General features: G+C 40.7%; 41 protein-coding genes, 3 tRNA genes and 1 pseudogene. 18 read left to right on the top strand and 27 right to left on the bottom strand.

Translation table 11 applies throughout. The features are described 5' to 3' along the window. Positions 1–137 precede the first annotated feature (137 nt). A complete protein-coding gene (locus tag MTF68_RS14355; RefSeq protein WP_248462869.1) occupies positions 138–788 on the bottom strand; it encodes a SprT family zinc-dependent metalloprotease in 651 nt (216 codons plus the stop codon). A gap of 309 nt (positions 789–1097) precedes the next feature. Between MTF68_RS14355 and MTF68_RS14350 the strand changes: the two genes are divergently transcribed. Continuing rightward, positions 1098–4430, top strand: coding sequence for an MHYT domain-containing protein (locus MTF68_RS14350; RefSeq protein WP_248462867.1), 3333 nt, complete (start codon positions 1098–1100; stop codon positions 4428–4430). Positions 4431–4439: 9 nt separating this feature from the next. Next, positions 4440–5435: a two-component system response regulator gene (locus tag MTF68_RS14345; RefSeq protein ID WP_054983078.1), complete on the top strand. Its 996-nt coding sequence runs from the start codon at positions 4440–4442 to the stop codon at positions 5433–5435. On the opposite strand, the gene MTF68_RS14340 is transcribed toward MTF68_RS14345, so the two are convergent. Further along, complete coding sequence (locus MTF68_RS14340) at positions 5432–5860, bottom strand: VOC family protein (RefSeq protein WP_248462866.1); 429 nt, start codon at positions 5858–5860, stop codon at positions 5432–5434. The genes MTF68_RS14345 and MTF68_RS14340 overlap by 4 nt on opposite strands. A gap of 1 nt (position 5861) precedes the next feature. Next, positions 5862–6518: an HD domain-containing protein gene (locus tag MTF68_RS14335; protein ID WP_004589186.1), complete on the bottom strand. Its 657-nt coding sequence runs from the start codon at positions 6516–6518 to the stop codon at positions 5862–5864. Positions 6519–6658: 140 nt separating this feature from the next. Between MTF68_RS14335 and MTF68_RS14330 the strand changes: the two genes are divergently transcribed. Beyond that, positions 6659–7849 (top strand): class I SAM-dependent methyltransferase, encoded by a 1191-nt coding sequence (locus MTF68_RS14330; RefSeq protein ID WP_054983075.1) that lies wholly within the window; start codon positions 6659–6661, stop codon positions 7847–7849. Positions 7850–7944: 95 nt separating this feature from the next. On the opposite strand, the gene MTF68_RS14325 is transcribed toward MTF68_RS14330, so the two are convergent. The 11 genes from MTF68_RS14325 to MTF68_RS14275 form a co-directional block, all read right to left on the bottom strand. Then, a complete protein-coding gene (locus MTF68_RS14325; protein ID WP_004589184.1) occupies positions 7945–8241 on the bottom strand; it encodes a PilZ domain-containing protein in 297 nt (98 codons plus the stop codon). 9 nt (positions 8242–8250) lie between these two features. After that, a complete protein-coding gene (locus MTF68_RS14320; RefSeq protein WP_024034218.1) occupies positions 8251–8631 on the bottom strand; it encodes a response regulator in 381 nt (126 codons plus the stop codon). A 74-nt stretch (positions 8632–8705) separates the two neighbouring features. Next, on the bottom strand, positions 8706–12593 hold the full coding sequence (hrpA, locus tag MTF68_RS14315) for an ATP-dependent RNA helicase HrpA (protein WP_248462864.1): 3888 nt from the start codon (positions 12591–12593) through the stop codon (positions 8706–8708). 95 nt (positions 12594–12688) lie between these two features. After that, on the bottom strand, positions 12689–13723 hold the full coding sequence (locus MTF68_RS14310; protein WP_248462862.1) for an isoaspartyl peptidase/L-asparaginase: 1035 nt from the start codon (positions 13721–13723) through the stop codon (positions 12689–12691). 246 nt (positions 13724–13969) lie between these two features. Further along, positions 13970–14677 (bottom strand): SapC family protein, encoded by a 708-nt coding sequence (locus MTF68_RS14305; RefSeq protein ID WP_004589180.1) that lies wholly within the window; start codon positions 14675–14677, stop codon positions 13970–13972. Positions 14678–15015: 338 nt separating this feature from the next. Next, positions 15016–15726: a 6-phosphogluconolactonase gene (gene pgl, locus MTF68_RS14300; RefSeq protein WP_248462860.1), complete on the bottom strand. Its 711-nt coding sequence runs from the start codon at positions 15724–15726 to the stop codon at positions 15016–15018. 3 nt (positions 15727–15729) lie between these two features. Continuing rightward, entirely contained in the window at positions 15730–17202 is a 1473-nt protein-coding gene (gene zwf, locus MTF68_RS14295; RefSeq protein ID WP_004589178.1) for a glucose-6-phosphate dehydrogenase, read from the bottom strand. A 268-nt stretch (positions 17203–17470) separates the two neighbouring features. Continuing rightward, entirely contained in the window at positions 17471–19117 is a 1647-nt protein-coding gene (gene pgi, locus MTF68_RS14290; protein WP_004589177.1) for a glucose-6-phosphate isomerase, read from the bottom strand. A gap of 516 nt (positions 19118–19633) precedes the next feature. Beyond that, positions 19634–21859 (bottom strand): aminotransferase class V-fold PLP-dependent enzyme, encoded by a 2226-nt coding sequence (locus MTF68_RS14285; protein ID WP_248462858.1) that lies wholly within the window; start codon positions 21857–21859, stop codon positions 19634–19636. 126 nt (positions 21860–21985) lie between these two features. Continuing rightward, entirely contained in the window at positions 21986–23062 is a 1077-nt protein-coding gene (locus MTF68_RS14280; RefSeq protein WP_248462856.1) for an AI-2E family transporter, read from the bottom strand. Next, positions 23055–23273, bottom strand: coding sequence for a hypothetical protein (locus MTF68_RS14275; protein WP_004589174.1), 219 nt, complete (start codon positions 23271–23273; stop codon positions 23055–23057). Before MTF68_RS14275 ends, MTF68_RS14280 begins: the two co-directional genes overlap by 8 nt. A gap of 147 nt (positions 23274–23420) precedes the next feature. Here MTF68_RS14275 and MTF68_RS14270 point away from each other — a divergent pair, with 147 nt between their 5' ends. From MTF68_RS14270 to MTF68_RS14250, 5 genes are read left to right on the top strand one after another with little or no spacing between them, the layout of a single operon-like run. Further along, a complete protein-coding gene (locus MTF68_RS14270; RefSeq protein ID WP_004589173.1) occupies positions 23421–24086 on the top strand; it encodes a hypothetical protein in 666 nt (221 codons plus the stop codon). Between the two features lies 1 nt (position 24087). Next, a complete protein-coding gene (locus tag MTF68_RS14265; RefSeq protein WP_248462855.1) occupies positions 24088–25545 on the top strand; it encodes a M48 family metalloprotease in 1458 nt (485 codons plus the stop codon). Positions 25546–25599: 54 nt separating this feature from the next. Beyond that, positions 25600–25947 (top strand): arsenate reductase (glutaredoxin), encoded by a 348-nt coding sequence (arsC, locus tag MTF68_RS14260; RefSeq protein ID WP_248462854.1) that lies wholly within the window; start codon positions 25600–25602, stop codon positions 25945–25947. Beyond that, complete coding sequence (gene wrbA / locus MTF68_RS14255; RefSeq protein WP_248462853.1) at positions 25947–26501, top strand: NAD(P)H:quinone oxidoreductase; 555 nt, start codon at positions 25947–25949, stop codon at positions 26499–26501. Before arsC ends, wrbA begins: the two co-directional genes overlap by 1 nt. Beyond that, the gene (locus MTF68_RS14250; RefSeq protein ID WP_004589169.1) at positions 26498–26941 is read left to right on the top strand and encodes a DUF2069 domain-containing protein; all 444 of its coding nucleotides are present in this window, start codon (positions 26498–26500) and stop codon (positions 26939–26941) included. Before wrbA ends, MTF68_RS14250 begins: the two co-directional genes overlap by 4 nt. A gap of 287 nt (positions 26942–27228) precedes the next feature. Here MTF68_RS14250 and MTF68_RS14245 read toward each other — a convergent pair whose 3' ends face one another. Together MTF68_RS14245 and MTF68_RS14240 are read right to left on the bottom strand one after the other, a co-directional pair. Then, entirely contained in the window at positions 27229–28566 is a 1338-nt protein-coding gene (locus MTF68_RS14245; protein WP_004589168.1) for an ankyrin repeat domain-containing protein, read from the bottom strand. Between the two features lie 210 nt (positions 28567–28776). Further along, the gene (locus MTF68_RS14240) at positions 28777–29370 is read right to left on the bottom strand and encodes an ABC transporter substrate-binding protein (RefSeq protein ID WP_004589167.1); all 594 of its coding nucleotides are present in this window, start codon (positions 29368–29370) and stop codon (positions 28777–28779) included. Positions 29371–29616: 246 nt separating this feature from the next. Between MTF68_RS14240 and MTF68_RS14235 the strand changes: the two genes are divergently transcribed. Further along, positions 29617–30153 (top strand): acyloxyacyl hydrolase, encoded by a 537-nt coding sequence (locus MTF68_RS14235; protein WP_248462852.1) that lies wholly within the window; start codon positions 29617–29619, stop codon positions 30151–30153. A gap of 120 nt (positions 30154–30273) precedes the next feature. On the opposite strand, the gene MTF68_RS14230 is transcribed toward MTF68_RS14235, so the two are convergent. Then, a complete protein-coding gene (locus tag MTF68_RS14230; protein WP_248462851.1) occupies positions 30274–31644 on the bottom strand; it encodes a YjiH family protein in 1371 nt (456 codons plus the stop codon). A 70-nt stretch (positions 31645–31714) separates the two neighbouring features. After that, positions 31715–32773 carry an outer membrane protein assembly factor BamC gene (gene bamC / locus MTF68_RS14225; RefSeq protein ID WP_029772477.1) on the bottom strand — a complete coding sequence of 353 codons (1059 nt, stop codon included), beginning with the start codon at positions 32771–32773 and terminating at the stop codon, positions 31715–31717. Between the two features lie 360 nt (positions 32774–33133). Between bamC and MTF68_RS14220 the strand changes: the two genes are divergently transcribed. Together MTF68_RS14220 and bcp are read left to right on the top strand one after the other, a co-directional pair. Continuing rightward, the gene (locus MTF68_RS14220) at positions 33134–33670 is read left to right on the top strand and encodes an ACT domain-containing protein (protein ID WP_029774547.1); all 537 of its coding nucleotides are present in this window, start codon (positions 33134–33136) and stop codon (positions 33668–33670) included. A 10-nt stretch (positions 33671–33680) separates the two neighbouring features. Beyond that, positions 33681–34160 carry a thioredoxin-dependent thiol peroxidase gene (gene bcp / locus MTF68_RS14215; protein WP_029774548.1) on the top strand — a complete coding sequence of 160 codons (480 nt, stop codon included), beginning with the start codon at positions 33681–33683 and terminating at the stop codon, positions 34158–34160. Between the two features lie 119 nt (positions 34161–34279). Here bcp and MTF68_RS14210 read toward each other — a convergent pair whose 3' ends face one another. Both MTF68_RS14210 and MTF68_RS19730 read right to left on the bottom strand, forming a co-directional pair. Continuing rightward, a complete protein-coding gene (locus MTF68_RS14210) occupies positions 34280–34777 on the bottom strand; it encodes a lactoylglutathione lyase family protein (protein ID WP_029774549.1) in 498 nt (165 codons plus the stop codon). Between the two features lie 78 nt (positions 34778–34855). Continuing rightward, positions 34856–34936, bottom strand: a pseudogene (locus MTF68_RS19730) (twin-arginine translocation signal domain-containing protein); the annotation flags it as partial. A 522-nt stretch (positions 34937–35458) separates the two neighbouring features. Between MTF68_RS19730 and MTF68_RS14200 the strand changes: the two are divergent. Then, positions 35459–36379, top strand: a complete 921-nt coding sequence (locus tag MTF68_RS14200) for a hypothetical protein (RefSeq protein WP_055016294.1) — start codon at positions 35459–35461, stop codon at positions 36377–36379. Next, positions 36373–36927, top strand: coding sequence for a hypothetical protein (locus MTF68_RS14195; protein WP_064386660.1), 555 nt, complete (start codon positions 36373–36375; stop codon positions 36925–36927). Before MTF68_RS14200 ends, MTF68_RS14195 begins: the two co-directional genes overlap by 7 nt. Before the next feature lie 540 nt (positions 36928–37467). Here MTF68_RS14195 and queE read toward each other — a convergent pair. Next, positions 37468–38133, bottom strand: a complete 666-nt coding sequence (queE, locus tag MTF68_RS14190) for a 7-carboxy-7-deazaguanine synthase QueE (protein WP_004589468.1) — start codon at positions 38131–38133, stop codon at positions 37468–37470. 145 nt (positions 38134–38278) lie between these two features. Between queE and queC the strand changes: the two genes are divergently transcribed. Then, positions 38279–38935, top strand: a complete 657-nt coding sequence (gene queC, locus MTF68_RS14185) for a 7-cyano-7-deazaguanine synthase QueC (RefSeq protein WP_004589469.1) — start codon at positions 38279–38281, stop codon at positions 38933–38935. 100 nt (positions 38936–39035) lie between these two features. On the opposite strand, the gene MTF68_RS14180 is transcribed toward queC, so the two are convergent. Next, positions 39036–39485 carry an isoprenylcysteine carboxylmethyltransferase family protein gene (locus tag MTF68_RS14180; RefSeq protein WP_248462850.1) on the bottom strand — a complete coding sequence of 150 codons (450 nt, stop codon included), beginning with the start codon at positions 39483–39485 and terminating at the stop codon, positions 39036–39038. Between the two features lie 344 nt (positions 39486–39829). Between MTF68_RS14180 and MTF68_RS14175 the strand changes: the two genes are divergently transcribed. After that, a complete protein-coding gene (locus tag MTF68_RS14175) occupies positions 39830–40072 on the top strand; it encodes a hypothetical protein (RefSeq protein ID WP_024034198.1) in 243 nt (80 codons plus the stop codon). On the opposite strand, the gene MTF68_RS14170 is transcribed toward MTF68_RS14175, so the two are convergent. The 5 genes from MTF68_RS14170 to MTF68_RS14150 form a co-directional block, all read right to left on the bottom strand. Further along, entirely contained in the window at positions 40069–41106 is a 1038-nt protein-coding gene (locus MTF68_RS14170; protein ID WP_248462849.1) for a hypothetical protein, read from the bottom strand. The genes MTF68_RS14175 and MTF68_RS14170 overlap by 4 nt on opposite strands. Positions 41107–41207: 101 nt before the next feature. Further along, positions 41208–41879 (bottom strand): tRNA (adenine(22)-N(1))-methyltransferase TrmK, encoded by a 672-nt coding sequence (locus MTF68_RS14165; protein ID WP_248462847.1) that lies wholly within the window; start codon positions 41877–41879, stop codon positions 41208–41210. Positions 41880–42027: 148 nt separating this feature from the next. Continuing rightward, entirely contained in the window at positions 42028–42981 is a 954-nt protein-coding gene (locus MTF68_RS14160; RefSeq protein ID WP_248462845.1) for a class I SAM-dependent methyltransferase, read from the bottom strand. Beyond that, positions 42982–44976, bottom strand: coding sequence for an excinuclease ABC subunit UvrB (uvrB, locus tag MTF68_RS14155; protein ID WP_248462844.1), 1995 nt, complete (start codon positions 44974–44976; stop codon positions 42982–42984). A 4-nt stretch (positions 44977–44980) separates the two neighbouring features. Continuing rightward, a complete protein-coding gene (locus MTF68_RS14150; protein WP_024034193.1) occupies positions 44981–46351 on the bottom strand; it encodes an MATE family efflux transporter in 1371 nt (456 codons plus the stop codon). Positions 46352–47413: 1062 nt separating this feature from the next. Here MTF68_RS14150 and MTF68_RS14145 point away from each other — a divergent pair. The 3 genes from MTF68_RS14145 (at position 47414) to MTF68_RS14135 (ending at position 47683) form a co-directional block, all read left to right on the top strand. Continuing rightward, a tRNA-Asn gene (locus MTF68_RS14145) sits at positions 47414–47490 on the top strand. A gap of 21 nt (positions 47491–47511) precedes the next feature. Beyond that, positions 47512–47588, top strand: a tRNA-Asn gene (locus tag MTF68_RS14140). Positions 47589–47609: 21 nt separating this feature from the next. After that, positions 47610–47683 (top strand) — tRNA-Asn (locus MTF68_RS14135). Positions 47684–47685: the final 2 nt, after the last annotated feature.

The raw sequence follows: 47685 nt of genomic DNA, 5'->3' as shown, positions 1-47685 counted from the left end.
CGAGCGGCCAAAGGGATCAGACTGTAAATCTGACGGCTCAGCCTTCGCTGGTTCGAATCCAGCTCCCTCCACCACTTCTTATTTTCAGTATCCTTTTCTACATCTTTTTCATCACTATTTAAAACTTCATTTTTAGACTAATTATCAAATACCCACTGTAATGTTGCTCCGTGGTTTTTAAGCCATGCTGATGCAGATTTATAATCGGGATAAAAGTTAGCTACGCGCTTCCAAAAAGCGCTGCTGTGGTTCAAATACTTTAAATGAGCCAATTCGTGCACAATAACATAATCAATTATATGATGAGGCGCCCCAACAAGGTTAAGGCTAAAGGTTAGCTCTCGCCGAGAATTACAACTCCCCCACTTACGTTTATAACTTCCAATCGTCAATTTAGTCGGTAATGCTTCTGACATCTGTTGGCAATAATAAGCTAAACGCATTTCAATGTAGTTTGTTAGCATTTCTTCAAGGGCAAGGCAAAGTAACTGCTTGCGTTTTTCAGGCTGTTTACTTACTCGATTAGAAGTGTAAATAGTAAACTCGCTATCGGATTGCTGAACATGCGAGCGTGTCCCTTTTGCAAAAGTAATGGTATATGGCTTAGCAAAAACCATTATTTGCTGGTTTTTAAACGGGTGTTGTTGAGTATCAATGGCGTTAAGTTGTTTATGCAATTGCGCAGTTACCCACTCTTTTTTACTAAACAGCCATTGTTCTATTTGTAGTTTTGGCACGTGTGTAGGCGCATAAACAGTAACTAATTTTTGGCTAACTTTTATTGCCACTGTTTTACGCCTTGCACTGCGTTTTAGCTGATACTCAAACAAGGTGTATGCTCTAAATATAAATAAAAGCGTATTATAAAGCCTTATTTATTCAATGCAGTTATTTAGCGATAAATAAATGGGCTCAGTGTTTATTATTATTTTTATTTACGCAAAATAACGTCTTATTAATAAAGTACGCTACGCATGTTAATACTTTAATGCTAAAAAGTAACCTCGCTGATTTATAATATAAATTATTAGATTAACAGTTTATTTATAAAATAAATCTATTAAACTAGTTCAATAAAGATACTAATTTGAGCCACTATGCTGTCTGCATTTTTTATAACCGACCACGATCCGAGCCTCATTATCAACGGTGCATATAACCCTATACTGGTTACTTTATCGGTCATTACCGCTATTTTTGCTGCCTTTTTTACGATCTGGTTAGTTGATGTAGCTAAGCAAACAAAGTTCGAAAACTATAAACGCTTAGCTAATGTAACCGGTGCCACGGTTTTATCGGCCGGTATTTGGAGCATGCATTTTATAGGTATGCTGGCCTTTTCGTTATGCACAAACATTAGCTATGATCCACTCATTACCATGTTGTCTTTTTTACCGGCGTTTATTTCATGTCAGTATGCTTTTTCGATTTTAGTAAAATCGCAAGGGTCATATAAAAACCTTATTATTTGCTCTATTTTACTAGGCTCAGGCATTGGTACAATGCACTACAGCGGCATGGCAGCAATGGAGCTGGCCCCGTTACTACGTTACGATGCAATCATATTTGCTTTATCAATTGTGGTCGCTGTTGGTTTATCATTCATAGCACTTTTTACGCGTTATCATTTAACGCGTTTGCTACCTAATTTATCACAACTGCAAGCGCGCTCTATTACCGCTGTTATTTTAGGCTCAGCGGTGGCTGGTATGCACTATATGGGTATGGCTGCTACCCGCTTTGTTGCAACCTCTCCGCTTTTACCCGATTATCAAGAGTCAACCACTGAGCTTGCTTTTGTGGCTATTGCCGTAGCTACCGCGACCGTTGCTATAACCTGTGTCATTGCAGTTATAAATGGCATGGTTAGATACCGCTTACTGCTTGAGGAAAAATCGGCGGATGAATCTCGACTAAATGCTATTTTAGGCACTGCTATTGATGGCATTGTGACTATAGATCACACCGGCATTATTTTGAGCTTTAACGAAGCGGCCAGCAAAATTTTTGGTTGGCGAGAAAACGAAGTTCAAGGTCATAATGTAAAAATGCTGATGGCCGATGAAATAGCTCGCCACCATGATGGCTATTTGTCTCACGCCAAAAATGTAGATCTAGGTAAAGTAATTGGTATAAATAGGGATGTGTCTGCCAAACACAAAGATGGCCATCTTTTTCCTATTCGCTTAGGTATAGGGGAGGTTAATCAGCCAGGTCATATGCCGTTATATGTTGGCTTTATCACCGATTTAACCGAACAACGCGCTATGCAGCAAAGTCTTATTGAAAAAGAGCAAAAGTACCGCTCTTTAATGGATAATATGCCTGGCGCTGCTTTTCGCTGTAAGTACGACGAAAACTGGAGCATGCTATTTATCAGCCCAACAGTGGCTGAGCTAACTGGGTACACGCCAGAAGAGTTCACAGAAAGCTGCATTGAACTTAACGACCTTATTTTAAAAACAGATCAGCCAACGGTAAACGAAGCCGTAGCGCAAGCCATGACCTCAAGTTTAAAGTACTCGGTAGAGTATCGTATTCGCCACCGTAACGGCAAAGTTGCCTGGGTATTAGATAAAGGCAGTATTACCTGTGATAAAGATAATAACCCGCAGTGGATAGATGGGGTATTGGTTGATATTACAGAACAAAAAGAATACGAAGACAAACTTGAGCAGGCAAAATTGCAAGCTGAAGAAGCAGCGCACGCTAAGCAATCTTTTATGGCTAATATGAGCCATGAGATCCGCACGCCGATGAATTCTATTATCGGTTTTAGCGACCTACTGATGGACACTCCGTTAAACCAAGAACAGCAAAAACACTTGGTTACAGTTAATAATGCGGCGCGTTCATTATTAAGGTTACTTAACGAAGTGCTTGATACCGCAAAACTTGAGCGCGGAAAGCTAACGATTGAACCCGTTCACTTTAGTTTAAAACAAGTACTCGATAGCATTATTTCGACATTTTGGCTTGAAGCAAAAAAGAAAGACTTGCGTTTAAAGTTGAATATTAAAGACTCTGTTGCCACAACTTACTATGGCGACCCAGATAGGTTAAGGCAAATTTTAACTAACCTCATCGGTAACGCCATTAAATTTACCGAACAAGGTTCGGTTGAGCTAACTGTAAGTACTACACAAACCGATCAGCTCTTTTTTGAAGTGCAAGATACCGGTATAGGTATTGCCAAAGACCGCGTTAAAGCTATATTTCAGCCGTTTGTTCAGGCCGATGGTACCACTACTCGTCGCTTTGGCGGTACAGGCCTTGGAACAACCATTAGTAAACAATTAGTAGAGCTGATGGGCGGCACTATAAACCTAGTCAGTGAAGAAAACAAAGGCACCTGCTTTTACTTCTCTTTACCGCTTATAAAAGGCGATTCAGAAAAAATAGACCATTTCGATGGCCTGCACACTCAATTACCATCGCTAAGGGTACTTGTGGTGGATGATATTGAGCAAAACACCGAGCTGCTTTCGTTATTACTTTCTAAAGATCAACATTTGGTAAGCAAAGCAAGCAACGGTTTAGAGGCTATTGCAATATTCGAGAAGCAAGATTTTGATGTCATCTTAATGGATATTCATATGCCTGAGTGTGATGGCATAGAAGCAACCACAAAAATTCGAGCCATAGAAAAGCAAAGGCAGCTTAAATTTACCCCCATTATTGCGTTAACGGCAAGCGTCCTACAGCAAGATAAACTCACAGCTAAACGTGCCGGCATGAACGGCTTTGCTAATAAGCCGATAGATATAAATCAGCTTAACCAAGAAATTGCCCAGGTGCTTGGCTTAGGTATTGCTAAAGATATGGTTATTAGCCAATCAGACCCTGAGGCTAAACACATCGACTTTGAAAAAGGTGTGATGCTTTGGGGTAATAAATGCAAACAGTTAACCGAAATTGCCAAATTTATAAATGACAGCAATAAACGATTTGATATTTTATTTAACAGTAAGTTATCTGAGATTAAAGACGCCAATAGCCTGATACATACCCTTAAAGGGGTCGCCGGTAATTTAGGCCTAACAACATTAATGACTTTATTAGCCAAGTTAGAGCGCGAGCAAACTTCTGAGCAATCTACAGCGTTAGTAACACAAATAAAAGGCGAGTTAGAGACAATAACGCAATTAATATCAGGCGATGAGTGCGCACAAATAACGCCTGCTGAGAGTGAAAATAATGAGCAAAAAAGCACGCTAAGTGCGGCTGAATTAAAGTCACTGTGTGAAACGCTACACCATGAAGCGCAAAGCGCCGAGCTCAACGATGATTTGCTTGCGCAGCTTGAAAATAACGCCCCTGCACACCTACAAACTCAAGTAACTGAGGTTGTAAACGCATTTGATGAATTTGACTTTGATCAGGCGCAACACGTGCTAGACGGTCTAATTAAAGAGTTTACCCAAGAATGAGAATATTGAATGGATTTTAGCAACGACAAACCACGTATATTAATCGTTGACGATGAACCTGCTAACTTAAAAGTCATGCGAGAAGTATTAGGTAATCAATACCGTATGTCTTTTGCTAAATCAGGCGCTGCAGCACTTGCGCTACTGGAAAAAGAACAGCCTAAACTTATATTACTCGATATCATGATGCCCGATATGAATGGCTTTGAGGTGTGCGAAATACTTAAAAGCACACCCGCGCTTTCGCATATCCCAATTATTTTTGTAACGGCTTTGGGTGATGAAAGCGATGAGTTTAAAGGCTTTGAACTCGGTGCTGTTGATTACATTACTAAACCTATTAGCCCTGCGATTGTGCGCGCACGTGTTAAAACGCATTTATCGCTTGTACAAGCCGAGCAATTAAAGCAAGCCCATGTTGATTTAGTACATCGGTTAGGCCGCGCTGCAGAGTACAAAGACACAGACACTGGCGAGCACATTGCTAGGATGAGCCAATACAGTAAATTATTAGCATTAGAATTTGGCATGGGTGAGCAACAAGCAGAGCTACTTCGCCAAGCAGCCCCCATGCACGATGTAGGTAAAATAGGTATTCCGGATGCTATTTTATTAAAACCTGGGCGATTAACCCCTGACGAATTTGACCACATGAAACAGCATGCGGCTATTGGCGCGCAAATTTTAGCAAATTCCTCATCACCGCTATTACAACTTGCCCATAAACTGGCTATAGAGCACCACGAAAAGTGGGATGGCAGTGGCTACCCTAATGGTTTAAAAGGCGAACAAATATCGGTTGAAGGGCGTATTGTGGCTATTGCAGATGTATTTGATGCCCTTACCTCAAAACGCCCGTATAAAGAGGCTTGGGGTGTAGAAGAAGCGCTTGAGCATATGCAAGCACAAGCGGGTAAACACTTTGACCCCCACCTCATCAATTTATTTGTAAATAAGCTCGATGCTATAATCGCAATTAAAAACACATATCAAGAGCAACACTAAGTATTGCGCGTGCGTGAGCCTTGTTTTACATCACCATATACCGCTTTTATGTGCGGGTAGTCATGAGAGGTTATTTCGTGGCTATTCCCACTGTTATCTTTAAAATAAAGCGAAAACGTTACACCGTGATCAGCCAGTACAGTTTTTATGTTTAAGTCATTTAAATAATCAACCCAACCAATAAACTGTGCACCGGTGGCTGCAAACGCAATACCTTTGCTTCGCCCTTGTCCTTCAAATAACGCTAAACGCGTTGTTTTTGCGCTATCTTCAAGTGTGAGTGGCCCTTTGTCATTTTCATCCCAAAAGGCAAGCTCTTCAACTACGCTAAAGCCTAGTACCTGCTTGTACCACTTTAGCGCTTCTTGGATGTTTTCAACATTAAGGTGGCAATGATCAATGCCCGATAATAAAGGAGCGCTCATATTATTGACCAATTTCTGATTTTAGCTGCTCTAAAAACGCATACATATACTCTGTGCGTCGCTCTGCCTCGGCTTTAGCTGAGGGCGTATTCATGCTCTTAGCAATATGAAGCAATTTAATAAAAAAGTGATCAAGGGTATAGGTTTTATCATCTGCTTCGCGGTTAACACAAAATGGGTCATCAGGGTTATACAGTAAGCGGCTAATAGAGCCCCCTACTTTCATACAACGGCTAACGCCTATTGCACCGAGTGCATCCATTCTATCGGCATCTTGCACGATTTGCGCTTCTACAGTTTTAACCGCTATATTGGCGCTAAAGCTATGGGCAGCAATAGCATGATGAATATCATCAAACAAACATGCGTCGTAGTTAATTGATTTTAAAAACGCAATGGCTTTATCTGCCGCCATAGTAGATGCTTTTGCTCTATCGGGATGGTTTTTTGCCACCGCAACACAATCGTGCATCCACGCCGCTGGCAAAACAATATTCATATTGGCTTGCTCGGCGTGACATAATTGAATAGCAACACGCACTACGCGTTCAATATGCGTTATGTCGTGTGCTACATCGGCATGTATTAACGAAGTAATAAATGAGCGACATTGAGAATCAAGCTGTTGTAACTCAGGGCTTAAAGCAGTGTTGGCCACAGTGATGTTCCAAAAAACTAATTTATATGAGAATTATCCGTACTTTAACGTGCTTTACACCTCCCTTGCAAAACATTCATTGTATGTTGCCCTATGCTTGACTAAAATACAGCGCTTATTTATTACAACTGAGAAGCCTTATGTCATCTGCCGTTTACCTACAAGCTGGTCGCGAAAAATCATTAAAAAGAAAACACCCTTGGTTATTTTCAAAAGCCATCAAAAAAATTAAAGGTAAACCAGGCTTAGGTGATACGGTCACCATTCACGACAGCGAAGGTAAATTTTTAGCCACCGCTGCTTATAGCCCTCACTCACAAATAAGAGCGCGAGTGTGGAGCTTTGATGAAAAAGAAGTAATAGACCAACACTTTTTTGAGCGTCGCTTACGCCGTGCTTTACATGCCCGCGAGCATGCAATAGCCGAAGGCGGTTTAACTGGCTTTAGGTTGTGTGCTGCTGAGTCTGACTACTTGCCAGGTGTAACCATTGATAAGTTTGATAACACCTTAGTTTGCCAATTACTAAGTGCCGGCGCTGAGCGCCATAAAGGTGAAATTGTAGGCGCGTTAATGGCTATTTTTCCTGGTGCGAATATTTATGAGCGCTCAGATGTAGACGTGCGCACCAAAGAAGGCTTAGAACCTATTAAAGGTGTACTGTGGGGCAACGAACCTTCAGAGCCTGTAGTTATTGAAGAAAATGGCTTAAAGCTTGAAGTAGACATTTTAGAAGGTCATAAAACAGGCTTTTATCTGGATCAACGTGATAGCCGCGCAGCACTTGAGCGCTTTTCAAAAGATAAAACCGTATTAAATTGCTTTAGCTACACAGGTACTTTCTCACTTTACGCACTACGTGGTGGCTGTAAACACGTCACTAATGTTGATGTATCACAACCAGCACTGGATACCGCTAAGCGTAACGTAGAGCACAATAACTTAGATTTAAATAAAGTCGATTTTGTAAAACAAGATGTGTTTAAGCTATTACGCCAATACCGTGAGGAAGGCAAACAGTTTGACACTATTGTGATGGACCCACCAAAATTTGCAGACAACAAAGCGCAGTTAACCGGTGCATGTCGTGGTTATAAAGATATAAACATGATTGCTATGCAAATATTAAAACCAGGCGGTACATTACTTACCTTCTCGTGCTCTGGATTAATGGAGCAAAACTTGTTTCAAAAAGTGGTAGCAGACGCTGCGCTAGATGCAGGTAAAGAGCTATTGATTATGGAGCGTTTAAATCAAGCGGCCGATCACCCTATTGCTGGCAGTTACCCTGAAGGCTTTTACTTAAAAGGCTTGATTTGTAAGGTTTACTAAAAATTATTGTTATTACCTACAAGGACGTAGGTAATAAATCGAACGTTGTTTAATACCCGAAATAACAAAAGCCAGCCGCTTGGTGTTTATTCAATTTAATTAAACTGAACTATTTCTAATCCTGCGGTAATGGTGCCATCGTCTTCTTTGCTAGCACGTATAACTTTAGCCGTTGCATTTAAAGAGGCAATACTTGGGTGAGTCGATTCTATATTAACCTGTAACAAAGTATCGAGCTCAAGCAAGTCATCTAAATGAAGTGATAGCCCAGTGGCACTTAAATCAACACATTCTGCGGTATAATTTAGCCCAGCAACTGGCTCTATTGTTGTTAATTGCGCAGGAGTATTAACCTGCATACGTCTAAAATTGCGCTTATCTTCAGTAAACATGCATCACCTTTAAACAACCGTGTTTATTTGCTCAAATAAAGTACCCATCGAAAACGGTTTTACTACATAGGCATCACACCCTGCATCAAAGCCAGCTTGCTTTTCCGAGGGCGACTCTAAGCCCGAAACCATAACAACAGGTATATTTTTAGTTTCAGGCGTGTGCTTAAGCATCCGACATGTATCATACCCATCGAGGCCAGGCATACATACATCAAGCAAAATAATATCCGGCGGGTTAGCAATGGCAGACGCCAAACAGCTTTTCCCCGAGTCAGCATAACTAACATCAAATTTTGAGGTCAGGGCAGATTTAAGCATTTCATAATTAAAATACTCGTCATCTACAACTAACAATCGCTTAATCTTATGTTCAACCGATGAGGACATAGGTATGTCGCTTCCTTCTCAACCAAAAATAAATCCTTCTATTAAGGTACTAAGCTTAATAGAAAATGCAAGTTTTATTCTATCTCTTTTATCGCATTCATAACGCGTTTTGCAGAAATAGGATATGGGGTACCTAAGGTTTGCGCAAACAGTGACACCCTAAGCTCCTGCTGCATCCAAAAAATAGCGTTTACCTGTTGCGGAATAGGTAAGCCTTTTGGAATTTTATTTACGAGCTTTTTGTACTCTTGCGCTACTTTTTCAAGTTCTAAAACACACAGTCTATCGCGGTTAGGATCAACAGGCAGTTTTTCTAAACGTTTTTGAATCGCTTTTAAATAACGAATTAGGTCGGGCATTTTATTCGCACCGTGAGCGCTCACAAACCCTTTGAAGATAAGTGACTCAAGCTGCGATTTTATATCGCCATGGGCAGTTATCATAGTTAAATCGACACGCCCTTTCATTTTTTTATGTAACGCATGAGCAATGCTTAAAACTTGTTCAACCTGGGTGGCAATTTCTACTACAGCATCGCCTAGTTCGCCCCTAATTTGCTCTTTAACTTTATCAAAAGCGCTTTCATCGCGTATATCGCCATGCTTTATTAATAAGCTGTCTACGCCGGCGGCAATACAATCGTCAATTAAATCCGCAATTTTCCCAAACGGATTAAAGTACAAGCCCAGTTTGGCTTTATTAGGCAAGTTTTGCTGAAGGTACTTTATTGGCGACGGCACATTTAATAAAACTAAACGCCGTAAACCTTGCTGATGCGCTTGCTGGGCTTTTTCTTCGCTATCAAAGAGCTCAATTGCCGCTGTGGATTTTTTATCTACCAGTGCTGGGTAAGCTTTTATTTCGTATTGGCCTTGCTTTTTAACGTACGAGGCAGGCAAAGCGCCAAAGTCCCATTGTGTTAAATCGGCTTTTTCAATGCCTTTATCGGCCACCTTCGATAGCGTATCGGTTACTTTGCCTTGCAGCTGTGCTTTTAGTTTTGCTAAATCTAGCCCGCGTGCAAGCAATTTATCGTGCTCATCACGCACCTCAAACTGCAATCTTAAATGAGGCGCCAGTGCGTTTAAATCCCACGCTTCTATATCTACTTTTACGCCTGTCATTCTTAGTAAGCGTGTAGTAAGTGCATCAAGTAAGCTGCCTTGCATAGGCTCAATGGCAGCCAGTACAGCATCAGCGTAATTGGGAGCAGGTACAAAGTTACGACGTAACGACTTAGGTAACGATTTAATTAAACCACTTATTAGCTCATGCCTAAAGGCAGGTATGTGCCAATCAAACCCGGTTTCTTGCACTTGGTTTAAAAGTGCTACCGGTATTTGTACAGCCACCCCATCAACAGCTTGTCCTGGATCAAAATGATAGCTCAGCGGCAAAATAATATTATCTTGCTGCCATGTGTCAGGGTAATCAAACTCAGTAATATTACTTGCACCGTGTTGCATAAGCTCTTCACGGGTCATGTATAGGTAGCGTTTATCTTTTTGCTTTTGGGCTTTATACCACTTAATAAAGGCTGCACGGTTGTTGATTTCTTTAGGTATTTTTTTATCGTAAAATTCAAATAACGTTTGCTCATCAACCAAAATATCGCGACGTCGCGATTTATGCTCAAGTACCTGAATATCTTCTATTAGCTCGCGGTTGTACGCCAAAAATTGTTCATTTAAGCCAAGCTCTTGCTCTACAAGGGCGGTGCGTACAAACAGCTCACGGCTAACTTTAGGGTCTATATTGCTATACACACAGCGGCGTTTATTAACCACCAATAAGCCGTACAAGGTTTGTTGCTCGAACGCGATAACAGCGCCTGGTTTTTTCTCCCAATGCGGCTCAGAATAGCTTCGTTTTACTAAATGCTGTGCAAGGGGCTCTACCCAATTAATATCTATTTTGGCATTAATACGTGCGTATAGTTTACTGGTCTCTACCAGCTCTGCCGACATAATCCATTTGGGGCTCTTTTTAAATAATCCAGAACCCGGAAAAATATGAAACTGGCTATTACGAGCGCCTTTATATATTTGCTTTTCGTCTTTAAAGCCTATGTGACTTAACATGCCGCTCAGTAGCGCTTTGTGTATTAGCTCTGAGTCTGCCACTTGCGTGGTGGCTTTAATTTTCATTTCGTTGCACACAGTGCTTATTTGATAAACAATGTCTTGCCACTCACGAATACGCATATAAGCTAAAAAGTCTTTTTGGCACAACTTTCTAAACTGGCTATTTGTCAGCTCACTTTGCTGCTCTTCTAGGTAATTCCAAAGATTTAAAAAAGCAATAAAATCCGAGTCAGGGTCATCAAAGCGGCTGTGTTTTTCGTTCGCTGCGGCGCGTTTTTCTTGCGGGCGCTCTCGGGGGTCTTGAATCGATAGCGCTGCCACAATAATAATAACTTCTCGTAGTGCACCGAGCTTATTAGCCGTCAACACCATTTTAGCTAAACGCGGGTCGACCGGTAAGCGGCTAAGCTCACGCCCTGATTGCGTTAAACTCGTTTGATGGCGCTTTTTACTCGGCTTAATCGCCTGAAGTTCTTCAAGTAGGGTTAAACCATCGTTAATATTGCGGCTATCTGGCGCTTGTACAAACGGAAACTCGCTCATATCGCCAAGCCCTAATGCCAACATTTGCAAAATAACAGAGGCTAAATTAGTGCGCAGTATTTCTGGGTCTGTAAATTCTGGGCGAGATATAAAGTCATCTTGCGAATACAAGCGAATACAAATACCCGCTTCAACACGGCCACAGCGTCCCATACGTTGGTTCGCACTTGCTTGAGAAATAGGCTCAATAGGTAAACGCTGTACTTTAGTACGATAGCTGTAACGGCTAATACGCGCTGTACCTGGGTCTATTACATAACGAATACCCGGCACCGTTAATGAGGTTTCGGCCACGTTGGTTGATAAAATGATATGGCGGCGCGAATGCGGGGCAAATATACGGTTTTGCTCTGCGTTAGATAAGCGCGAATAAAGTGGTAATACGTCGGTGTGTTTTAAATTACGTTTAGAGAGCGCCTCTGCAGTATCGCGTATTTCGCGCTCGCCATTTAAAAATATGAGAATGTCCCCTGGCCCTTCAGCGCACAGCTCATCTACCGCATCAAAAATACCTTGCAGTTGGTCGCCTTCGGCTTCCATAGCGTCTTTATTTATATCGCTTATAGGGTTATAGCGCACTTCAACGGGGAATGTACGTCCCGATACTTCAATAATTGGCGCATCATCAAAGTGCTTTGAAAAACGTTCAGGATCAATGGTCGCCGAGGTAATAATAACTTTTAAGTCGGGGCGCTTTGGCAGTAAGTTTTTTAAATACCCTAAAATAAAATCGATATTTAAGCTGCGCTCATGGGCTTCATCAATAATGATGGTGTCGTACTGATTTAAAAAGCGGTCTTGTTGTATTTCGGCGAGCAAAATACCGTCGGTCATCAGTTTTACATACGTATTATTAGAAACCTGATCACTAAAGCGTATTTTAAAACCGATTTGTTGGCCAAGCTCACATTTCATTTCCTCAGCAATGCGGTTAGCTACACTGCGCGCGGCTAAACGTCGTGGCTGGGTATGGCCAATAAAGCCATCAACCCCACGGCCAAGCTCTAAACACATTTTTGGTATTTGTGTGGTTTTACCTGAGCCTGTTTCACCGGCAATAATCACCACTTGATTATTCGCAATGGCGTCTTTAATGACGTCCTTTTTTTGACTTACCGGTAATTGCTCAGGGTACGTTACAGCGGGCAGCTCAGCTAAACGTTTTTCACGTAGCTGCTGGCTGCGGGTAATATCAGCCGCTATTTTTTCAAGGGCATTGGCCTGCTTAGTCTCGTCTTGTATTTTTTTTACGCCATGTAAGCGTTTTTTAAATATAAACTGATCTTTTTTTAAGCACGTTTTAAGCTCGCCAAACAACTGACCTAGGTTTACCACCCGCACACCTTATAAATTTAATAAATGAGGGCTAATAGTATCAAAATAAACGCGCAGCGTTAATCCTACAATCCCTATAAGGCTTATATATCACGCTATTGGTTTTTAAAAATTCCCACAAAGGTTGCTTGCGTGTTCGATTTGCTCGCTCGGTACATGCCCGTGGTATTAAATGGCATACTAATATGACCTTTAGCATCCACAATAATAACCCCACCTGTACCACCTATAGGCGCAAGCACCTGGTTAATAACCTCATCCCCAGCTTGTTCAATGGTTTTATTTTGATATTTAACGCGTGCGCAAATATCACTGGCAACACTGTAGCGAATAAAATACTCGCCGTGACCGGTGGCCGATACTGCACACGAATCGTTTTCAGCAAATGTACCCGCGCCAATAACAGGGGAATCGCCAATGCGGCCAAAGCGTTTTGCGGTCATGCCACCTGTAGATGTACCTGCGGCTAAATTGCCGTTTTTATCAAGTGCCACTGCACCTACGGTGCCCATTTTATAATTTGTTGGCAGGGCTTTATGCGCAGCTTGGTAGTTTTTGCTGGTTGCTTTTTCTTTTTCTAATTTTTGCTTTGCTTTTAAAAGTGCTTCATAACGGTGCTTAGTATCAAATATATTATTTTCTATCAGCGCAACGCCCTGCTCTTTTGCAAATTCTTCAGCGCCTTGACCACTAAGCATTACGTGTACTGAGTTATCCATTACTAAGCGGGCTAATTGAATTGGGCTTTCTATGTGCTTTACGCCAGCGACCGCACCCGCTTGACGGTTTCGCCCATCCATTATTGAGGCATCAAGTTCATGGCTGCCATCATAGGTGTACACTGCTCCGCGCCCAGCATTAAAGTAAGGCGACTGCTCTAATACTTCAATAGCAGTGGTGATTGCATCTAAACTTTCGCCGCCCTTTTCAAGTACGGTGTAACCTGCTTCAACAGCTTCGGCTAGTTTTGCTCGGTAGGCTTTTTCTTGCTCTGGGGTAAATTTTGCTTTTTCAATTGTGCCTGCTCCACCATGAATCGCTATAGCAAACGGGGCTTGTTCACTTACTGCTTGCGTGCTTAGTGTTAAGCAGCCGCTGGCTAAAACTGACAATAAGAATGTTTTTTTCATAGTGCGCTCTTTTTTAAATTTAGTATTGAATTTACTTTGAATGGTTACACGTATTTTTTCAACTAATATCAACGGTATTAAGTTAGCACTTTATTTAAGCAGCTAATAAACAGCCTAATAATAATGCGAAATACGAGGGTGTTATTTCCCTTCATCACCCCTACTTTTTAACCCAATTGGCATAGAGTAAGTTTAATGGCACAAAAAAAGCGCCATCAGGCGCTTTTTAGCTAAACGTGTATGTAATTACGCGTCTTGCTTAGCTTTTAAACGTGCTAAACGTGCTACTTGGTGAGTAGATGTTAAGAACGAATAAATAGGTGCTAAGTAACCGCGCTTACGAAGCTCTAAAAATTCTTCATCGCTAAGCGAGTTAAGTTTTTTCTCATCGATAAGGTAAATACCGTTGATGTCTTTTTTCTCGCCTTTAATGTCTACTGTTAGCGTTTGCGCTACTAGTAGCTCTTTATCAGCTAAGTATTTAGTGAATGCTTCTGTTACTTGAGAAAACTCAATGAATGACACTAAAGACTCTTTACGACGCTTTAAGTAGTCTGTTTCTTCACCGTTTTCAAATAATGCGTTGCCTTCTTCTTCACCTACAAGCGAGCTTGCTTCGTCAATCACAATACCGTACTGATCTTGCTCAGGGTGCTTTACTAGACCTAATGGGTAACGCGTTGATGCCATAGGAGCAAAAGCTGCTGTCCATTTACCATCTTCTACAAACAGGTTTTCGCCTGGCTCTAGGCCAAACATTGCAACTGCTTGGAAAGTACCGCTTTCGTTGTTTTTAACAAAAGACATTGGGAATTCATTTGCTACGCGTGCAAACTCATGTGCAACTACTGGCACTAAATGTTGAGTTTTCATAAATTCAACGTTGATGCCGTTTTGAATTTTAGTGTTGGCATGCTTTTCGTTGTGTAAAGGCTGTACTTGTTGCTCCGCCATGTTACTGCTCCGTTTATTTTTAATATATATGTTTCATTGTTAATGCCTTTAGGCTAATGCTTTTGAACGAAAAAAGGAAGGGAAAGTTTTATGACAACCGTCATGAAAAAATAAAGTTTAACTAAATCTGGGCGTTGCTAAAAAACAGACAATAAAAACGCAACTAATACGCTCAAAAACAGTACAAATAACGGGTAATTTTAATACAGCGCCATAAAAACCATTAACATTGGTTAACAGTTTGACGGTATTTTTTGAATAGGTTTAGCATGTTATTTAGCCAAATAAAAAGGCAGCTTAATTAAGCTGCCTTTTTAAACTGTAAATGAGCGGCTAAATTAAGGCGCCCAATACACTTCAATATTTATGCTTGGGTGGTTTAGCACAGCGCGAAGTGGCATATCGTTTACATCGCCACCCGCTTTAGCTTGCTTGTAAACCGCTAGCTTTTCTTCACCACTGATCAGGAGTTTAACCACTTTAGAGTTTGCTATTGCATTTAAAGTCAGTGTCATACGCTCTGTAATGCTGCCTGTCACGTCGCTTTCTATTGCATTAATAGCGCACACAGTTTGCTGTGTTGTTAAACCATGCTCAAGGCCCTGCGCATGTGGGAACAAAGACGCTGTATGGCCATCTGGGCCCATGCCTAAAATTGTTACATCATACGGTGCTTTTAAAGCGCCATAAGCGGCTTCACATACTTGTGCGCCCTGCTCTGCCGTTGCTGCATCGTTTTTCATGGTAATAAAATTAGCGGCACTGCCGTAATTTTGTAACAAGGTGCTTTTTATAAACGCTTCGTTACTTTTTTCGTGGCTTGGCTCAACCCAGCGCTCATCAACCATGGCTACATCTATATTTTGCCAATCTAAATCAAGCGTTGATAAGTGCTTGTACGCCGGCGCCGGAGACGAACCGCCCGATACCATTAGCACAGCACGGCCATCACTTTTTATGCCATCACGTAAAGATTGCTCAAGCGTGTGTGATAGCTCAGCGGTTAACTCATCTTTTGAGTCAAAAAATTTTTCAACAAGTGTTGCCATACCTTACGCCTTATCGCCTGTGTTAAACCACACGTGGTTGTTTTCAGCTAATAATTCATCAGCATCATCCGGTCCCCAGCTACCAGCACGGTAAAGTGCAGGTTTGCCTTTGGTTTGCCAGCGCTCAATAATTGGATCTATCCATTTCCACGCTTGACGAACTTCGTCACGGTGTATAAATAACGATGGGTTATTAGCTGCAGCATCAAGCATTAAGCGTTTGTACGCATCAGAATGGAAACCGTTGCTGTATGCTTGAGAAAGCTCAATATTCATCGTTACCGGCTCTAATTGCATTTCAAGATTATCAAGGCGCTTAGACATAAGCGTTAATTGAATCGTCTCTTCAGGCTGCAAACGAATAACAAGGCGGTTTGGCTCAATATTACCCACGTTTTCTTCATAAATATTGTGCGATACTTTTTTGTACTCAACCACAATTTCTGCACAACGTTTAGCCATACGCTTACCAGTACGAAGGTAAAAAGGTACCCCCGCCCAGCGCCAGTTATCAATGTGTGCACGAATAGCCACAAAGGTTTCTGTTTTACTTGAACCTTCGTTAAGCTCTTCTAAGTAACCTGGTACAATTTTACCGTTTAAATCCCCTGGTACGTATTGACCGCGAACGATATTTTCATCTACGTCACCTTCAAGTAACGGACGAAGTGCTTCTAATACTTTAAGTTTTTCAGTACGGATGCTATTTGCGTTTAGTTTATTTGGTGATTCCATTGCCACTAAGCACAATAACTGTAATAGGTGGTTTTGCACCATGTCGCGCAGTGCACCGGCTTTATCGTAAAAACCAGCACGGCTTTCAAGGCCTACCGTTTCAGATAAACTAATTTGAATATTATCAATAGATTTAGCATCCCACATGTTTTCAAACAGTGAGTTTGAAAAACGCAGTGCCATTAGGTTTTGTACTGTCTCTTTACCTAAGTAGTGGTCAATACGGAAAATTTGCTCTTCGTCAAAAAACTCTGCAATTTTACCATTGATAGCCTCTGCTGATTCGCCGCAGTAACCAATTGGCTTTTCAACAACCACACGTGAAGTGGGTGTGATTAAACCTTTCGTTGATAAAATTTCACAACATGTGCCGTAAACAGCAGGCGGAAGTGATAAATAAAATACGCGAGATTTATTGCTGTCGTGCTCATCTAAAATGCCTTTAAGTACATCCCAGTTGTCGTCAGCTTCGGTTACGTTGCTTACTACAGGCACTAAGTAAGTAGAAAATGCTTTCCAATCTTTAGCGTTAAATTCGCCTTTACTTAAAAACTCTTTCAGTGCGTTGTGTGCTGTTTCTATGTAGTCAGCACGCTTACTTTCTTCACGCACTGTAGGCAGAATACGCGAGCCTTCTGGTAAGTTGCCTTCTTGATATGCTCTGTACATTGCAGGTAGCAATTTGCGTAACGCAAGATCACCACCGCCCCCAAAAATTATAATATCAAAAGGATTAAGCATAGTTACTCTCTACGTTTGTAATACCTAAAAGCGACTTCCATAAGCCGCTTGGTATGCAGGTTTAGTGCTTGAATGACAGTGGCTCTTAGTGTTAATAAAAGCCTATTGAATGTTTTACGCTATGGCGTTTTATTTATTATTTGACTGTTCGCACAATTAAATGAGTCTTAGGAGTCCTGTAAATCCTCTCACAAAAATACAGGCCCTAAGAACTCCAGCGCTACCCGTTCAAAGGTACTCGGTTTGCTTATTTACATAAGCGAATATATTACTGCGTACGGTGTTGCTTGTAGTACGCAATTAAGCCATTTGTTGAACTATCGTGGGCGTGTTTTACGCTGTCATCGGTTAGTTCGCTTTCAATTTTAGAGGCAAGGCCTTTACCAAGCTCTACACCCCATTGATCAAATGAGCAAATTTCTAAAATTATGCCTTGGCAGAAAATTTTATGTTCGTACAGCGCAATTAAGCGTCCTACTGTTTTTGCATCAACTGTATCTAGCAGTATAGATGTTGTAGGGCGATTACCCTGATGAATTTTATGATTTAGTAACTCATCAATTTGTGCTTGTGTTTTACCTTTAGCGGCTAAATCTTCTGTGACTTGCTGTGCATCTACACCGCTCATCATTGCTTCTGTTTGCGCTAAAAAGTTAGATAATAAAATATCGTGATGCTTATCTACGGCTACCTGCGGCTTAACTGAGGCAATAAAATCAGCAGGTACAATTACATTACCTTGGTGTAAACACTGATAAAACGCATGTTGACCGTTAATACCGGTCATACCCCAAATAATAGGAACCGTTGTATAAGGTACGGTTTCGCCAGCAAAGTTTACGTGTTTACCGTTACTTTCCATCTCACCTTGTTGTAAATACGCAGGTAACATATGAAGCGCTTGGTCGTACGGTAAAATAGCTTGCGACGTAAAGCCTAAAAAGCTGGTATTCCATACACTAAGTAGTGCCATTATAAGCGGAATATTTTGCTCAAATGGGGCTGCTTTAAAGTGCTCATCTACTTCAAATGCGCCTTCTAAAATAGCTTCAAACGCGTCATAACCTAGGTATAACGCAATAGGTAAGCCTATCGCACTCCAAAGTGAAAAGCGACCCCCTACCCAATCCCACATAGTGAATACGTTTTCATCGCTAATACCAAAGGCTGCGGTTTTTTCTAAGTTTGTGCTAACAGCAACAAAATGCTTAGCAATGGCGCTGTCATCTTTTGCTGTTTGTAAAAACCAATCAACGGCCGTTTTGGCGTTGGTCATGGTTTCTGATGTGGTAAATGTTTTCGATGAAATAACAAACAAGGTTGTTTCTGGGTCAATTGCTTTTAACACAGAGGCAATTTGAACACCGTCAGCATTAGATACGTAATGAACATTTAAAGTGTCATCAGCAAGTGCTTTTAGCGCTTCGGTTGCCATTTGCGGGCCTAGGTTTGAACCACCTACACCAATGCTTACCACATCTTTTACTGCTTTACCTGTGTAGCCTACCCATTGCCCACTGCGTACTTTTTCTACAAAGGTTTTAATTTTAGCTAATTCGTTATCAACCGCTTGTGTTACGTCTTCGCCGTCAACAACTAAAGGTGTATGGGCACGATTACGTAAAGCAGTATGAAGAACAGCACGCTCTTCTGTAATATTGATTTTTTCACCGCTAAACATCTTGTCGCGCCAAGAGGCAATGTCACACTCTTTAGCAAGCTCGATGAGTTGTGCAAAAATAGTTTTATCAATACGCTGCTTTGAATAATCAAACAACACACCCGGAATTTGAGTAGAGAATGCATCAAATCGTGTATCATCTTGTGCAAATAACGTTTTTAGATGGGTTTGTTTCATCTGCGCGGCACTATTTTGCAGTGCTTGCCAACTTGCTAATTGCGAACGATTAGACATGTAAATATCCTCTAAAATATTTAAATTAATGATTTAAAAACAGTTTTAGGTAAAAAGACTTCGCTAATTGCGCGTAGTGCTAGTAAAAAAGCAAGCGCTTAGTATAACGAAAAAAGTAATAAAAATGCTGTTTTTATAATTTATGATGCAGATAATAACGCAATTTTTTACTTTTGACACCGGTATCATAAAAATTTTATGAATTAATTACCCACAAATTTTAAGCATTTAATAGTTTAAACAACATTTATTAAATATTCATGAATTAGGGCCTGTTGACCTTTTAGGATTAAAATTTGTTCAAACTAGGAACAATTTAATCCTGCCGCGAGGTTTGTACCCTAGTGGGCTCAGTAACGGCTCCAGCGTTACGCTACTGGCTTACATCCATATAAAAATACCAAACACTGCTGCAAATTAAACTTCGAAACATTATAGGCCCAAAGCATAAAATGCATCGTATGCACTCGCCTAGCTTTATAGGTGGTTAAAACATCCTCAAAACTAGGCCCATAATTAGCTCACCAACGCCAAGCCACCCGCTACGTTATAAATATTCGCAAAGCCTAATTGCTGTAAATTTGCCGCTGCAATTTTAGAACGATTGCCGCTTCTACACAGTAATATATAGGTGTGCTGCGGGTTTAATTGATTTTGTACTATGGCGTTAGCCATACGGCTAAGTGAAATATTAAGCGTATTAGATAAAGGCGCGGCAAAAAGCTCCGCCACATTAATTGCGCCATGTTCATACGGCTCACGGGTATCAATTAAATACACATTTTTTTGCGTTAGTAACGCTTTAGCTTGTCCAAAGTCTAGCTGCTTAGTGTCTGTTTGCACCGCCGCCTGTACATAGCCACACAATTGGTTACTGGTTTGCATATGTAGCTGATCGTGTTGTGCTTTTAGCTGTGCAAATTGCGCCGTACTTAGTTCTCCATTTAATAACGGGCTAAGCAAAGGCGTTTGTGCACGTACAGTACGCCAGTTAATGGCAAAGCATTGCTGATAGTCATGCCCCGAACAAATAACCGTATCGTCACTCATTTTCTCAGCAAGGGTAATAAGTGAGTGTGCCATTTGCGTTGCACTGCCCCCTTCAATCGAGGTATTGCCAAGTCCTGCAGGTAAAATTAAATCACCGCAAAAACAATACTCAATATGGCCTGTGGTGCGATCTTTTAATAAATAACTAACGCTGTCTTTACTGTGCCCTGGGGTTGGCTTTATGGTTAGCGTTTTTGTACCAAGCTCAATGCTATTTTGCATCGCATGCGGTGTGCCCAGTACTTCATTTAACAAAGCCACTGCGCTTGGCCGGTCTTGGTGCTGGTGGGTATCTAAAATTGCTTTTACGTTGAGCTGTTGTGTGCTCACTATTTTTTCAAAGCGTGGAATAAGCTCTAATACGGGGTCAATAATAACGGCGCTGTCATCGTCACTAACATACAGCCAGCTACACGCCCCTTTATGCCTAAATTGTGTTAATCCCAGCGCGCATACTTCTTGCTTTGGCGAGGCACTGTCAGAAACAATTAAGCAATTGGCCTCTAATACCGCCTTTAGCGAGCATATTCGCTTGCATGCTTGGTTAATTTGCTGCTCGGTTGCAGCTGGCCCAAAAGACAGCCTAATGGCGTTTTCACTTTGCCAATTGGTTGCTCCCATTGCATCAAGCACAAAACTGCGCGTTGCCCCTGTACTACATGCCGAACCACCGCTCACTCTAATGCCTGCTGCGTCAAATAAATCAATAACCTCTTTGGAGGTAAGCGTATCGACAGCAAAATTAAGGGTGGTAGGTACAGAATGTGAAAAATCGTGATTAAAGGTTATATCACCAAAGGTACTTTGCAGCGCATTAAGCAGTTGCGCTCTGTAGCTATTTAATACCTCAACCGACTTAAACGTGTCGTCGTTTTTATCTAGCAGCAAGTTAAACAGTTTATTAAGCCCTGCTATACCTGGTAGGTTTTCGGTGCCAGAGCGCATGCCGCTTTCTTGCCCGCCCCCCGCAATAAATGGCGTATAGGCACTGCCATTTTTAATGTATAAAAAACCAATACCTTTTGGTGCATAGAGTTTATGGCCCGAAAACGGGGCATAATCTATGCTGGTACTACTAAGCGCTAGCGCTTGTTTACCTAAGGCTTGTACACAATCAACCATCCAAGACACTGATTTATTACGGCTGCGAATAGTATGTTCTATAGCGTTTAAGTCTTGATAAACACCGGTTTCGTTATTAACCGCCATGGTGCAAATCATTAGCGCGTTATTTATGTGCTCATTAATAAACGCTAAATCTAAAACCCCTTTACTATCAACAGGAATAGCCAGTAATTGGGCGTTAATGCCTAAAACGCTATTCCAATGTTTTAACGTGTTAGGCACCGCTTTGTGCTCAGTTGCCCCGTACAATAATACAGGGTTTTTAATCGTATGATTTTTAGCATGAATGAGCGTTGAAACAATGGCTGTTTGTATGCCCTCTGTTGCGCCTGAGGTAAAAAGAATATCGCCATCGGGCGCACCAATAACATGGCGTGCATTTTGCCTTGTTTGTTCTAATAAATACTTAGCTTGTATACCGCTAATATGGGGGCTTGAAGGGTTACCAAAACAAATTTGCATGGTGTGCGACACCACGTCGGCAATACAGGGTAAAACAGGTGTTGTAGCGTTTGCATCAAGATAAACTTGGGCTGCTTGTTCATCGTGCAATAAAAACTCAGACATTAAAAACGCACCTTTATTACTAAAAAATATATCTTATACCCAATAGTACATAAGTTTGTTCTCATTGGGTAATAATCAATTAGTAACTTAGGTGCGTTTACTATGCTTTTTTAAACTAAAAGTACGTTACTCTGCCAACTCTTTTGTTATTTCTCCATGGGTTGATGACCAGGCATTTATTAGCGCTTTTACAAGCGATGCGAGCGGAATGGCAAAAAACACGCCCCAAAATCCCCATAAGCCACCAAAAAATAGCACTGCAACAATAATAAATACGGGATTTAAATCAACGGCCTCAGAAAACAACAAGGGCACTAATACATTGCCATCGAGCGCCTGAATGATCCCGTAAATTATTAATATGGTCCAAAACTGCGTTTCGATACCAAATTGAAACAGCGCCACCGCCGCAACCGGTATGGTAACCAATGCCGCCCCCACAAATGGAATTAACACCGAAAACCCAACCAACACGCCAAGTAAAGCTGCATAACGTAAATCAAGTACAGTAAAGGCAATAAACGAGGTGCCACCCACAATTAAAATTTCGAATACTTTGCCTCGAATATAATTCATTATTTGCTGGTTCATTTCGTGCCACACTTGCAAAATTAACCGTCTCTGCTGCGGAATAAGCGTAGCGGCACTGCTTGTAAGCTCAAGCTTGTCTTTAAGCATAAAAAATACAAGTAAGGGTACAAGCACCAAATAAATAAGCCATGCCACAACATCTTTCAACGAAGTAAGTGAAAACGAGACAATAACTTGGCCAAATTCGAGCGCCTTTGCCTCTACACTTGCCACAATAGCTTGGACCTGCTCGGCATTAATTAAACTGGGGTATTGCTGTGGTAAGGCCATTAAAAATGACTTACCTTGCTCTACCATGTGCGGGGTTTCTTGTACTAAATTACTGGTTTGCTTCCAAAGTACTGGGCCAATAACCAAAATAAGGGTAAGCATAACTCCGGTAAATATCAGCATTACAATGACTGTGGCGCTAAAGCGTTTTAACCCAAAGCGCTCTAAGTGTACAACAGGCCAATCAAGTAAATAAGCAATAACCAATGCCACTAACACAGGAACAATTAACGAGCCAAAAAAGTACAGTAATGCCACAGAGGCAATGAGTAAAAAAAGTAAGGTGACTGAATGAGGATCTGAGAACTTTCTTTCGTACCATGTTTTAACGTATTCAAACATGCAATGGCTCCACTAGTAATAGTCCTAGGTGTTGATCAAATTTATATGTATATGCATTTTTGCTTAAAAAACGCGTAATATCATCTGCGCTTTCGTCGTTATTTATACTAAACGTTATTGCCTTATTAGATGACTGCGCATTACGAAGCGCTAATTTAAATTGTACAAACTGTTGTGGGCATTTAAATTTTTTTAAATCGCACTCTAACATAACTACTTTACTCGCTAAGTAAAATGAATAATAAGTCGCATATTGTCGGTCATTCTATTTATAAAATGTGAACAGCAGTAACTTTTTCTTAAAACCATTCCAGCAATGGTTTATCCTTATAACATAATTAGCAGTAAGGATAAGTTAATGCCTGGCACGCATAATAAAGCGCAACTACCTAGTAATCCAACTCTCAAAGAGATTAATTGGTATAAAAAGCAGATAAACTGGGGAGAGCTCCCGCCTTTTTATCATCTTGTTGCTTCTTCGGTCAGCGAATCTGAAGGAATATTGGAGCACGGATTTGATAATGCTGTAAAAAGCCTGATCAATAAACGCAATTGGAACTTAGACTTACTTGATGGCTATGAAGATGATTTTGGTGAAATACACACCAAGCATAAGCCGCGTATAGCGCTACACCAAGTATTTACCGACCGAGGCTTTGAGCTCTGGGCGCAACCCTATGCTAAAGATATAATTATTGATCAATACGTTAAAGATAACCGCTTTATGGAGTTTAAAGTATGGGATCCGCATTCAATGAAAAACCTGATCCGCATAAATCAGCTCCATAAGTTTATTGGCTTTTATTTTGAGCGCGGCGACAAGGCCGATAAAGCCATTATTTTACATGCACATAAGGTAGTACATAAAATTATTAAATTTTTGCAGCAGGAATTGAACGTTGTAAAGCTTGATGGAGTCACAATAAAAGAACTCTACCAATTGTGCGAAAAAGACAGCCGTGCAAGCAGCGATGAAATTGACATAGCAAAAATTGCCATTGGTGAACAAATTAACAAGGAATAAAATGCAGCTAAAATCAGCCTTTATCACTTTATGCAGTGCCGCGCTTACCTTTAGCCTACTGGTTAGTGAGCCGTTAAAGGCACAAACAAACTTTACGCTACCCGATTTAGGCACGTCTGCGCTACAAGTTTTGCCACTTGAAAAAGAACAAGCCATTGGCGAAGTGATGATGATGCAAATAAGAGGCTCATCACCGGTAGTAAACGACCCCGTTTTAGACGAATACTTAACCACACTTGGCCGAAAACTTGTGGCTAATGCAAACGACGTGCGTTTTCCTTTTTCGTTTTTTTGGGTAAATAACAACGAAATTAACGCCTTTGCTTTTTACGGCGGGCATGTTGGTGTGCATACGGGGCTTATTGCGCAATCAGATAACGAAAGCCAATTTGCCTCTGTACTTGGGCACGAAATAGCGCACGTAACTCAGCGCCATTTAGCTCGTCGTATTAAGCAACAACAAGACAACAGCGCACTGACTATTGCAGGCATGATAGCCGGTATATTAGCCACCGTTGTTGCTCCCGATGCAGGTATTGCTATTATTTCGGCTAACCAAACCCAAGCTGCGTTTAGCCAATTAACTCACAGCCGTGCTGCCGAGCAAGAAGCCGACAGAATTGGTATGCAAACCCTTAATAACGCCGGTTTTGACGCCCGTGCATCAAGTGAATTTTTAACTAAACTTTCAGCGCAAATAAGATATAAGTACAAACCACCCGCTTTTTTACTTACTCACCCATTGCCAGAGAGCCGTGTATCTGACGTACGCCTACGTGCAGAGCAATTCCCTGTGCGCCATTTAAACCCAAGCCTTGAGTTTAATTTAGCAAAAAGCCGAGTACTTGCTCGTTATGCCAATAAGCCCGAAAATGCCGAAGCGTTATTTAAAAAATTAATGCGCGAAAACAGTTACAACAACACCGCGCTTAAATACGGCTTGGGCATAAGCTTACTTGATCAAGATAAACTAGATGAAGCCGCCGAAATTTTAGAGCCGCTATTAGCACAAAGCCCTAAAAATTTATTTTATATCGATACCCATACCGATTTACTAATAGCGCAAAAAAAAGCCGACGAAGCGGTAAAATTTTTGGCTGAACTAAACAACTATCGCCCTAACAACCAAGTTATTACTTTAAACTATGCAAATGCAGCATTAGAGGCTGAGCAGTTTGAACTAGCTGAAAACATTTTAAAAAGCTTTTTACTTGAAAAACCCGACCACAACTTAGGTAAACAGCTATTAGCCGATGCCTATAAAAAGCAAGACAAGCTTGCCGCTTATCATGAGGCCAATGCTGATGTGTTATCGCAATATGGCGCGTATATTAAAGCGGCAGACGAAATCCAAAAAGCGCTTAACTTCGTAGAACCCACAGAGCTGGTTAAACAGCAACGCCTAAAAGCCTTGCTTACTCAGTATCGCCGTTTACAAAAAGAGCTGGCAAGGCTTTAAGTCTGTCAGCGCTTGCCCTAAAATAGCGGCAAATTACATTTTGGAACTAATTGTATGTCAGTTACTATTTATCATAATCCACGTTGTTCTAAATCGCGTGAAACCCTCGCATTACTAGAACAAAACAACGTAACACCAAGCGTAGTAGAGTATTTAAAAACACCGCTTAACCATGAGCAAATAAGCCAACTTTTAGAACAATTAGGGTTTAGCTCAGCTCGCCAGCTAATGCGCACAAAAGAAGATGCATACAAAGCGCTTAACCTAAAAGAAGAAACCAACGAGTCAGCGCTAATAAACGCCATGGTAGACAACCCTAAACTTATTGAACGCCCTATTGTACAAAACAACGGTAAAGCAGCCCTTGGCCGTCCGACTGAAAACGTATTAAGCGTATTATAATGACGACTCGCATTGTTGTCCTGTATCACTCAAGCCATGGCTCGGTTGAGGCTATGGCGCACGAAATAGCCGAATCTATAGAGCAACAGGGTGCCACAGCCGTATTGCGTACCTTTGTTGCTAAAAATCCGCACGATATAGTAATTACAAAAGATGATTTAATAAATTGCGACGGCCTTGCGTTTGGTACACCTACCCGATTTGGCATGATGGCATCGCAAGCAAAAACGTTTTGGGAAACCACCAGCGATCTATGGCTAAAAGGCCAGTTAATAGATAAACCAGCCTGTGTGTTTTCATCGTCAAGCAGTATGCATGGCGGCAATGAAGCCACCTTACTTAATTTATCATTACCGCTACTACACCACGGCATGATGTTATTAGGGGTACCTTACGAAGTACCAGAGTTACTAGCTACGCAAACCGGCGGCACACCTTACGGGGCAACACATGTAGCCGGCAGTAATAATACGAATACTTTAAGTAAAGACGAAATTAAAATATGCCAAAGCGTTGGTAAACGCCTCACTCACATTGCGAGAAAACTTCAATGAATACCGCTGACACCCCTGCTAAAAAGCCAATTACTGTAAAATTTCAGCGCACCGCTATTTTTGGCTATGTGGGTTTATTACTTTTATTTCCTCTGTGGATGTACTTTGTACCTCCGCTAAATGGCAACGCAAGTTTTGTATCCTTGTTTGTGCCTATAATCCCTTTACTGTTGCCCTTAAGAGGCTTTATTAAAGACAACACTTACACTTACGCCTGGGCTAATTTTGTTGTTATGTTGTACTTTATACACGGCTTAACCATGTTATGGGCTGCACCTGATGAGCTAATATGGGTGTTATTAGAGCTTGTGTTTGCCTCTGCCATGTTTATTGGCTGCACGTATTACGCAAGGCACCGCGGGCAAGAGCAAGGCTTAAAAATACGTAAGCTTAAAGAAGAGCTCGCAGAGGAAAAAGCCGCTAACGAATACAATAAATAATACTAATTCGCAAAATAAATTATTTAAGCTGAAAGTTGAAATAATACCAATCCGCATAAGTAAGTAATCTATTTTGAGGATGGAAAAACGTGTTGATAGCAAGGCAAAAAATTCGCTATCTAGTTGTTCTAAATGAGAGTTTTTTAACGCAGATAGCGACACGTTTAGCCCCGCAAAATGATTAGATATTATTGCGGATTGGTATAATAGCTTATACATACAAAAAACGCGCTTAACATAACAATGTAAGCGCGTTTTTTTAGGCTTTTAGTTTGCCATGGCGGCCGCTACACTAATTCGCTCAGTGCAGCCAGTGCAACTATGCTGGCTAATCCAAGCTGAGCTATTAAGCTTAACAACGAAAAAACACGCAACACAAATAATCCCCACGGGTGCTTTATATGTGGATAGAGCGCACAGCGCTTTAAGCTCGCCGCAAAGAAAAAACACACCGATGCAATCAATGTAAAAATTAAAGTCAGCTCACTTTTTATAGCAATGCTTTCATCAAAAAAGAAATACAGCTGCAATGGCAATAAAATAGTGACAATTGCGTGTAAGGCGTGCACCTTTTTAATGCGGTTAAACTGCCCTTCTGGCGAAAGCTCTTTTATACCAAAATCGCGCTCAAGGCATTTAACTAAATTGCTTGCTTTAATACTTACTGCTAACCGGTAACAGCTTAAGCCTTCGTTATTACGTGCTCTAAAGTCGTAACCTGCTTTTAGTAATAGCACCATAAGGGTTTCGTTTTTAGCTAACACTGCATAATGCAGTGCAGTATTGCCTAAGGTGTCTTGCGCTTTTTGATCCTGTTTAGCCAACAGGGTTTCTATCACATTGACATAGCCCTTTTCGGCTGCCCACATAAACGCTGTTTTATTGTTTTCATCAGCCAATGTACCAGTGGCACCTTGCTCTATGAAACGCATCGCCATGGTTTGCTTTGCGCTTTTTTGGCTTAAATGAGCAAGTAATGCTTTTTCAAGCAATACAATAGAATCAACATCCGGCGATACTTGCGTTAACAGCGTAAAATAGTCTTTACCGTTTGCTACTTTTTGACTGGCAAGCTCTGTAAGTTCGTTTAAATCAGCGACCGATTCAGGTAAAAAAGCACTTAAACGCTCTCTAAAATCAACTTCTTGCCACAGTGCTAGCGTATCGTGTGCACTTAATTTACTGCCACTATTTAAGGCATGTTCAATTAACGAAAAATAGCGTTTACTAAATAATAAGCTAAACAACGAAAGCGGCGTATCAAGTGCGTTTTGCGCCGCCACACTGGCGTATTTTTCTAAGCGCTGGCACAGCATTAGCGCCATTGATTCGCTTGTGTATTCGTTATCTAAATAATGATTTTTAACAGCAGCAATGTAAGCGTGCGCATCTTCGTCATATTCACTAATATGCTGAAAATAACACTCTTCAAAGGGTTCAAGCGGGGTTAACCATATCAAATAGTAAATGGGTGGTAGCACAGTGGTGCATACACCGTCATCTTCAATAGTAGAACGACATGCAGGCCAAGCTTCTAAAGCATCTAAAATAAAGGCACCGTTTTGTTCTACAAGTCCTTTAATAAGTAATGGGTATTCCTTTGGCCAAATCAGTACATTTTCCATTAAAACAGCACAACTCCAGTGTAGCTTGATGAGGCGTCAGTTATAGCAGTTTTTAGCTGACACCACGCTTAATCGACGTGCTGATATTCTATCACACCTTTTTTTTGCTGCGAGCTTAAAGTAGATGAATATTAAGAAAATATAAAAGCAGCCAATACACTTTAGTGCGGCTGCTTTTGTGGTTGGAGAGGGTCTTAATCAGGAAGTGAACTATTTATTTTTTAGCTCGGTAATTACTTGCTCTAAACCGACATCAGAAATACGTTGAATGATCTCTTTTTGCTTAGCGCTTAAAAGCGAAATACCTTCGGCAACAATGTCGTATACTTTCCATTGCTGGTCTTTACCTTGGCGCAGCTTAAAATGCAGATCAATCACGGGCGCATTTGGCTCAATAATTTGCGTTTTAACCGTCGCGTACTCAGAGTCGCTTTTCGCGGTATCTTGTTCAAATACTACTTGCTGGCCGGTGTACTTCATTAGCGCACCTGCGTAAGTACCTGTTAAATAATGCTCTACTGCATCAATAAAACGTACAGCTTGCTCGCGCTCAATGCCTTTAATGTGCTTACCAAGCAATTTAAACGACACAAACTTAATATCTATGTTTGGCATTAAACGCGTCTCTACAATGCGCGCCATATCGGCTTTGCTTGCATCGCCTTGTGCATTTACTTTTGCAATATCGCTAAAAAGCGTATCGGCAACGCCTTCAAGCATATGTTGAGGCGACTGCGCCGTTTGCGCAAATAACGCGCTGCTAAAAAAGGCAGCAGCAATAAAAATAGTGTTAAAAAGTTTCATGAGCGTGACCATGTGTGTGATTAAGATGTGGCTAAATTACGCGATTTTAAGCCACAAAAACAGACACAAAAATGCACCTTATTAATGCCAAAACAGCACCAATTAAATAAGCTATTTATTTTCAATTAGTTAAGCCTTCCCTGTTAACACCCCATAAACAAGCGGCATTTTGTCCTCATTGAAAATGTGAATGGCCCGCCCTTATCATTTATTTACTCATTCGACTCACACACCAATTTGGCAGTTATGAAAACGGTATATAAAACTTTCACACTTATTCTATTTTTAGTTATTTCTGTATGGGGTAACACGGCGTTTGCGCAGTCTTATCATGGTTACGCCGTAGATTTTCTCAAAGGCGAAGGCAACGTGAATGGCGTTAAGCTGGCTTACCAATATCACGCCCCTAGCTTACAAAACTTAGTGGGCGATGCGCGCTTTTATTTTGAAACCAGCGTTAATATGTGGGAATACCGCCATGGTGACAACTCGCAATCTAATCTTGTTTTGGCTATGTCGCCCGTACTGCAGTTTCCTGCTTTTAGTTTTCATAATACCCCGTTTTATATTGAAGCAGGTATTGGCGTATCGCTTATTGATGAAACTAAATTTGCGGGCAAAAATATTAGTACTCACTACCAATTTGAAGACCGTATTGGCCTAGTTGCAGACTTTGGCCACACTAACGTAGCGCTTCGGGTTATTCATTACTCAAACGCCGGATTTAAAGAGCCTAACCCAGGTTTAAACTTTTTAACTCTTTCAGTGGCAAGGCGTTTTTAATCTTCATTCGTATTTAGTATCAATTTGCCACTTAAAAGGGTTAAGTATTAGGGTGAATTGAAATAACTAGCCACAAAAAAGCCCTGATAAATCAGGGCTTTTTATAATTAAAATACACTACTAGCCAACTAACCAGTGCGCCATTAAGGCAATAACCGGCAGCGTAATAAGTGTACGTAAAATAAATATAACGAACAGCTCAACAATGTTTACCGGTATTTTACTACCCAGTAAAAGTGCGCCAACCTCAGACATATAAATTAGCTGAGTTACGCTCATTGCGGCAATAATAAAGCGAGTTACATCACTTTCAATGGTACCCGCAGCTAAAATTGACGGAATAAACATATCGGCAAATCCCACCATAATAGTTTGTGCCGCGGCCTGTGCTTCGGGTACTTGTAACCACTCTAAAAATGGCACAAACGGCATACCTAAATATTGAAATACCGGCGTGTGCTCAGCAATAATAAGTGCGAATGTTCCTACGGCCATTACAACAGGCAGTACACCAAACACCATATCAAGTGCATTATGTATACCCTCTTTTAAGGTACCTTTAAAGCCCGACGAGTTATTGGCTTTTGCTAATGCTACATCAAGTGAGTGCCCTACTAAGCTTTTACCCGTTGGGATAGCCTCAGCATCGCGATTTGGCTCACTACCATCAATAAGCAAGTCTTTTTTAAAGCGAAGTGGCGGTAAGCGCGGCACAATAATAGCGGCAACTACACCGGCTAAACATACGGTGGCATAAAATGGGGCAAATAAGTGCTCTAATTTCACTTGGCCTAAAACCACCAAGCTAAAGGTAATAGAAACCGCCGAAAACGTAGTACCAATAATAGCGGCTTCGCGCTGCGTGTAGTGCTTTTGGTCGTACTGCCTTGCGGTCATTAAAATACCAACACTGCCATCACCTAACCACGACGCAGTACAGTCAACTGCACTTCGCCCAGGTACACCAAATACAGGGCGCATTACCTTGGTTAGCATAGTGCCTGCAAGCTCTAATAACCCAAAGTTAATTAGTAAAGGCAGTAATAAACCGGCCAGTATAAATACCGAGAACAAAACAGGTAATAAGTCGTTTAATACCAAAGCGCCTGTGCTTGCAGAGGTAATTGCCTCGCTACCTAACCCTAAATGGGTCATTAGCACAAACGCCATACCGAATAAACGCACCACTAACCACACTACACTCACATCAAATAAATGCTTTAACAGGGGTGATTGGCAAATAGCGGCGGGTTTAAATACTTTGGTGATCACCGACATAACGCCAGTAATACAAATAATGAGGGTAATAATTGCTTGCGCAGAGCCAGACATCAACGCTTGCACGCCTTTAGCCATTAACGCAATAGGAATGGTCATCCCGTCTGCGGTAGGAATGGGTGTCATAAATAAAAACACACCAATTAACGACGGTACTAAAAAAGTAAACCAAGTGCGCCACGTATAGTGCCCGCGAGGAGGTAACTGAGACATATTTTTTAATCCATAAAAACTACAAAAAGAGCAAAGCGCTCTTTTTGTAGTAAAAACTTATTATTAATTATTAAATTTTGATGCCGCGCTGAATAAGTGCTGCTTCTAACGCTTGTTGTAAACCATTCATGGTGCCAGGTTCGAGTGTTTCGCCTTTGTCATCCATCCAGGTTAAGCTTGTACCGCCTTCTTTAGTTTTGCTCACTAAAATTTGGTATTGGCCTTCTTCAATTGGAAGCTGCGCAACTTCGTCGCCCCAAATAGAATCCCATACACTGCTTTCTGGCTTGTTGTAGTCGGCAGTTATTAAGCCGGTATCGGTTTTAATCTCAACAATAGTAAACGATAGGCGTTCTAAAAAGCCCGAGAAGCGGTCGAATACTGCATCGTATGATTGCTCAGTAACAAGTGCAGCATTGCCTTTGTTATCAAAGCCCATTTCTAAAGAAATAATACCTTGGCGCTTGCGGTTTTCTACTTCTAACTGACGGTAGCGATAATCAAATTCAGCCACAACTTGGTTAAGCGCGCGTACTTCTAATTGCTGCTTAAGTAAATCGGTTAACGTATCATCACCTTTAAAGTCAATAAGTTCAGCGCGTAACGAAGCAGTACGCTGATGCGATTTTTCTTCAATTGTGAATCTAAAACGCTCTTGGTTTTCGCTTACCTCATCGCCCCATAACCAGCTCTCTTCAGCTTTAATTATTGAGTACCAGTCAGTTTCGATAATACCAAGTAGCTTATCTTCTTTTGTGGTTGTTGCATTATTTTCGGCAATAACCGCTTTAATTGAGTCCCAAACAAATTCATCTAAATCAACAATGCCATCGTTTTTATCAAAGTAAATACGCGCTTGTTTATCGCCCTCTTCTACCCAGCTACCTTTAGCAACAGTTAAAACCTGTGCTGGTGGACGATAGTTTGTTGCCTCAGGGTTGTTATCGTATTGACCCACATCCATTTTATAAACCGGATCTTGCGCTGGTTGAGATAACGATGGCGGGGTTTTAACACCTTCATGCGTACGATAATTGCGTTCGTTGTGCGCTTCATTAATAAAAACATTACACCCTGATAAACTTACCAATACACTCACTGCAAGTGCTTTTGGGATCCAATACTGCACAGATATTTCTCCTTAGCATACCCTTTAATTGTTTTACACGTATATGAGTGGGTAATACCGAATTTGGTTCAGTGTAAAATCAACATTAACTTTACATTTATTATTTGGCTGTCTAATTGCAATAAAGTTCACACCTAAGTGTTATAAAATCAATCACAACAAAAAGACAAATTTTAGCTATGGTACTTTCCTGTGCCAGTAAAAACAAGGAACACAACGCTTTAAAGCGCCTTTAATTAAGTGCCTATGTAGTTTAGGGCGCTTTTTGTGTTAAACTTCGCCGCCGTGCAACGTAGTGTATGCGCAGCGGGCTATACCAACTCGGTTGTTATATTTCAAAAAACGTAGGTATTAAACTTCATGACTGCATTTTCAAATCATCAAATTGTTTTAACCGCTATTGGCGAAGATAGACCGGGAATTGTAAGTGAACTTACACAGCTTGTAAGTGATTGTCATTGCAACATTATAGATAGCCGAATAGCCATTTTAGGCAGCGAATTTACCTTTACCATGCTGCTAAGCGGCGATATGTCGGCCATTAGCCGCATAGAGCACACCTTGCCTACTAAAGGCATGGAGCTAGGCCTACTCACCATGATGAAGCGCAGCACCACTCGCCACACCGAAAGTGAATTTTGCGCAGGCTATACCCTTGAATACACAGGGATAGACACCCCAGGTACACTGAGTAAAGTAACGCGTTTTTTTGCCGATCACCACATTAGTATCTGCTCATTAAAGTCAGACACCTACGATGAAGAAACCGACACTAAAATGCGCTGCGAAATTGAGTTTAATATCCCAGTAGAGGTTGATATAGACCAATTTAAAGTGACCTTTGAAAACCTTTCGCACAGTCTTAACGTAGATTATATTTTTAAACGTATTCGCTAAGGAGCACAGCATGAACAAAATTAGCCCATTACAAGCCGGTGATACAGCACCAGAATTTAGCTTACAAAACCAAAACGACGAAACAGTCACCTTAAGTGAGCTGTTAAAAGAGCAACAAGTACTGGTGTACTTTTACCCTAAAGCTTCTACACCGGGTTGTACGGTTCAAGCCGAAAACTTACGTGACCAACAAGCGCAGCTTGCTCAATTTAACACCCGCGTTGTAGGTATTAGCCCAGACCCTATTAAGCGCCTTAAAAACTTTGAAACTAAAAAAGAGCTTAACTTTGATTTACTCGCCGATGAAGATCACGCCATTGCTGAAGCATTTGGCGTATGGGGCTACAAAAAGTTTATGGGTAAAGAATACGATGGTATTCACCGCTTAACCTTTTTAGTAGGCCAAGACGGTAAAATTAAACACTTATTTGATAAGTTTAAAACCAAAGATCACCATCAAGTAGTGTTGGATTACTTAGCGGCGGAATAAGTAAGCTGTAAGCTGTAAGCTGTAAAAAATATACATAAGCGTTGCTCTAGGGCTACGCTTTTTTATTAGCGTTTATTCAATGAAGTACAGTGAAGCACAGTGACGCGTTACATAATTAATTAACCATAAGCGCCACTTGAATATATAAGCTCGTAACTGTGGCTATAAATTTCTAAAATATTGCCAAACGGGTCTTCCATGTAAATCATGCGGTATGGTTTTTCCCCTGGGTAATAATAGCGCGGCGCTTTCATACGCTTTTTACCGCCCGCGGCCACTATTTTATCAGCGAGTCCTTCTACATCAGGGTCTTGTACGCATAAATGAAATATTCCCGTTTTCCAATACTCAAAATTATTTTTTGGGTTTTGCTGATTTTTAAATTCAAATAGCTCAACCCCCACCCTATCCCCTGTTGATAAATGGGCTATTTTAAAACTGCCCCACCCAGCACCAAATACATCAGTACACATTTCACCAATAGGTGACTTATCTTCTGTTATTTGTGTGGGTTTCATAATTAAATACCAGCCCAGCACTTCAGTATAAAATTTAACAGCTTGTTCTAAGTTTGGCACTGACACACCAATATGCGAAAACGTGCGCGGATAAGGCATTGGCGAATCGTCTAAGCCATTTGCTTGCTCGCCTTTATCAGCTGCTTGCAGGTTGGCATTAGCATTTAAACTTGTAAACAGCATAGGTAGCGCGGCAGCACCCAACCCAGCAGCCGATAACTTCATAAAGTCTCTTCGATTTAGCTCTTTTTTACTCATGGCATGTTCCTTAACGGCAAAGGCGTTAAATGTAATTAAAGGAATTAATTTGCCATGATAAATGAATGTAGTAAGGACAAAAAATTATCAAATATGATATTAATGATTACGTTTTGTGATGGTGGTATGAGTTTTTGATAAGCCTAGCCACTATAGTTGAACGGCTTATCATAGGCTTGGTATTCAAGAGCAATATAAAAAGGGATTAAAATATTTATATCAAAAAAAATAAATTACTTACTTTAAAAAGTACCATATGAGTTACTCATCACTTAAATTATTTTAGTAACTATCAACTAAGTTCCTAAACTTTTGGAAATGGTCACATGAACAACTTTAGTGTTTAATAATATATTATTAAACAGACACTTATCTATTGAGCATTGTTGATGTGGCTATTGTATTTCATGTGGATGGTAAATTTTGACTATTATTATACATTGGGGTTGTTTTAGACAATGCATCTTTTATAATGGGTACTAAATTAAAGGATTAAATTAATTACTTAAAGGATAAAAATGCATGCCAGGTCCATTTCTGAATTATCAACCTCACAATCATCCAAGTATCAACAAAGATAAACTGCGTTCGAATCTAGAGAGTGACTTTAATAAATACCAAACAGATATTTTTGTACTTACCCACGAAGAGTTTTTAAAACTCTGGGTGGCAGTTCAATCTGCGCGTGGAAAATCTCAAGCGGAAATTGAACAGTATCTTTCAGAAGTTACAGGTTTGTCTCTTGCTCAAATATCGTTAGCAAATGCTGCTACATTTGGCTCTGCAATAAAAGACACACCTTCTTTTTTAGCTATATATAACGACTTTAAGCGTTCAGGAAACATCTTTGGTAAATACGAGCCCATTACTCGCAATGGAAAGAAATATATCGTTTTTAAAGGTAATCACAAAGTTAGGACTATTCTTAGAGGAACAAGGTATCTTGCTAATAATACACAAGTAGTAAACGTTGGTGTAGGTAAAGAGGCTTTGAAACAAGGAGCTAAAAGCGGTTTTTATATTTCAGTATTTTTTTCTGTGACTCTGAATAGCATCAATTGGCTTTTTGAAGAGGATTATCGTTGGACAAACTGGTTGGCAACAACGAGTACTGATATCGTTAAAGCTGTTATAGGGGCTCTGGCTGGTATTTTGGCAGGTATAGCACTTGCTAGTGGAACAGTAGCTGTTGTAGCTATTGGTTCGGGGATTATTATAGGGGTTATTGTAAGTATGGGGCTAAATTCAATTGATGAAAGGCTTAAAATAACCAAATCATTCATAAAATATCTAGAGTATAAAGAAAGACAGTTAATGAAAACTACTGGAGAAGAAATTCATAGGGTTTATATAGCCACGGTAAACTCATTCCTGAAATCTATAAAGATCAAAGCAAGAAAAGATCTCAACAGCTTTTTAAGTGAGCTAGTTAATCCATGGTAGATTCATTTAAGTTACGATTAAATAGTTTAGATCCTACTTTTATATTTGCTGTTGTGTTTACAATTCTATTAAGTGTTGGTATTACTTGGCTAATGATTTCTTATCTTTTTAGCGAAATAATACAAGGGATTTTATACCCATATAGTATTTATCCAATAATTGTTTCGTCTACCGCTGATATTTTAATGATTCCAGGCAGTATAGTTTTATGGCTGGGGTCATTTATCGGTGTTTTTGATATTTTATCGAAGTTATTTAAAAAGCCTATTTATGAAAAAGTAAAAATGAAATTGGGACAAGCTGTTGGTGTAATGCTCGTGGTTTCAATAGTAACGCTTGTTGCGAATTATGTAACTTGGCAAATTGCAGCTCGCGCTAATGGTTATACCCAATGCGCGAGTGGCAGTAAGCTTTTAGTTGGAAGCAAAACGTCTTCAGTTTGGAGTAAAGAAGAGTATTTATGCTACGACTACAATGTAGACAAACTTTTACCTACAGGCACTCATGAGCAAGTGCTTGAGGTAGCTGAATATCTAAAGAAAGATTAAATTAAAAGCGTTGCTACCCTTGCTGAGCTTTTAGCAGAAACCAATTTATTTTTACGGTATTCAATTTTTTGCGTCGGATGGCGCTTCGCTTATCCGACCTACGTGTTTAAATAAGCTGGTGCGGTGGTTTATATAAAGAGTGAGTAATGGGGTTATGGTGTTGGGTTTCGTTTCGCTCAACCCAACCTTGTATCTACGTAATATAACTTAACGCCGAGCAGCTTATCGCTTACAGCTAAGCACTTACAGCTGCTCTTGCGCTTTAGCTAATCCCTGAATACTTATGGAGAACCTAAGGGGTCAAATCTTGACTTCATACATCATAAATTAATTAGCTATTTATATTTGTCGAACCTTAAATAAGTTACTGCGTCGGATGGCGCTTCGCTTATCCGACCTACGTTTTCAAATATATAATACGGGATTATTGGGGTGTGGGTATTGGAGGTTCGTTGGGTTTCGTTTCACTCAACCCAACCTACGAATTAACGCCGAGCAGCTTATCGCTTACAGCTAAGCACTTACAGCTGCTCTTGCGCTTTAGCTAATCCCTAAATACTTATGTACCTGCACCGATAAACGCCAGTTCTTGGCAATACAGGTGTCGATGGCTAATTTAGTGGCTGACACTTTTTGGCTGATTGGCTGTAAGTATACAAGCTTAGGGTTAACACCTGTTTTGGCAAATAGCGCTTCAAGCTCTTCTACGTGCTTTTGCATCGCTACTGGGTGCTTTATTTCGTTGGCGCGCTTCATGGCGCTGGTAAGTACTTCGTAGCCGCCGCGCATGTTAATTTTAGGCGATACGGTAACCCAGGTTTGCTCAGGGGCAAGTATTTCAAAGGTGCCGCTGGTTTCTATTTGTGTTGTAAAGCCGTTATCGTGCAATAGCTTACACACTGGGTTTAAATCGTACATACACGGCTCGCCGCCGGTAATTACAACATGCTTGGCTGTATAGCCACGTGATTTAAACAACTCAAGTACTTGCTCGGCGCTGGCATCGGCCCAATGATCTGAATCGGCTTTTTTTTCTACCGTTTCATCAAGCGATACTTTGTACACGTTATCGACTTCCCAAGTTTGTTTAGTATCACACCATGCGCAGCCCACTGGGCAGCCTTGCAAACGCAAAAATATTGAGGGTGTGCCGGTAAAACTTGCTTCACCTTGGATGGTTTCAAACACTTCATTAATTTTGTACAAAAGAGATCTCACTTACTGCCTAGCTGCAAAATTGCTACTATAAAAGACGAAAAAGCGCTGCCCAAAAATTGTTATTTAAGCTGCGGCCGTGTAGTATATCGCGCCCTGATATAAACCTCTATTAAAACTAAAGAGCAATCCAGATATGACGCAAAAAGTAGTTGTTATTTATTCCGGCGGTATGGATTCGTTTACCGTATTAAATAAAGCCTTACAACAAGGCCATGATGTTTATGCCCTTTCATTTGACTATGGTCAGCGTCATGTTAAAGAGCTTGAAGTGGCTGCAAACGTGTGTGAAAAACTTAATGTTCCACATAAAATTGTAGATATATCAGCTATTAACCAGCTTATTGGCGGCTCATCACTGACTGATGATATTGATGTACCAGAAGGTCATTACGAAGAAGAAAGCATGAAAAGCACCATAGTGCCTAATCGTAATATGATTTTGCTTTCGCTGGCGGTTGGTTACGCTGTGTCTTTAAAAGCGAGCAAAGTATATTATGGCGCGCATTCGGGGGATCATGCTATTTACCCTGATTGCCGTCCTGAGTTTGTGCAAAAAATGGATGATGTATGTCGTATTGCTAACTACGACGCTGTAGAAATTTTTAGCCCGTACTTAAATAACACCAAAATTGATATTTTAACCGATGGCATAAAAATGGGCTTAGACTACAGCCAAACATGGACTTGTTATAACGGACGCGAAAAAGCCTGTGGTAAATGTGGCGCCTGCCAAGAACGTTTAGAGGCATTTTCGCTTAATAACGTCACTGATCCAATCGAATACGAATAACCGCTAGTTACGGGGTTTTCAGTGAAAGTACGGTTAATTTATTAGCGCTGAACGCAAAAAGGCTATCATCTCGATAGCCTTTTTTGTATTTGCTTGTAAATTACAACCAGCGTTTTACTTTGTTTTTATACTCTGTGAATTCTTGGCCAAATAATTTGCTAAGCGCCCGCTCCTCAGGAATTATTTGAAAAAACGTTAAATAAGCAATAAACCCAGCAACACATAAAAGTGCCCACAGCGAACTAAGCCAAATACCCCAGCCTGCTAAAATAAACGCAAAGCCTACATACATAGGATTACGTGAAATTTTATATATGCCACTGGTTACCAACTTTGATGCTTGCTCAGGCTTATTTGGATTAACTGTGGTACGTGCAAGTTTAAAGCTTACCACTGCGGCTATACAAAATGCGCACCCTATAATGACTAAGCTTGCTGCTAAGTAGGCAATAAACGCTGTAAAATCAATCACACTGTAATGGGCTATTAACGCCATAATGCCTGCAAAAACGAGCACGACAATAACCGGAGGTATTTTATTATTTAACATAGCAACTCACTGTATTGATTATAAAATAAGGACCTATAAGTCTGTAAACACTATACCCGTTTGCATTAATACACAATTAAATACAAGGTTAACGCTGGCATAGAGCGCGTTAAAACTGCAGATGAAAGCAACACAATAAAAATGTTGGCTTTAAAGTCACACGGTTTAATCTCAAATAGACTTATTAATTACGCCATTAGTTATTAAACAATAACGCAGGTGTATCAATGATGAACACAACTGCACGCTGCAATCGACAAATAAAGTTACAATTGTCAGGTTTAACCGCTGCTAAATATGGTTATACTTTATGCAACAGTTAAAACTATAAAAAGGAAGTGGTTATGTCAGGCACTACAATGATAGTACTTATTGTGCTTATATCGGTTGGCTCTGGGGTTATTTACGATATGTACAAAAAGCACCTTGAATTTAAACACAAAATGCAAGATAGCAACCAAGATGCAAATAAACAACTGGCCGAGGTAAGTGCGCAAGTGGTTGCTTTAAAAGAGCGCGTGCAAACGCTTGAGGCCATAGTGACAGACTCAAGCTACACCACAAAAGAAGAGATTAACCGCCTTTAAAAACGATATAAATGTGCATTTTCTGGCTGCTCTATACCGTGGGCAGCTAAAAACCCATCTATAGCTTGGCCGCAACCTTGTGGCGCACGCGAACTATCAATTTCAAAATTAAGCTTATTTGCATGTTGCTTGCCAAGCGAGCACAGTCCCAACACTTTTGGCGAGCGCATTGCCACACTAAGTGCACCAATTTTTTCTACGCAATTGTGTTTACTAAATCGGGCAAACCCTTGGTATTTAAATTGCTCACTCACATACTCATTACTAATATCAACCAGGGCATTAATAAGGCCATGTAAAAAGCTATTTGCGCTGCTATCACTGGTTAAAAATGCAAAGGTTTTATTATTAAATTCAGTAAGCTGACAAGTGTCGCAGTGTAATTTTAAGGTGTATAACCACTGCTGCGAGCTTATTTGCTGCATAGCACTTAGTGATACCTTAGCACCTGCAAATACTACCCGTTTTAATAACTGATCAATAGTATGACGCTCCCCATTGCCCGGCGGCGCGTGTGCAATAACAAGCTCTGCATTTTGTGCCATAACCGGTAAATCATGATGATTATTAAATGGCGTGCTGGTGGTATTATTGCTGTGAGTAAGTTGAAACAGCTCTCTTACCTCGTGCTCTCGCGCTATTTTAAGCGCTAAAAACGCTGTTTGAATAAGCTCGGAGGTTGGTAAGTTTTCCTCTACTATCCAGCGCCTGCCAAACAGTAATTTTTTTGCTGTGCCCTCACCCGCGTAACTACTGGTTTTGTAATTATCGGGGCTGAGTACGGCAACTTGTAAATAAATTTGCTGACCTTTTTGTGCAGCAAGCACTCTAAAGTGCGCTGAAAAATTGATATTTTCTAGTACTTGATTAACGCTTTGTAAGGTGTGTTTATAGCGTAAAAAGTGCTGTGGAACTATCCAGCTGTTATTAGCAAGTTGCACTAATGGAGCATACGAAATTGGCTGCTCGTAGCTGTTTTGCCATTTTTGCTCTGCACTGAGCAGCGGCTCAATGCGACTTTTTTTATCTGACATACATAAACCAAATAAACTCGCGCAAGGCGATATAATCTATGTTGATGTTACGTTTTTGCGCCTTGCATTAGATCACACTATTAGCGCTAAATAAGCCATTTTTAAGCGTCGCTGAGTTTTTTATAATCTGTTATAACTTTTTGATAATAAAGCTCATCTTTATTAAGCATTTTATTATAATGAGTGAGTAACTGTTTAAGGTATTGCCTGTGCGATGCATTATTTAAATCCCACATGCTGTTACCGGTAGATGTGAGCAACGCAGTGCTACGTTGACTTACCTCTATAAGCTCATAATAGCGGTTGTTTTCAGTGATTAATTGCTCGCTCTCAATGCCTAAGCCTAATTTGGCTAAACCACTGCGCAAATGATAAGTATGGTGTATAGGGCAAACTATAAAGCGGGTGCTTGCTACAGATGCCACGCAATTGTTTTTAATAATGCCAGTAACAAGTTTTAGTAACAGCTCGCCACCAACACCTGCAATAACCACAGTATTTAACGCATTTGGAACGAGCTTTATTTCTCTTACATCTTGGCAATGTACTTTATATTGCGCACCACTTGGCAGTGTTTGGCTAATATTTGTAAGGTGCTCGCTCAGCTCGGTCATTATTTTATCTACCACATCGACAAAATTAATCTGTTTTGCAGCGCGGCGCTTTAATAGTGCAATGCCTAAGTAACCATGATCGCAGCAGCAATCCCAAATAACATCAACGGGGTTAGAAATTAACGCATTAATTGCGTTTAAACGCTTACTCAGTTTCATTTAATACCAATTAGCTTAATTAAGTGATCTATTTTGAGGCTGGAAAAACGTGTTGATAGCTAGGCAAAAAATTCGCTATTAAGTTGTTCTAAATGAGAGTTTTTTAACACAGATAGCGACACGTTTAGCCCCTTAAAGTGATTAAGTATTATTGCGAATTGGTATAAGTTGCGGTATGCGCCGTTTTATACACTAACGCTTTTAAGCTTTTATTGCTGTCTACTTCTACAAAACGGGCCGTTGGTGCAAGGCGCTCAACAAATTCTATTGCTCCTTGGGTGTGCTCGTTTATTAAAGCTTTAAACGCATCTTCGCTAAGCTCTGGGCTATTAGCGCATAATAAAAGCTGTGTGGTATCGCACAGTAGTTCGGGTAATCTGCGCAGCACCTTTTGGTAATCTTTAGTTAGAATAAAGCTGCCCTTTTGAAAGCTTGGCGGGTCTATAATAATTAAATCAAACGGCGCTGCTTTTTTTAATTTACCAAACGACTTTAAAATATCGTGCGGTAAAAAACTCACTCCGCGCTCAAAGCCATTAAGTTGATGGTTTTGCTTACCTACTTTAAGTACGCCTTTGCTCATATCCATGTTCATAACGTGATCAGCCCCGCCTTGCATTGCCGCAAGGGAAAAACCACACGTATATGAAAATAAATTAAGTACTTTTGCATGTTTACTATTGGCAGAGACAAACTCACGCCCACTTCGCATATCGGGGAATATTCCGGTGTTTTGGCGGCTTGTTAAATCCACTAAAAAACCAATGCCGTTTTCTTTTACCACATGTGGCGAGGGAAGATTACCATGCACTAAACGATTGCTGCTTTGTACACCCGCGCGCTGTTGATACACCAATGCAGATATTAATTCAGGGTGATGCTGTTGCGCCCACGCCCAAAGGGTACTGGTCAGTGTATTTAACGTGGCTTCGTCAATTTCTTCGTACGAAATTAAAAACAAGCTTGGCGGATAAAAGTCTAAATTAATATGGCTTAGCGATGCCACGCTATGGCCGCGGCCATGAAATACGCGGCATAGTTCGTTTTGTAGTAATGGCGCATCTTCAAGCGCGCTTATTAGGGGCGAAAAATCGGGTGTCATTTAGTTAATCAACTGTTGTTGTAGTTCGTGTATTTCGTCGCGTACAGACGCGGCTTTTTCAAATTCAAGGTCGCTGGCATAAGCATGCATTTTGCTTTCAAGCTGTTTAATTTGTGTGGCAATTTCTTTCGCACTGAGTATTTTTTTAGACTCTTTACGTACCAGCTTAAGGTTATCTTGTGGTGCGGCTTCTTCGCCCACATCCATAATATCGGTGATCTTTTTAACCAAGGCTTGCGGCTCAATGCCGTGCTCTATATTAAAGGCGTGTTGTATTTCGCGGCGGCGCTGTGTTTCGCTAATCGCTTTGTCCATCGATTTAGTTACTTTATCGGCGTATAAAATGGCGCGCCCGTCGAGGTGGCGAGCAGCACGGCCAATGGTTTGAATAAGCGAACGTGCTGAGCGTAAAAAGCCTTCTTTATCGGCATCTAAAATGGCAACTAGCGCCACTTCTGGCATATCTAGACCTTCTCGTAATAAGTTAATACCCACTAACACATCAAACACACCGGCGCGTAAATCACGAATTATTTCAACGCGTTCTACTGTGTCTATGTCTGAGTGCAGGTAACGTACTTTTACATTGTGCTCGCTTAAGTAATCGGTTAAATCTTCTGACATGCGCTTGGTAAGCGTAGTTACCAATACTCGCTCACCTTTTTCTACACATTTATAAATTTCTGAGAGTAAATCATCTACTTGAGTGCCTACAGGGCGTATTTCTATTTCTGGGTCTAACAGGCCAGTTGGGCGTATAACTTGCTCTGCTACTTCGCCTGCGCTGCGCTCTAATTCAAAATCACCCGGCGTTGCAGATACATAAATCGTTTGTGGTGCTATGGCTTCAAATTCTTCAAAGCGCAATGGGCGGTTATCCATCGCCGATGGCATTCTAAAGCCATATTCAACTAGGTTTTCTTTACGGCTTCTATCGCCTTTATACATGGCACCTATTTGCGATACGGTTACGTGCGATTCATCGATGATCATTAATGCATCATCAGGAAGATAATCGAGTAATGTGGGTGGTGGATCGCCCGGTGTACGCCCCGACAAATAACGGCTGTAGTTTTCTATGCCCGAGCAATAACCAAGCTCGGTCATCATTTCTATGTCGTATTGTGTTCGCTGCGCTATGCGCTGCTCTTCTACTAATTTATTGGCACTTAATAATTGCGCTCTGCGTTCTTTAAGCTCGGCTTTTATTTTTTCTATGGCATCAAGAATTTTTTCGCGTGGCGTTACATAGTGCGTTTTAGGGTAAATAGTGGCACGAACTATGTGTTTTTCTACCGCACCAGTAAGGGGATCAAAAATACTAAGGCGCTCTATTTCGTCATCAAACATTTCTACGCGTACTGCATAGGTGTCTGACTCGGCAGGAAATATATCAACAACTTCGCCACGTACACGGTAAGTACCACGGCTAAAGTCAATGTCGTTACGGGTATATTGCAGCTCAGCTAAACGGCGCAGCATATCGCGTTGGTCGACCTGTTCGCCTACTTTTAAAAGCAGCATCATTTTCATGTATGAGTCGGGGTCGCCCAAACCATAAATAGCCGACACAGAAGCCACTATTATGGTATCGCGGCGCTCAAGCAATGCCTTAGTAGCACTTAAACGCATTTGCTCTATGTGCTCATTAATAGAGGCGTCTTTTTCTATAAACGTATCGCTGGCAACCACGTAGGCTTCTGGCTGGTAGTAATCGTAGTAAGATACAAAATACTCAACTGCATTATTAGGAAAAAACTCTTTCATCTCTCCATATAACTGCGCGGCAAGTGTTTTATTATGCGCCATTATTATTGTTGGGCGATTTAAATCGCTAATAATATTGGCCATGGTAAATGTTTTACCTGTACCTGTAGCACCGAGTAAGGTTTGATGCGCAAGCCCGGCTTCTAAGCCTTCTTCAAGCTGTTTAATCGCTGTGGGTTGGTCGCCCGCGGGTTTAAATTGTGACTTTAGCTCAAAGTGATCACTCATTCATTTACTCCGTTACCGTGTTACTGCATATTGCATCTAGCTCTTTTACAAACCATTTGTACGCGACTAACCCTGTGAATACATTACCGATTGCAGCGCCAATAAATAAACCAATCAAGCCACCTAGCATACTGCCTACATAAGCAAAAGGCAGGTAAAAAACAAATAAACGAATAATACTTAAAAACAATGCATTCATAGGTTTGTGTAAAGCATTAAACGATGAATTTGATAAAATGATCACCCCTTGAAAACCATAACTTAGCGGTATGGTGTATATAAAGAGCTTAATAACATCGATTACAGCTTGTTCTTTACCAAATAATTGGCTTATTACCCCTGACAGCGCAATGAGTAAAATATAAATAGCAAATTGCCATATCATCACAAATTTAAGCGTACCAATGTACGCCTCTTTTACGCGGCCTAATTTACCCGCCCCAAAGTTTTGGCTAACAAAAGGAGGCAATGTCATCGATAAGGCCAGCACTAAAATACTGGCAATTGATTCAATACGGCTGCCCACACCAAAAGCGGCAACCGCTTCGGGTCCATGATTGGCAACGAGTGCGGTCATCACTGCCATTGCTACTGGGGTAAGCATGTTAGCCCCCGCTGCGGGTAAACCTATTTTAAGTACTTTTTTAATTGCACTTGCCGCAGTTTGATTACCGGCTTTTAAACTTAATAGCCGCTTTTTAACGCCCAGCACATATAAAATAATAATAACCGCTACGCCCCAAGCAATAACACTGGCAATAGCGGCACCTTGAATGCCTAGTGCCGGTACTGGGCCCCAGCCAAATATTAAAATAGGATCGAGTATGGCATTAATCAGCCCTGCCCCACCCATTACTATGCTGGGTGTTTTAGTATCGCCACTGGCTCGTAATACCGAATTACCTATCATAGGGGTAATTAAAAATACGCTGCCAATAAACCAAATATTCATATATTCATGAATAAGTGGCAGCACTAATTGTCCGGCCCCTAATAAAGTGAATATTGGGTCGATTAGTAAATATCCAACAAACGAAAGTAAAATAACTAATAGTAGCGCCACAATAAGCGACACACTGGCATCAAAACGCGCCTCTTCTATTTTATTACTGCCTAAGGCTTTCGCTATCACCGCTGATGTGCCAATACCTAAACCTATGGCTAGGCTTATTACCGTAAAGGTTACCGGAAACGTAAAGCTTACCGCCGCAAGGGGCTCTGTGCCCAGCATACTGATAAAAAATGTATCGACTATATTGAACATCATTAGCGTGACCATGCCAAATATCATCGGGATGGTCATTTTTTTCAATGTAGGCAAGATGGGATCGTTAAGTAAATCTGGGCGTGATTGAGAATGTGAAGTTTCGCGCATGGAATAAATAAGCCTCTTTTACTGAGCGAGCCATTTTAAAGCATCATAGCAATTCAAGCCACGGATTTATCAATGGATTTCGTACTAATAATAAAGCAACAATTAAAAAAATAGCTAAAGTTGAATTTTTAAGCATTTGTGCACAAATACGCCCTTAGAGCGCCAAAAAACAATAAGTGAACATTTTTATTACTTTTTTAACATTTAACCCTGCAAATTCGCTGAATTTTTACACAGCGCGGTATTAATCTTTATCGTAACGAATTAATTTACTCATCGTTGCATGGTAATTCAGCATGCATTTATAACCCTATGTTTTTTATAGTAATAAAAAAATCGTTTTAAAAGCTTGAAATCGTTGTAGCGCCCTAAAACTCTGGTCGTGACAGTGTTCTTAAAGTTTCATAAACAGAGTTATCCACAGAAACCGTGGATAACTCAGCTGAGCCCGCATTTATAAAGGCTTGCGCACTGGCTAAAATTCAGCTCAGGTCCAACCTTTGCTCAAAGTTAAAGTTAAAAACTTATCAATGCTTGCAAACAAAAAATTAAGCTAAGCCAAATCTTTGTGCCTAATACAGCTAAAAGTGACTTAATTAGTTTACGCAAATATTTAGCAACTTATTGATAGTTTTGTTTTTGTACAGCTTTTTAAAATAAAGTTTTCAGCCACGGCTTTATTAGTTTAACTCCTCTTAAATACCGTAATACGAAAAAACTACCCTACTGGATTTTTTAAAAAGATCTGCTAGCAAAATTTATACTCGGTTTTATGACAACTAGGTTAAATACAAATTTACTGATTTGCGGCGATAAAATTTGTCTCAGCGGCATTTTTTACACATAAATTAAACAATGGCTATTTTATCGGCGCTGTTTTTTTCGTATTGGTGTGAGTCTAAATAGAGATTTACCGCCGTGTTTTGCATAAATAGAGTTATAAAATGCGCAGATCGAACATAAAAACAACGAATAAACTTCTTTTTTAAATTTATGACTTTTATATGTTGACACTTTGCGGCTCCATCATTAATATTTCGCCCCGTTGAAAGGCATGACGCTTCCCCCTTAGCTCAGTTGGTTAGAGCGACGGACTGTTAATCCGCAGGTCCCCCGTTCGAGTCGGGGAGGGGGAGCCAAGTTTTTCAATCATAAACGATTCCCCCTTAGCTCAGTTGGTTAGAGCGACGGACTGTTAATCCGCAGGTCCCCCGTTCGAGTCGGGGAGGGGGAGCCAAGTTTTTCAATCATAAACGATTCCCCCTTAGCTCAGTTGGTTAGAGCGACGGACTGTTAATCCGCAGGTCCCCCGTTCGAGTCGGGGAGGGGGAGCC

Source organism: Pseudoalteromonas sp. 2CM37A, assembly GCF_023161885.1.
GTDB classification, from domain to species: domain Bacteria; phylum Pseudomonadota; class Gammaproteobacteria; order Enterobacterales; family Alteromonadaceae; genus Pseudoalteromonas; species Pseudoalteromonas atlantica.
The sequence above is the reverse complement of the archived record's forward strand: the minus strand, read 5'-3'. Positions and strand labels throughout refer to the sequence as shown.

What these genes read in the sequence shown, in the direction of transcription:
- uvrB (WP_248462844.1), bottom strand. Translation starts at nt 44,976, where the DNA reads ATGAGTGATCACTTTGAGCTAAAGTCACAATTTAAACCCGCGGGCGAC.
- MTF68_RS14305 (WP_004589180.1), bottom strand. Translation starts at nt 14,677, where the DNA reads ATGGCGGAGCAACAAGTACAGCCTTTACACAACGAAAAGCATGCCAAC.
- pgl (WP_248462860.1), bottom strand. Translation starts at nt 15,726, where the DNA reads ATGGCAACACTTGTTGAAAAATTTTTTGACTCAAAAGATGAGTTAACC.
- MTF68_RS14320 (WP_024034218.1), bottom strand. Translation starts at nt 8,631, where the DNA reads ATGTCCTCATCGGTTGAACATAAGATTAAGCGATTGTTAGTTGTAGAT.
- wrbA (WP_248462853.1), top strand. Translation starts at nt 25,947, where the DNA reads ATGACGACTCGCATTGTTGTCCTGTATCACTCAAGCCATGGCTCGGTT.
- MTF68_RS14265 (WP_248462855.1), top strand. Translation starts at nt 24,088, where the DNA reads ATGCAGCTAAAATCAGCCTTTATCACTTTATGCAGTGCCGCGCTTACC.
- MTF68_RS14165 (WP_248462847.1), bottom strand. Translation starts at nt 41,879, where the DNA reads ATGAAACTGAGTAAGCGTTTAAACGCAATTAATGCGTTAATTTCTAAC.
- MTF68_RS14280 (WP_248462856.1), bottom strand. Translation starts at nt 23,062, where the DNA reads ATGTTTGAATACGTTAAAACATGGTACGAAAGAAAGTTCTCAGATCCT.
- pgi (WP_004589177.1), bottom strand. Translation starts at nt 19,117, where the DNA reads ATGTCTAATCGTTCGCAATTAGCAAGTTGGCAAGCACTGCAAAATAGT.
- MTF68_RS14270 (WP_004589173.1), top strand. Translation starts at nt 23,421, where the DNA reads ATGCCTGGCACGCATAATAAAGCGCAACTACCTAGTAATCCAACTCTC.
- MTF68_RS14230 (WP_248462851.1), bottom strand. Translation starts at nt 31,644, where the DNA reads ATGTCTCAGTTACCTCCTCGCGGGCACTATACGTGGCGCACTTGGTTT.
- MTF68_RS14240 (WP_004589167.1), bottom strand. Translation starts at nt 29,370, where the DNA reads ATGAAACTTTTTAACACTATTTTTATTGCTGCTGCCTTTTTTAGCAGC.
- bcp (WP_029774548.1), top strand. Translation starts at nt 33,681, where the DNA reads ATGAACAAAATTAGCCCATTACAAGCCGGTGATACAGCACCAGAATTT.
- MTF68_RS14330 (WP_054983075.1), top strand. Translation starts at nt 6,659, where the DNA reads ATGTCATCTGCCGTTTACCTACAAGCTGGTCGCGAAAAATCATTAAAA.
- MTF68_RS14275 (WP_004589174.1), bottom strand. Translation starts at nt 23,273, where the DNA reads ATGTTAGAGTGCGATTTAAAAAAATTTAAATGCCCACAACAGTTTGTA.
- arsC (WP_248462854.1), top strand. Translation starts at nt 25,600, where the DNA reads ATGTCAGTTACTATTTATCATAATCCACGTTGTTCTAAATCGCGTGAA.
- MTF68_RS14245 (WP_004589168.1), bottom strand. Translation starts at nt 28,566, where the DNA reads ATGGAAAATGTACTGATTTGGCCAAAGGAATACCCATTACTTATTAAA.
- MTF68_RS14235 (WP_248462852.1), top strand. Translation starts at nt 29,617, where the DNA reads ATGAAAACGGTATATAAAACTTTCACACTTATTCTATTTTTAGTTATT.
- MTF68_RS14350 (WP_248462867.1), top strand. Translation starts at nt 1,098, where the DNA reads ATGCTGTCTGCATTTTTTATAACCGACCACGATCCGAGCCTCATTATC.
- MTF68_RS14325 (WP_004589184.1), bottom strand. Translation starts at nt 8,241, where the DNA reads ATGTTTACTGAAGATAAGCGCAATTTTAGACGTATGCAGGTTAATACT.
- MTF68_RS14220 (WP_029774547.1), top strand. Translation starts at nt 33,134, where the DNA reads ATGACTGCATTTTCAAATCATCAAATTGTTTTAACCGCTATTGGCGAA.
- MTF68_RS14180 (WP_248462850.1), bottom strand. Translation starts at nt 39,485, where the DNA reads ATGTTAAATAATAAAATACCTCCGGTTATTGTCGTGCTCGTTTTTGCA.
- MTF68_RS14170 (WP_248462849.1), bottom strand. Translation starts at nt 41,106, where the DNA reads ATGTCAGATAAAAAAAGTCGCATTGAGCCGCTGCTCAGTGCAGAGCAA.
- MTF68_RS14210 (WP_029774549.1), bottom strand. Translation starts at nt 34,777, where the DNA reads ATGCCTTATCCGCGCACGTTTTCGCATATTGGTGTGTCAGTGCCAAAC.
- MTF68_RS14345 (WP_054983078.1), top strand. Translation starts at nt 4,440, where the DNA reads ATGGATTTTAGCAACGACAAACCACGTATATTAATCGTTGACGATGAA.
- MTF68_RS14175 (WP_024034198.1), top strand. Translation starts at nt 39,830, where the DNA reads ATGTCAGGCACTACAATGATAGTACTTATTGTGCTTATATCGGTTGGC.
- zwf (WP_004589178.1), bottom strand. Translation starts at nt 17,202, where the DNA reads ATGCTTAATCCTTTTGATATTATAATTTTTGGGGGCGGTGGTGATCTT.
- MTF68_RS14285 (WP_248462858.1), bottom strand. Translation starts at nt 21,859, where the DNA reads ATGTCTGAGTTTTTATTGCACGATGAACAAGCAGCCCAAGTTTATCTT.
- queC (WP_004589469.1), top strand. Translation starts at nt 38,279, where the DNA reads ATGACGCAAAAAGTAGTTGTTATTTATTCCGGCGGTATGGATTCGTTT.
- MTF68_RS14310 (WP_248462862.1), bottom strand. Translation starts at nt 13,723, where the DNA reads ATGAAAAAAACATTCTTATTGTCAGTTTTAGCCAGCGGCTGCTTAACA.
- MTF68_RS14250 (WP_004589169.1), top strand. Translation starts at nt 26,498, where the DNA reads ATGAATACCGCTGACACCCCTGCTAAAAAGCCAATTACTGTAAAATTT.
- MTF68_RS14150 (WP_024034193.1), bottom strand. Translation starts at nt 46,351, where the DNA reads ATGCGCGAAACTTCACATTCTCAATCACGCCCAGATTTACTTAACGAT.
- MTF68_RS14340 (WP_248462866.1), bottom strand. Translation starts at nt 5,860, where the DNA reads ATGAGCGCTCCTTTATTATCGGGCATTGATCATTGCCACCTTAATGTT.
- MTF68_RS14195 (WP_064386660.1), top strand. Translation starts at nt 36,373, where the DNA reads ATGGTAGATTCATTTAAGTTACGATTAAATAGTTTAGATCCTACTTTT.
- MTF68_RS14160 (WP_248462845.1), bottom strand. Translation starts at nt 42,981, where the DNA reads ATGACACCCGATTTTTCGCCCCTAATAAGCGCGCTTGAAGATGCGCCA.
- MTF68_RS14200 (WP_055016294.1), top strand. Translation starts at nt 35,459, where the DNA reads ATGCCAGGTCCATTTCTGAATTATCAACCTCACAATCATCCAAGTATC.